This window comes from Geodermatophilus sp. SYSU D00691, assembly GCF_054050275.1.
On record NZ_JBJGYZ010000008.1, the window covers coordinates 115344 to 173014 of the forward strand.

At 73.8% G+C, this 57671-nt stretch carries 47 protein-coding genes (1 of these 47 only partly in view); 27 read left to right on the forward strand and 20 right to left on the reverse strand.

Going from position 1 to position 57671, the window contains the following annotated elements; genetic code table 11:
* Positions 1-643: the 3' portion of an NADP-dependent oxidoreductase gene (locus ACI797_RS08335; RefSeq protein ID WP_456858153.1), read on the forward strand. It extends 365 nt beyond the left edge of the window; the window shows 643 of its 1008 coding nt (coding positions 366-1008); its start codon lies off the left edge, out of view; it ends in the stop codon at positions 641-643.
* 686 nt (positions 644-1329) lie between these two features.
* On the opposite strand, the gene ACI797_RS08340 is transcribed toward ACI797_RS08335, so the two are convergent.
* The 4 genes from ACI797_RS08340 to ACI797_RS08355 all read right to left on the reverse strand — a co-directional run bounded on the left by ACI797_RS08340 (position 1330) and on the right by ACI797_RS08355 (position 5256).
* The gene (locus ACI797_RS08340; RefSeq protein ID WP_456858154.1) at positions 1330-2277 is read right to left on the reverse strand and encodes an alpha/beta fold hydrolase; all 948 of its coding nucleotides are present in this window, start codon (positions 2275-2277) and stop codon (positions 1330-1332) included.
* 794 nt (positions 2278-3071) lie between these two features.
* Complete coding sequence (locus ACI797_RS08345) at positions 3072-3704, reverse strand: VOC family protein (RefSeq protein ID WP_456858155.1); 633 nt, start codon at positions 3702-3704, stop codon at positions 3072-3074.
* A gap of 1038 nt (positions 3705-4742) precedes the next feature.
* On the reverse strand, positions 4743-5042 hold the full coding sequence (locus ACI797_RS08350; RefSeq protein ID WP_456858156.1) for an anti-sigma factor family protein: 300 nt from the start codon (positions 5040-5042) through the stop codon (positions 4743-4745).
* Positions 5035-5256, reverse strand: coding sequence for a hypothetical protein (locus tag ACI797_RS08355; protein ID WP_456858157.1), 222 nt, complete (start codon positions 5254-5256; stop codon positions 5035-5037). The genes ACI797_RS08350 and ACI797_RS08355 overlap by 8 nt, the downstream gene beginning before the upstream one ends.
* Positions 5257-5373: 117 nt before the next feature.
* On the opposite strand from ACI797_RS08355, the gene ACI797_RS08360 reads away from it, so the two are divergent.
* Positions 5374-6774 carry a dihydrolipoyl dehydrogenase family protein gene (locus ACI797_RS08360; protein WP_456858158.1) on the forward strand — a complete coding sequence of 467 codons (1401 nt, stop codon included), beginning with the start codon at positions 5374-5376 and terminating at the stop codon, positions 6772-6774.
* Positions 6775-6794: 20 nt separating this feature from the next.
* Entirely contained in the window at positions 6795-8042 is a 1248-nt protein-coding gene (locus ACI797_RS08365; protein ID WP_456858159.1) for a cation:proton antiporter, read from the forward strand.
* A 48-nt stretch (positions 8043-8090) separates the two neighbouring features.
* On the opposite strand, the gene ACI797_RS08370 is transcribed toward ACI797_RS08365, so the two are convergent.
* Positions 8091-8297, reverse strand: coding sequence for a hypothetical protein (locus ACI797_RS08370; protein WP_456858160.1), 207 nt, complete (start codon positions 8295-8297; stop codon positions 8091-8093).
* Between the two features lie 637 nt (positions 8298-8934).
* Here ACI797_RS08370 and ACI797_RS08375 point away from each other — a divergent pair.
* Positions 8935-11214, forward strand: a complete 2280-nt coding sequence (locus ACI797_RS08375; RefSeq protein WP_456858161.1) for a LuxR C-terminal-related transcriptional regulator — start codon at positions 8935-8937, stop codon at positions 11212-11214.
* A 30-nt stretch (positions 11215-11244) separates the two neighbouring features.
* On the opposite strand, the gene ACI797_RS08380 is transcribed toward ACI797_RS08375, so the two are convergent.
* Positions 11245-11982, reverse strand: a complete 738-nt coding sequence (locus ACI797_RS08380; RefSeq protein ID WP_456858162.1) for an SDR family NAD(P)-dependent oxidoreductase — start codon at positions 11980-11982, stop codon at positions 11245-11247.
* Positions 11983-12053: 71 nt separating this feature from the next.
* Positions 12054-12740 carry an RNA polymerase sigma factor gene (locus ACI797_RS08385; RefSeq protein WP_456858163.1) on the reverse strand — a complete coding sequence of 229 codons (687 nt, stop codon included), beginning with the start codon at positions 12738-12740 and terminating at the stop codon, positions 12054-12056.
* 137 nt (positions 12741-12877) lie between these two features.
* Here ACI797_RS08385 and ACI797_RS08390 point away from each other — a divergent pair, with 137 nt between their 5' ends.
* Together ACI797_RS08390 and ACI797_RS08395 are read left to right on the forward strand one after the other, a co-directional pair.
* Positions 12878-13165, forward strand: coding sequence for a hypothetical protein (locus ACI797_RS08390; protein WP_456858164.1), 288 nt, complete (start codon positions 12878-12880; stop codon positions 13163-13165).
* Positions 13166-13264: 99 nt separating this feature from the next.
* On the forward strand, positions 13265-15007 hold the full coding sequence (locus tag ACI797_RS08395) for an MOSC domain-containing protein (RefSeq protein WP_456858165.1): 1743 nt from the start codon (positions 13265-13267) through the stop codon (positions 15005-15007).
* A 72-nt stretch (positions 15008-15079) separates the two neighbouring features.
* On the opposite strand, the gene ACI797_RS08400 is transcribed toward ACI797_RS08395, so the two are convergent.
* The 7 genes from ACI797_RS08400 to ACI797_RS08430 all read right to left on the reverse strand — a co-directional run bounded on the left by ACI797_RS08400 (position 15080) and on the right by ACI797_RS08430 (position 22229).
* Positions 15080-15841, reverse strand: coding sequence for a DUF427 domain-containing protein (locus ACI797_RS08400; RefSeq protein ID WP_456858202.1), 762 nt, complete (start codon positions 15839-15841; stop codon positions 15080-15082).
* Between the two features lie 547 nt (positions 15842-16388).
* Positions 16389-17024: a DUF421 domain-containing protein gene (locus tag ACI797_RS08405; RefSeq protein ID WP_456858166.1), complete on the reverse strand. Its 636-nt coding sequence runs from the start codon at positions 17022-17024 to the stop codon at positions 16389-16391.
* Positions 17025-17099: 75 nt separating this feature from the next.
* Positions 17100-17645: a redoxin domain-containing protein gene (locus tag ACI797_RS08410; RefSeq protein WP_456858167.1), complete on the reverse strand. Its 546-nt coding sequence runs from the start codon at positions 17643-17645 to the stop codon at positions 17100-17102.
* Complete coding sequence (locus tag ACI797_RS08415) at positions 17642-19252, reverse strand: SMP-30/gluconolactonase/LRE family protein (RefSeq protein ID WP_456858168.1); 1611 nt, start codon at positions 19250-19252, stop codon at positions 17642-17644. Before ACI797_RS08415 ends, ACI797_RS08410 begins: the two co-directional genes overlap by 4 nt.
* Before the next feature lie 2 nt (positions 19253-19254).
* The gene (locus ACI797_RS08420) at positions 19255-20457 is read right to left on the reverse strand and encodes a heme-binding protein (RefSeq protein ID WP_456858169.1); all 1203 of its coding nucleotides are present in this window, start codon (positions 20455-20457) and stop codon (positions 19255-19257) included.
* A 5-nt stretch (positions 20458-20462) separates the two neighbouring features.
* Positions 20463-21449: an SMP-30/gluconolactonase/LRE family protein gene (locus ACI797_RS08425; RefSeq protein ID WP_456858170.1), complete on the reverse strand. Its 987-nt coding sequence runs from the start codon at positions 21447-21449 to the stop codon at positions 20463-20465.
* A gap of 12 nt (positions 21450-21461) precedes the next feature.
* Entirely contained in the window at positions 21462-22229 is a 768-nt protein-coding gene (locus tag ACI797_RS08430; RefSeq protein ID WP_456858171.1) for an aminoglycoside adenylyltransferase domain-containing protein, read from the reverse strand.
* A 128-nt stretch (positions 22230-22357) separates the two neighbouring features.
* Here ACI797_RS08430 and ACI797_RS08435 point away from each other — a divergent pair, with 128 nt between their 5' ends.
* From ACI797_RS08435 to ACI797_RS08445, 3 genes are all read left to right on the forward strand, one after another.
* Positions 22358-22516 (forward strand): transposase, encoded by a 159-nt coding sequence (locus tag ACI797_RS08435; protein ID WP_456858172.1) that lies wholly within the window; start codon positions 22358-22360, stop codon positions 22514-22516.
* 210 nt (positions 22517-22726) lie between these two features.
* Positions 22727-25462, forward strand: coding sequence for a tyrosinase family protein (locus tag ACI797_RS08440; RefSeq protein WP_456858173.1), 2736 nt, complete (start codon positions 22727-22729; stop codon positions 25460-25462).
* Between the two features lie 368 nt (positions 25463-25830).
* Positions 25831-26106, forward strand: a complete 276-nt coding sequence (locus ACI797_RS08445) for a hypothetical protein (protein WP_456858174.1) — start codon at positions 25831-25833, stop codon at positions 26104-26106.
* Between the two features lie 243 nt (positions 26107-26349).
* On the opposite strand, the gene ACI797_RS08450 is transcribed toward ACI797_RS08445, so the two are convergent.
* Complete coding sequence (locus ACI797_RS08450) at positions 26350-27594, reverse strand: FAD-dependent oxidoreductase (protein WP_456858175.1); 1245 nt, start codon at positions 27592-27594, stop codon at positions 26350-26352.
* Positions 27595-27704: 110 nt separating this feature from the next.
* Between ACI797_RS08450 and ACI797_RS08455 the strand changes: the two genes are divergently transcribed.
* The 6 genes from ACI797_RS08455 to ACI797_RS08480 all read left to right on the forward strand — a co-directional run bounded on the left by ACI797_RS08455 (position 27705) and on the right by ACI797_RS08480 (position 35127).
* Positions 27705-30410 (forward strand): LuxR C-terminal-related transcriptional regulator, encoded by a 2706-nt coding sequence (locus tag ACI797_RS08455; protein ID WP_456858176.1) that lies wholly within the window; start codon positions 27705-27707, stop codon positions 30408-30410.
* A gap of 81 nt (positions 30411-30491) precedes the next feature.
* The gene (locus ACI797_RS08460; protein WP_456858177.1) at positions 30492-31298 is read left to right on the forward strand and encodes a DUF4097 family beta strand repeat-containing protein; all 807 of its coding nucleotides are present in this window, start codon (positions 30492-30494) and stop codon (positions 31296-31298) included.
* A gap of 51 nt (positions 31299-31349) precedes the next feature.
* On the forward strand, positions 31350-32039 hold the full coding sequence (locus ACI797_RS08465) for a phosphatase PAP2 family protein (protein ID WP_456858178.1): 690 nt from the start codon (positions 31350-31352) through the stop codon (positions 32037-32039).
* Positions 32036-33382 carry a diacylglycerol/lipid kinase family protein gene (locus ACI797_RS08470; RefSeq protein ID WP_456858179.1) on the forward strand — a complete coding sequence of 449 codons (1347 nt, stop codon included), beginning with the start codon at positions 32036-32038 and terminating at the stop codon, positions 33380-33382. Before ACI797_RS08465 ends, ACI797_RS08470 begins: the two co-directional genes overlap by 4 nt.
* Positions 33379-33810, forward strand: coding sequence for a DUF1003 domain-containing protein (locus tag ACI797_RS08475; protein WP_456858180.1), 432 nt, complete (start codon positions 33379-33381; stop codon positions 33808-33810). The genes ACI797_RS08470 and ACI797_RS08475 overlap by 4 nt, the downstream gene beginning before the upstream one ends.
* A 279-nt stretch (positions 33811-34089) precedes the next feature.
* Positions 34090-35127, forward strand: coding sequence for a GGDEF domain-containing protein (locus ACI797_RS08480; RefSeq protein WP_456858181.1), 1038 nt, complete (start codon positions 34090-34092; stop codon positions 35125-35127).
* 240 nt (positions 35128-35367) lie between these two features.
* Here the strand turns inward: ACI797_RS08480 and ACI797_RS08485 are convergent, their stop codons facing one another.
* Positions 35368-36384 carry a hypothetical protein gene (locus tag ACI797_RS08485; protein ID WP_456858182.1) on the reverse strand — a complete coding sequence of 339 codons (1017 nt, stop codon included), beginning with the start codon at positions 36382-36384 and terminating at the stop codon, positions 35368-35370.
* Between the two features lie 190 nt (positions 36385-36574).
* Here ACI797_RS08485 and ACI797_RS08490 point away from each other — a divergent pair, with 190 nt between their 5' ends.
* Together ACI797_RS08490 and ACI797_RS08495 are read left to right on the forward strand one after the other, a co-directional pair.
* Positions 36575-37009 carry a hypothetical protein gene (locus ACI797_RS08490; protein WP_456858183.1) on the forward strand — a complete coding sequence of 145 codons (435 nt, stop codon included), beginning with the start codon at positions 36575-36577 and terminating at the stop codon, positions 37007-37009.
* Between the two features lie 374 nt (positions 37010-37383).
* Positions 37384-37566, forward strand: a complete 183-nt coding sequence (locus ACI797_RS08495) for a helix-turn-helix domain-containing protein (protein WP_456858184.1) — start codon at positions 37384-37386, stop codon at positions 37564-37566.
* A 262-nt stretch (positions 37567-37828) separates the two neighbouring features.
* On the opposite strand, the gene ACI797_RS08500 is transcribed toward ACI797_RS08495, so the two are convergent.
* Together ACI797_RS08500 and ACI797_RS08505 are read right to left on the reverse strand one after the other, a co-directional pair.
* Entirely contained in the window at positions 37829-39721 is a 1893-nt protein-coding gene (locus ACI797_RS08500; RefSeq protein ID WP_456858185.1) for a phosphoenolpyruvate carboxykinase (GTP), read from the reverse strand.
* Between the two features lie 387 nt (positions 39722-40108).
* A complete protein-coding gene (locus tag ACI797_RS08505) occupies positions 40109-43072 on the reverse strand; it encodes a BTAD domain-containing putative transcriptional regulator (protein ID WP_456858186.1) in 2964 nt (987 codons plus the stop codon).
* A 139-nt stretch (positions 43073-43211) separates the two neighbouring features.
* Here ACI797_RS08505 and ACI797_RS08510 point away from each other — a divergent pair, with 139 nt between their 5' ends.
* From ACI797_RS08510 to ACI797_RS08550, 9 genes are all read left to right on the forward strand, one after another.
* Complete coding sequence (locus tag ACI797_RS08510) at positions 43212-44069, forward strand: alpha/beta fold hydrolase (protein WP_456858187.1); 858 nt, start codon at positions 43212-43214, stop codon at positions 44067-44069.
* A 5-nt stretch (positions 44070-44074) separates the two neighbouring features.
* The gene (locus tag ACI797_RS08515) at positions 44075-44998 is read left to right on the forward strand and encodes a hypothetical protein (RefSeq protein WP_456858188.1); all 924 of its coding nucleotides are present in this window, start codon (positions 44075-44077) and stop codon (positions 44996-44998) included.
* Between the two features lie 129 nt (positions 44999-45127).
* Positions 45128-45931, forward strand: a complete 804-nt coding sequence (locus ACI797_RS08520) for an IclR family transcriptional regulator (RefSeq protein WP_456858189.1) — start codon at positions 45128-45130, stop codon at positions 45929-45931.
* Positions 45932-46020: 89 nt separating this feature from the next.
* Positions 46021-47592, forward strand: coding sequence for a histidine ammonia-lyase (hutH, locus tag ACI797_RS08525; RefSeq protein ID WP_456858190.1), 1572 nt, complete (start codon positions 46021-46023; stop codon positions 47590-47592).
* 13 nt (positions 47593-47605) lie between these two features.
* The gene (gene hutU / locus ACI797_RS08530; protein ID WP_456858191.1) at positions 47606-49261 is read left to right on the forward strand and encodes a urocanate hydratase; all 1656 of its coding nucleotides are present in this window, start codon (positions 47606-47608) and stop codon (positions 49259-49261) included.
* The gene (locus tag ACI797_RS08535; RefSeq protein WP_456858192.1) at positions 49258-50445 is read left to right on the forward strand and encodes an allantoate amidohydrolase; all 1188 of its coding nucleotides are present in this window, start codon (positions 49258-49260) and stop codon (positions 50443-50445) included. The genes hutU and ACI797_RS08535 overlap by 4 nt, the downstream gene beginning before the upstream one ends.
* Positions 50442-51755: a formimidoylglutamate deiminase gene (locus ACI797_RS08540; RefSeq protein ID WP_456858193.1), complete on the forward strand. Its 1314-nt coding sequence runs from the start codon at positions 50442-50444 to the stop codon at positions 51753-51755. The genes ACI797_RS08535 and ACI797_RS08540 overlap by 4 nt, the downstream gene beginning before the upstream one ends.
* A complete protein-coding gene (hutI, locus tag ACI797_RS08545; protein ID WP_456858194.1) occupies positions 51752-52924 on the forward strand; it encodes an imidazolonepropionase in 1173 nt (390 codons plus the stop codon). Before ACI797_RS08540 ends, hutI begins: the two co-directional genes overlap by 4 nt.
* 221 nt (positions 52925-53145) lie before the next feature.
* Positions 53146-54993: a BCCT family transporter gene (locus tag ACI797_RS08550; protein WP_456858195.1), complete on the forward strand. Its 1848-nt coding sequence runs from the start codon at positions 53146-53148 to the stop codon at positions 54991-54993.
* A gap of 169 nt (positions 54994-55162) precedes the next feature.
* On the opposite strand, the gene ACI797_RS08555 is transcribed toward ACI797_RS08550, so the two are convergent.
* Entirely contained in the window at positions 55163-56335 is a 1173-nt protein-coding gene (locus ACI797_RS08555; protein WP_456858196.1) for an NAD(P)/FAD-dependent oxidoreductase, read from the reverse strand.
* The gene (locus ACI797_RS08560) at positions 56332-56652 is read right to left on the reverse strand and encodes a bifunctional 3-phenylpropionate/cinnamic acid dioxygenase ferredoxin subunit (RefSeq protein ID WP_456858197.1); all 321 of its coding nucleotides are present in this window, start codon (positions 56650-56652) and stop codon (positions 56332-56334) included. Before ACI797_RS08560 ends, ACI797_RS08555 begins: the two co-directional genes overlap by 4 nt.
* A gap of 129 nt (positions 56653-56781) precedes the next feature.
* Between ACI797_RS08560 and ACI797_RS08565 the strand changes: the two genes are divergently transcribed.
* Positions 56782-57573, forward strand: a complete 792-nt coding sequence (locus tag ACI797_RS08565; RefSeq protein ID WP_456858198.1) for an IclR family transcriptional regulator — start codon at positions 56782-56784, stop codon at positions 57571-57573.
* Positions 57574-57671 lie beyond the last annotated feature (98 nt).

Below are 57671 nucleotides of genomic sequence, written 5' to 3' on the forward strand. Positions count from 1 at the left end.
GTACCTCGGCGCGCTCGGAGGCACCGGCCTGACCGCCTACTTCGGGTTGCTCGACGTCGGTCGCCCGGAGCCGGGGGACACGGTCCTCGTGTCGGCTGCGGCAGGCGCGGTCGGCAGCGTCGCCGGTCAGCTCGCCCGCATCCACGGGTGCCGGGTGATCGGCATCGCCGGCGGCCCGGACAAGTGCCGCCGGCTGGTCGAGGAGCTGCGGTTCGACGCGGCCATCGACTACAAGAACCAGGACGTCGCGGCCGAGCTCCGGCGGCTCGCCCCGGACGGGGTGAACGTGTACTTCGACAACGTGGGCGGGGTGATCCTCGACGCCGCCCTCACCCGGCTCGCCCGCGGCGCCCGGGTCGTCATCTGTGGCGCCATCTCGCAGTACAACGCCGAGCGTGTCCGAGGCCCGGCGAACTACCTGATGCTGCTGGTGGCGCGCGCCTCGATGACCGGGATGCTGGTACTCGACTACGCCGACCGCTTTCCCGAGGCCATCGGCGCACTCGCCGGCTGGCTGCACGCCGGTGACCTCCTCGCCCGGGAGGAGGTCGTGCACGGCAGCGTCGAGGACTTCGTCCCCGTGCTGCTCGGCCTGTTCACCGGTGCGCACACCGGCAAGCTCGTGCTGGCCCTCGACCGCTGAGCCCTGGGTGGGAGGGCCTTGACCTCGTCGGCGGCAGCGCGGAAGTTCGGCGCGAGCTCAGCGCTGCGCCGTACGACCCTCGGGAGGTCCTCGTGACCACCCCGACGACCACATCCGCCGACCCCCCCGCCCAGTTCGCCGCGACCCGGGACCGGCTCGAGGTCGCCTACTCCCGCGTCGTGGAACTGCGCCGGCGGTTGCTGCGCTGCGAGGACGACGTGCGGAAGCTGACCGACGAGGCTTACCGACAGCTCGTGGGGATGTGGGCAGACACCGTCAGGCAGCAGCGATGGCAACGACCCCGCCAGCGGCGCTCGCAGCCGGCAGAGGCGTCGCGACAGGGGCGGCGTTCACCTGCCCGCTCTGTCTCATCGCTCGCCCGTCGTGGACCGCGGCGACCCGCGCGACATCGAGGACCCCGACGGCGTCGTCCCCGGCAGGGTGTGCCGGGTTCGGCAGCCCCTTGGAGACGCCCTGCAGAAGGCCCCCGGCTGGCCGGAGCGCTCCACGACACCGATTCGTTCGTGTTGGCGACAACGCGCGGGGCGCTCGACGCCTGCGTGCAGATCTGGTCGCCCAGCAGATCCGCACAGCCCGATCGTCCCCGCAGCGGCGATTCCGCTACGACGACGGCGAACCGTCCCTGCATTCTGCGCCGACCGACTTCAGCGGCCGGGCGCGCGAGTTCATGAGCGAGAGAGGAACTCTCGCGCCGCGCTCACCACGGCGTCGGGCCGCTCGTCCACCACGTAGTGCCCCGCCTGGTCGACCCAGACGAGCGCGAGGTCGTCCGCATGCCTCTCGTATCCACTCAGCACGTGCGCCCCTATCTCCGGGGACTGCACACGGTCCTCGGTCCCGTACAGAGCCCGGGTCGGTGTGCTCAGCCGCATGCCGCGGTAGCGCCCGCGGAAGATCCGCCAGATCTGCGGCACGATGAACTGGCGGTAGAGCGCCGACCCCGCGCGGGCGCGGGCCGGATCCCGCAGCCGGGCGACGAAGGCTTCCAAGTCCTCCTCGGGCCAGGTGAAGCCCGGGGCCGTGAAGCTCTGGAACACGTAGCGCGTGAGCCACTGGCTCCCCGCGCTCAGTCCCGCGGGCCCGAGGACGGGCGAGGCGATCACGGGCTGGAACCACAGCCGCCAGCCGCCCTGCAGCATCCGCGGATGGAACCGTGCGAAGGGGTGAGGGGCTCCCGTGGACACGAAGCTGTGCACCCGCTCCGGGTACCGCAGGCACAGATCGAAGCCGACCAAGGAGCCGGCGTCGTGCCCGATCAGGCGGACCTGCTGCAGGCCCAGCTCGTCGAGCAACGCGACGACGTCGGCCAGTTGCTGCTCGCCGGTGTAGCCCACGGCGGGGGCGTCGGTCCACCCCGCGCCGCGCAGGTCGGGACAGATCACCCGGTAGCGCTCCGCCAGCGCCGGCAGCACGGCCCGCCACTCCCACCAGTGCTGCCCGAAGCCGTGCAGGAGCACGACCGGCTCGCCGTGGCCTGCTTCGGCCACGTGCATACGCAGGTCCGGTAGCTGGACGAAGCGGTGCTGCACTCCATCGAGATGCGGCCATCCCGCATGTCCAGGCGCCCCTCCGGCGTCCGACGGCTGAGCTGCCTCGTGGGCGGCGTCGTCCACGCCGTCACCGTAGGCGGGGGTCAGGTGGGTGTCACTGCTCACGGGACGGCGAGGTGGATCAGTCGCAGCGGCCTGATCGCCGTGCGCCCTCACACCGCCCGTGTGAGCCAGATGTCAGCGGATCGCCGCACTGAACGAGACCATCAGACCGGTTCTGGCAGTGCTTTCAACCAAGTCGGCACGAGAGAGTGGCCTGCGTGAACGGCTTCAGGGATGGCCCCCGATCCATCTGGATGGTCGCCCTGCATTCTCGTCAGGCGGCTCTTTGGTGGTGCCACCGTGGTGGCCAAGAAGCGGTGTTCGGGGCTGTCCGCGAGGGTTCGTGGACGGTCGGCCAACTCTCTGATCTGCCGGGAGGAACCAGGACGAACACGCCGGGACTGCCTCAAGCCGCCCTGGCAGTGTGCGGGAACTGGTGGCGCGACACCGAGGGCAGTGGGAGGAGGTCGGCGCGTGGCCATGACCCAACTGGGTCACGGCGACGCATCGGGCGACTCGAGAGGCGCGTCGCCAGGGGATTTCACGATGCGCGCGTGACCCATTCATGACCCCGCAGCGGAGAACAGGGGTCTTGAAAGGGGTCAACCGGGCCGTCCGAAGGCTTCTCCAGACCTTCTCCAGTCGGCCCGACAAGACGACTGACCTGCGGTGATGCCTGGGGCGGGGGACGGGAATCGAACCCGCATGGCCGGCTTGGAAGTGTCGGCGTCACCAGCCGCCCCAGCTCCACGAAGTCGCATCGTGGTGGAGCCGCGACCGGCACCCTGCTGGCGGGAACGTGGCAACCAACGGGCTCACGCCAGGCGGAGGGCGCCGTCGCCGGTTCTCACCTGCACGGCCTGGATCCCGGGCGGCCCGGGCGTGATGCGGACCTCGGGTGGCAGCGAGCCCAGCCACTCGGTGATGGGTTCAGGGCCGGGTCCGCTGAGCTCGAGCACGGCGATGCCGTCGACGGATGCGGCTGCTCCGGTGTGGCGTGGTTCCAGGTGGGCGGTGTCGGCATCTCGGGTGTAGGTGATGAAGAAGGGCAGGAAGCCGTTGGTCGTGTGGGCGGGGTCGGCTTGGACGGTCCACCACAGCGGATGGCTGGCGCCGCCCCGGGAGCCGGGGGTCGGTGCCACCCCGGCGCGGGCGGCCACGGCTGCGACGTCGTCGAGGCAGACGGCCCAGGCCAGCCACCGATCACCGTCGCGCACCAGCGCCGCCAGCGCGGCCCCGTCGGGCGTCTGCGGGTTGTGCGCCATGATCAGCTCGAGGTAGTTGCCCCGCCCCAGCGGGATGGCGCGGTTGGCCCAGCCGGTGCCGTCGATCACGGCCCGGCTGCTGGCATGGAAGCCGAAGTCACGCCGTAGCCGGGCTGCGGTGGCATCGAGGTCGCGCACGCCGAGCAACACGTGGTCGACGTGCCCGGTTTCGGTCCGCTGCATCACGGGCTACCCCGCTTCCACGCCGGATCGGCGTCCTGCGAGCGATACTGCCTGTCGAGTACCCAGGGCTTCAGGCGCAGGCCTTGCCGGCGACGTTCTTCCAACCCCCTTGACGGACGCTCTCGGCCGCGGGCAAGGCCACGACGTTGTACCCCGAAACAGCCCCGAACGGAACCGTTCGACGGCGGGAAGTTCCCTCTTAGGCGCCAAAGCCCAGTGGAGCGCCGGTGCCACTGTCGTGGGCCAGCAGCGGCCCGCTGTTCGCACGGGGGTGACATCCATGAGCGACTGGGTGACCTGGAGAGCAGTGCCCGAGATGCGGAAGGCGTGCAGGCGTCGGCTGGATCACAGTGGTGTGGGTCAGTGGTGAGTCGGCGGAGCTGGTTCCGGAGGAGTACGACTGCTCCTCGGGATGCCGCCTGCGTCCCGACGAACTGCGCCACCCCTTCGCGGACGCGCCGTGAGCGCCCTGGACGCCGAAACCCCGCCCGCGGTGACACGCAGCGCCCCACCGGCGCCTCGCTTCGCGAGCCGGTCACATGGGCGTGTTGTGGCGGTCGTTCGAAGGAACGGCTCCTCGCTGTTGCTCCGACCTGCAGTCACCGGGACTGCCACGCGCACGTGTCCCGTCTCATGCCGTACCGCTGACCCGCCGTGCCCCATGGTGTCGCCCGGAATCGATACCAGCCGCAAGTCTCGGGAGAGGCTGCTCATGGACGTGGGAGGCCCCGATCCCAGCGCGGCTCCGCAGGCGCGTCTTCGGGGACGCGTTCGGGTACCCCTCGGGCAGGTGGTTCTCGATCGCCTCGCTCGGTGGGGCGTCGACGGATGGGCGGTGCTGTCGATCCACGAGAACGTAGGTGATGTAGTCCGCCGGGTCGTAGGTGTTCATGATCGACTCCCGTTGCTCGTCGCTGCTCGTCATGAGCGCACCGGTGAGCGCCAGCACGCGGCCGTCGAGACTGCTGGGACCCAGCCGGCTGGCACGTGCACCGGCGTCGTGTCGCCGAGCGGAGGGGAAGCGCCCCTCCCGGGCCGTTACGGGCTCGCGCCGTGGGTGTCCTTGTGCAGGGTCGTGAAGACCTCGAGAAGTCGTCTCCGCGCAGGCTCGGGGAGCGTGGGGGAGGGCAGGCTTCGGAGCGAGGCAGCGGTGCTGCGGATCTGCTCGAGGTAGGTGCGGCACGGCTCGCACAGCTCGAGGTGCGCGGCGATGGCGTTCTCGACGTCTTGGGGGAGGGTCCGCTCGAGATGTTCCGTGACCAGTTCGACGAACTCCTGGCAGGCGATCTCCACGACGTCCCGGTCGGTGGTGGGTCGTGACGCCGGCGGTTCATCCACGGTGCTCTCCTTCCCCCGCGACACCGCGGCACGCGCGCTCCAGCCTCCCGCGACCGCCGTCCAGCGGAGCCGTGGCGGCGCCCGGTTCGAGGTGCGAGCGGAATCCGGCGTCGGGCGCCGGGCCGTCGAACCGGGAGCAGCACAGCCACTGGACGGTGCCGGCCCGGTCGACCAGGGCGCAGGAGTGCCGGTCGGCGATCGGCGTGGAGCTCATGGGGATCTCCCGGGGGACCAGCGAGTCTCGTTCCTGTGGTCCCGCCGATCGGCCGCCCGTTACGCGTAACGCCGGACGGCCGACGGCGGACGTCGGCACCGAGTCCGAGGAGGCCGCATGTCCGAGATCCAGCCCGCCCAGCTCGAGGTCGACGTCGTCGTGATCGGGGGCGGGCCCGCGGGGGAGGTCGTCGCGGGCCGCTGCGCCGACCGTGGCCTGGAAACCGTGCTGGTCGAGCGGGAGTTGATCGGCGGGGAGTGCTCCTACTGGGGGTGCATCCCGAGCAAGACGTTGCTCCGGCCGGGCGAGGCGCTCGCGTCGGCCGCGCGGGTGCCCGGCGCCGCCGCGGCCCTCATGGGCGTGGTGGACGTGACCGCGGCCTTCGCCCGCCGGGACTACATGACCTCCCACTGGATGGACGCCGGTCAGGAGCGCTGGCTGGCCGACCACGGCGTGCGGCTGCTGCGTGGCATCGGCCGGCTCGCCGGCGTTCGCAAGGTGAAGGTGGACGGTGGCCCGCGGGTGACGGCCCGTCGGGCCGTCGTGCTGGCCACGGGCAGCAGCGCCGTGCTGCCGCCGGTGCCAGGGCTGGCCGAGGTGCGCCCGTGGGACAACCGGGCCGCCACGGCGGCGAAGGAGGTGCCCAGGCGGCTACTCGTGCTCGGGGGCGGGGCCGTCGGGTTGGAGCTCGCGCAGGCGTTCCACCGGCTCGGCGCCGCGGAGGTGACCGTGGTGGAGGGCGGCCCGAGACTGCTGCCCCGCGAGGAGCCCTTCGCCGGCGAGCAGGTGCGGACGGCGTTCGAACAGGAGGGCGTCACGATCCGGGTGGGCACCCGGCTGACCTCCGTCCGACGGGACGGCACGGACGGACCGGTGCGGGCCACGCTGAGCACCGGCCAGGAGATGACCGCGGACGAGGTGCTCGTGGCCACTGGTCGTCGCCCGCGCACCGACGACCTCGGGCTGGGCAGCGTGGGGCTGAAGCCCGGGCGGCCGGTGAAGGTCAACGACCGGCTCCGCGCCACCGGCGTCCCCGGCGGCTGGCTGTACGCCGTGGGGGACTGCACCGGGCTGGCGCCGCTGACCCACATGGGGAAGTACCAGGCACGGATCGCAGCCGACGTCATCACCGGCCGGGACGTCCGGGACCGGGCCAGTCTGGACATCGTGACACGGGTGACCTTCACCGATCCGCAGGTGTGCGCGGTGGGCCTCACCGTGGCCGAGGCGCAGCAGCGCGGGATCGCGGTCCGGGTGCTCGACGTCGACACCGGCGCCGTCCCCGGTTCGTACGTGCTCGGCGAGGGGCTGGAGGGCACCACGCGGCTGGTGGTCGACGAGGCGACCGACACGCTGGTGGGCGCCACCATCACCGGCAGCGGAGTGCAGGAACTCCTGCACTCAGCCGCCGTCGCGGTCGCCGGCCGCATCCCGCTGCCCGAACTGCGGCACGCCGTGCCGGCGTTCCCCACCGTCGCCGAGGTCTGGTTGCAGGCCCTCGACGCGGCCGGACTCTGACCTTCGATCCGGAGGCCCCCGTGCCCGATGTCTCGTTCACGAACCTGCTGATCATCGCCGGCGTCGCCGCCGCAGTCCCGTTCGCCCTCGGTTGGGCGCCGCGGTTGCGCGTCCCCGCCGTGGTGCTGGAGATCGTCGCCGGCGTGGTGCTGGGCCCGTCGGTGCTCGGCTGGGTCGAGGTGGACCTCCCGGTCCAGGTGCTGTCCCTCTTCGGCCTCGCCTTCCTGCTGATGCTCGCCGGGTTGGAGATCGACCTGCACGGGCTGCGCGGGCGGCTGCTCGGGGTCGCGGGCCTCGGGTACGGCGTCAGCCTGGTGCTCGCCGTGTTGGTGGGCGTCGGGGCGCAGGCGGCCGGCTGGACGTCGGCGCCGCTGTTCCTCGCGATCGCCCTCACGGCGACGTCGCTCGGGCTGGTCGTCCCGGTCCTCAAGGACGCCGGCCGCGCCGGGGACGCCGTTGGGCAGACGACCATCGCCGCGGCGTCGGTCGCCGATTTCGCCGCGATCGTGCTGCTGTCCCTGCTGTTCTCCACCGCCGGCGGCAGCGCCGGGACGACGGCCGGATTCTTGGCCGGGTTGGGGGTGCTGGTCGTCGTGCTGGCGCTGGGCGTCGGTCGGGCGCGGATGTCGGCGCGGCTGGGCGATGTGCTGGTGCGGCTGCAGGACACCACGGCCGAGATCCGGATCCGGCTCGTGGTGCTGCTGCTGATCGCCTTCGTGACGCTCGCCGAGCGGCTGGGCCTGGAGCTCATCCTCGGGGCGTTCCTCGCCGGCGCGCTGGTCGGGCTGGTCGACCGCGACTCCTCCACCCATCCCCGGTTCCGCGCCAAGCTCGACGCCATCGGCTACGGCTTCCTCATCCCGGTGTTCTTCGTGAGCAGCGGCGCGCGGCTGGACCTGCGCGGACTGCTGGAGCAGCCGACGGCCCTGCTGCAGGTGCCGGTCTTCCTGATCGCGCTGCTCGTGGTCCGGGGTCTGCCCGCGGTGCTGTACCGACGCGCTCTCGGGCGGGCCGGGGCCGTCGCCGCGGGCCTGCTGCAGGCCACGTCCTTGCCGTTCCTGGTCACCGCGGCGCAGATCGGCACGGAGACCGGCCGGCTGTCCGCCACCACCGCCACGGCGCTGGTGTTCGCCGGGCTGCTGTCGGTGCTGGTCTTCCCCGCGGCCGCGCTCGGCGTCCTGAGCCGTCCGCGGGCCCTGCCGGTGCCCGAGCCGCGGTTCGGCCGGGCCCGAGGGCGGCCGCCGGTGACCGCACGGGCTCGTCGATGAGCCTGCCGGGGCGACTGCTCGCCGTGTCCGTCGGCCGCCCGAGGACGGTCACCTGACGGGGACGGCACGTCGACACGGCGATCTGGAAGACCCCGGTGGGTGCGCAGGCTCGATGCGGACGGGGACGAGCAGGCCGTCGGGCGGGCCGATGTGGTCGATCGCGACGCCCTCCGCGCCCAGGCGGATGGCGATCGCCTGGCCGATCCGGGAGCTTCCGCCGTTGACCAGTGCCTTCTCGTCCTGCAGACCCTCCACGTCCTGCTCCGGTCCTCGAGCACCCGCCTGCGTCCCTGCGTGAAGACGACGGCCGTGTCCGCCGTGTCGCTGATCCGTGAGGCGGCCGCCGTGGCGCCGAACGAGGTGTTCCAGAAGGCGCGGCTGCTGGGCGGCCCCTCGTGCGGTCCCACGTGCAGATCGGGCTCCTGCGTCGCCGAGTTGCCGAGCGAGCAGCCGTGGTCGACCGCCTCCAGCACGAGACCGAGGTAGAGGCGCTCGGGCCGGGGCACCGGCTCGATCGGCAGCGGCGCATCCGGGGCGGGTGAGGTGGCCGTGGACAGCTGTCGCGCAGCCCCCCAGTTCCACACCGGCGAAGCGCGCCGCACTGCCCAACGTGGTCAACGGCTCAGAACGAACGTTCCCGTCACGGATCACCAGCAGCTCGTCGGCCACGACGGGCGGCGAACAGGCCCGTGGCGAGCACGTGCGCGGCCTACCCGGTGCCAGCTGGTCCGCGTGGTCACCACGACCTGGAAGCAGCCATCGTCATGCGCCCCGTCGCGTGAGAGCCCGTGCCGGACGGCCCTACCGCAGCCGTCGGCCCCCCTGCCAGGCTGAGGGCGGCCCTCCGGAGGCCCCGGAGCGGTGTGGGCCGGGGAAGGAGCGGATGTCGGTCATGAGGCTCTCCTCGGTGGCGGAGAGCCCCTCGTCGCGCACGCACGGCGACCGGGTGCTGCTCCCTGTGCCGCGCGAGGCCGCCGCCGAACCGATCATCGCCACCAAGCTCTTCGCTCCCACTCTCGGCACGCGCCCGGTCGAGCGGCCACGGCTCTACGACAGGCTGAGCCGCGCGCTGGACGCCCGGATCACCCTCGTGGTGGCACCGGCCGGATGGGGCAAGAGCACGCTGGTCGCCCAGTGGCTGCGCGGGTCCGGCGTCCCCAGCGGATGGGTGTCCCTGGATGCTGCGGACGGGGACGTGGCTCGCTTCTGGCGGTACCTGCTGCTTGCCGTGCAGCAGGCCGACCCCCGGGTCGGATCTGCCGCGCTGCGCCGGCTGGATGCGGCCGGTGCCGACGTCGATCGGGATGTCCTGCCGCTGCTCGTCAACGAGCTGGCTGACAGCCGGGGTGACCTGCTGGTCGTCCTGGACGACTACCACGCCGTCACCAGCCCGGCGGTGCACCGGTCGGTCGCCGCCCTCCTCGATCACGCGCCGGCCGCGCTGCATCTGGTCATCTGTTCCCGGACCGATCCACCGCTGCCGCTGAGCCGGGCGCGCGTGGCCGGCGCCCTGGTGGAGATCCGCGCCGAGCAGCTGCGCTTCACCGCCGAGGAGGCGGCGCGCATGCTCGACCGCGCTGCCGGGACCGAGCTCTCGGCCGACGAGGTGGAGCGGCTCGTCGCCCGGACGGAGGGGTGGGCGGCCGGGCTGCAGCTGGCCGCTCTGCGCCTGGCCGACCGAGCCGACCGGCAGGCCCGGGTCGATTTCGTCGACCGGTTCACCGGTGCGGACCGGCACATCGTCGACTACGTCGGCGAGGAAGTGCTGGACTCCCTGCCCCCGCGGACGCGCGAGTTCCTGCTTCAGACATCGGTGCTGCCGCGGCTGTGCGCACCGCTCGCGGATGCGGTGACCGGCCGGGGCGACGCCGTCCGGCTGCTCGACGAGATCCAGCGGGCGAACCTGTTCCTCACCGCACTGGACGAGGAGGGCCGCTGGTTCCGCTACCACCAGCTGTTCCGCGACCTGCTGCGGTACGAGCTGCAACGCTCGGGGCAGGCGGCGCCCGCGCTGCACCGGCGGGCCGCCGAGTGGTTCAGGGACCACGGGGACCCCGGTGAGGCGATCGGGCACGCCGTCGCCGCACGCGATCTGGGGCTGGCCGGTGCCCTGATCGCCCAGGGGTGGCGGTCCGAGTTCAACCTCGGCCATCTGCAGACGGTCCAGGGCTGGCTGGACGCCCTTCCTCCCGCGCAGGTGGCCGGCGACCCCCGGCTCACCGTCGCCCGCGTCTGGCTGCACATGGACCGCGGGCGGCTGGACGAGGCCGGCGCCGCGCTCGCCGCAGCGGAGCACGCGGCCGCCGACGACGTGCACGTCGGTGTGCTCCGGGTACTGCACGCGTTCAAGGCTGGGGACGTGCCGGGGGCCGCGGTGCAGCTCGCTGCTCTGCGCGGCTGGCCCGCCGATCCCTTCCTGATCACCGTGCAGAACCTGGTCAGCGGCGTCTGCGCGTTGTGGCTGGGCGATCTGCGCGAGGCCGCGGAGCGGCTGCACCGCGCCGCGGCCCAGGCCGAGGACACCGACAACCGGCTCGCCCAGACCTACGCCCTCGGCGCCCAGGCGCTGGTCGCCGTGCTCACCGGTGATCTCCGCTCGGCGGAGGACGCGCTGGGCCGGGCCGACGCCGCCGTGGCGGACGCCCGCGTCGACACCCACTTCGTCGCCATGTTCCCCGCCCTGGCCGCGGCGCGGCTGGCCATGGTGCGCGGCCGGTGGGCGGATGCGGCCAGCCACTCCGGCGCGGCCGCCGAGCTGGCGGGCCGCGGCGCCGGGCGGGTCGAGCAGGCCGCCGCGTTCACCACAGCGGCGGAGGCGGCGCGGCGCGCTGGACCGGACCACGGCCCGGACGCCGAGCGATGGCTGGATGCCGCCGCCGCGGTGCTCCGCGACTGCGCCGACCCAGGCCCGACCGTGCGGGACTGGTTCGGCCGCGAGCAGCGCGCCCGCCGGCAGCGGCCGACCACTGCGGCGCCGACCGAGCGGCTCACCGAGCGGGAGCTGGCGATCCTGGCGCTGCTGCCGACGACGATGTCGCAGCGGCAGATGGCCGGGTCCCTGTTCGTCAGCCCGAACACGATGAAGACGCATCTGCGGGCGATCTACCGCAAGCTCGGCGCCGAGTCCCGCGACGACGCGGTGCTGCGCGCCCGCTCGCTGGGCCTGCTCTGATCCCGAGCGCGCACTCAGCGGCCCAGGAGTTCAGCCGGCGAGCCACCCGCCGTCGGCGACCAGGACGGCGCCGGTGATGTAGCTCGCCTGCGGCGAGCAGAGCCACACCGCCGCCGCGGCGATCTCCTCCGGTTCGGCGATCCGGGACAGCGGCACCCGCTGCAGCAGCTCGGCGCTGACCGCAGAGGTCATCCCGGTCCGGGTGACGCCCGGCGCCAGGGCGTTGACCCGGATGCCGACCCCGGCCAGCTCCACCGCCGCGGCCCGGGTCAGCCCGTTGACCCCGTGCTTGGCGGCGATGTAGGCGCCGTTGTCCGGCATGGCTGCGTCGCCCAGCATCGACGACGTGTTGACGATGGCTCCGCGGCCCTGCCGGCGCATGTGCGCGATCTCGGCGCGCATGCAGTGCCAGACGCCGATCAGATCCACCTGCAGGACCCGCAGGAACGCCTCGGCCGGGTACTGGTCCAGCGGCAGGAAGGGGCCGGCCACCCCCGCGTTGTTGTGCGCGGCGTCCAGCCGGCCGAAGCGTTCCACCGCCCCGGCGACCGCCTGCGCGACGGCGGCGAGATCGGTCACGTCGACGACCATCGCCTCGGCCTGCGCACCCGAGGAGCGGACCAGGTCGGCGGTGGCGGCCAGGCCGTCCTCGTCGATGTCGAGCAGGGCGACCGCAGCGCCCGCCCGGGCGAACGCGAGCGCGCTGGCCCGGCCGATCCCGGACGCCGCCCCGGTGACCAGCACGGCCTGTCCGGCCAGGTCGTCCATGGGCGCTCCCGGGCTCGTCAGCGTGGCTCCGCCGTCGTCGTGAGGCTGGAGTCGCCAGAATGGACCAGCCGTCAGCCGTGGTAGTAGTCCTCGAGCAGCGCCCGCAGCGCCGCGCGGCCGCGGTGCAGCAGCACCCGCTGGTTGCCCGGTGACAGCTGCAGTGCCGCGCACGTCTCCTCGGCGGACATGCCGTGCACGTCGCGCATCAGGACCACGAGCCGTTGTCGTTCTGGCAGCCGGTCCAGTGCGCGCTCCAGCAGGACACCGATCTCCTCGTCGAGGATCCTCCGCTCGGGCTGGCCCCAGGGACGAGGTCCGCCGGTCGAGGTCCAGTGCCCGGGATAGGCGCCGTCCGGCCCCTGGAACCGCGCCGGGTCGACCGTCGGACCCGCCGGTCCCGAACCGGTCAGGCCGGCCGAGGACACGACCCGCGCATCCCGCGCCCACCGGCTCTTCGCCCGGTTGATCAGGATGGAGAATGCCCAGCTGCGGACCGAGGAGCGTGCTTCGAAACGCGGGAGCCCGCTGATGACCCCCAGCCAGGCCTCCTGGACCACGTCCTCCGCTGCCTGCCGGTCGTGGACGTACCGGCGGGCGACGGAGAACATCACCGGCGACCACGCGTCGACGATGGCGGCGAAGGCGTCGGCGTCACCGGCGCGCAGTCGGGCGACCAGTTCCGCATCGGTGTGCGGAACGGCCGTGTCGAGCTCCGTGTCCTCGTCGACGAGCAGCGCGTGACGGCTGTGCGAAGACATCTGTCCCTCCCCGGGCCGGCTGGTGGTGAGCCTCGCGCGGCAGAGGGGCGGTCTACCTCCCCCTCCGGGCGATCTCACCCGGGTGAGATCGGCGCGGGGTGGATGGCCCCGGCGTCCCTCCGGAGCACGCTGGCGGCATGCCCGAGCGGTACTACCGGATCACGGTTCAGGGTGTCCTCACCGAGCGCCTCGCCCCGGCGTTCGAGCCGCTGCGCCTCGCCGGCGTCGACGAGGGGCGAACCGCGCTGTCCGGGGTGTGCATCGACCCCGCCGCGCTCTACGGGGTCCTCGACCGCATCCGGGATCTCGGCCTGGAACTACTGGCGCTGGAGTCGTGCGACGTCGTGCCGCCCCCGGTGGTGGGCCGAGGTCAGCCAGCGCCGGCCAACGCCGGTACGTTCTCCACCCGGGGCTCGATGCCGTAGCCGGCCATCCCGCCGTCCTGCGACGAGCCGTGCCTCACCCAGCCCGGTTCGACGAGGCCCGAGCTGTAACGGTCCCCGTCGGAGGGGGACAGTGCAGGCATGGGACCCGCCGGGCAGCTGCTGGCGGTGTGCGTCGGGCAGCCGCGGGAGGTCACCTGGCGGGGCCGGGTGGTCCGCACCGCGATCTGGAAGAGCCCGGCGACCGGACGACGCGCTGTGGCGCGCCTGAACGTCGAAGGAGATGCGCAGGCGGACCTGGCGGGTCATGGCGGGGAGCACCGGGCGGTGTTCGTCTACCAGCGCGATTCCTATGCGTACTGGGAACGGGAGCTCGGGCGCACGCTGCCGGAAGCAGGGACGTTCGGGGAGAACCTCACGGTGGACGGACTCTCGGACGACGAGGTCTGCATCGGGGACCGGCTCGTTGTCGGCACGGCGGTGTTCGAGGTGACCCAGCCGCGGGTCACCTGTTTCAAGGTCGGCATCCGGCTCGGCGAATCGCGGATGCCCTCGCTGCTGACCGGCCACGGGCGGCCCGGGTTCTACCTGCGGGTGCTGCAGGAAGGGCAGGTCGGCGCGGGCGACCCGATCCGGGTGGTGCACCGCGATCCGCGGGGCCTGAGCGTGCGGCGGGTGTCCGACCTGCTGTACACCGCCGACCGCGACGAGGCGTCGCTGCGCGCGGCCCTGGACATCCCCGCCCTGCCGGAGGGCTGGCGAGGGTCGTTCCGGGCGGTTCTCACCGCGGGCGACCGCCCGGGCAACCCGGGGCTGGCCGCGCAGCCGGCGGCCCGGCCGGCGTATCCCGGGTTCCGGGAGTTCACCGTGACGCGGCTTGTCCGGGAGTCGGCGTACGTGCTGTCGGTGCACCTGGCCCCCGCGGACGGCACAGGCGCACCGTCGTGGCTCCCCGGCCAGTTCGTGCCCGTGCGCCTGCGCGACGAGGCCGGGCCCGTGGTGCGCAGCTACTCGCTGTCCGCTCCCGCCGGTCCGGAGCTGCGCCTGTCCGTCAAGCGCGAGGGCCGGGGCAGCGGGCTGGTGCACGGGCTCGCCGTCGGAGCGACGGTGGAGGTGGGGGCGCCCAGGGGTGGATTCGGGTTCGATCCGGCGGGCACCGAGCCCGTGGTGCTGATCAGCGCCGGCATCGGCGTGACCCCGCTGCTGGCGTGCCTGCGCGCGCAGGCTGCCGTCCGGCCGGAACGCCGCCTGATCTGGGTGCACGTGGCCCGATCCCCGGCCGAGCACTCCCTGGCGGCCGAGGCCGACGCCGCGCTGGCGGCCATGCCGGCCGCCGTCCGGCAGGTCCGCTACACCGCAGCGCAGGCCGCCGGGCACGGGGACGCCGACGGGCGCGTCTCACTGGAGGCCCTGGCCGACCTCGGCGTCGACCCGACCTTCTCCGCCTACGTCTGCGGCCCCGAGCGCTTCGCCGCGGGGGTGCGGCAGATGCTGGCCGACCTGCGGCTGCCCGCCGCCGCTGTGCACGTGGAGTCCTTCGGCACCGGCACGAGCGCCCGCGCCGATCCTCGCCTCGACAGCGTCCTGATCGGTCGCCCGCACCCACCGTCGCCGCCGTCCGCAGCAGGCTGGCCGGTCACCTTCTCCCGTGCCGGGGTGACCGCCGCCTGCGATCCGGAGCGATTCGCCAGCCTGCTGGAACTCGCCGAGGCCTGCGACGTCGGTGTGCGTTGGTCGTGCCGCAGCGGCGTGTGCCACAGCTGCGAATCCTCCCTGGTCGACGGCGCGGTCGAGTACGTCACGGAGCCGCTCGACGAGCCGGGCGGCGATGTCGTGCTGCTCTGCTGTGCTCGGCCCGCCTCGCCCGTGACGCTGGACCTGTAGGAGCAGCAGCCGACGCGGGGGCGACGCGGCCTTGGTGGTGCCGCCGGCTGAGTCCGGGGCCCACCGGCCTGCTCAGACGAACCGGGTGTGCGGTCGGGGGAGCACGACGCCGTCGAGCTCGATGTCGACCTTCTCGTCGTAGAACGCGATGAGGCCCGCGATCGGCAGTACCTGGCGGGTGGGGAACGAGTAGGACCACGCGATGTCCCGGTACCCCTTCGGGGTGTCCCCGTCGACCCGTAGCGACCAGTAGTCCGACGTCACGCCCTTGTACGGGCACGCCGTGATCGTCGGGCTGGCGCTCAGCTCGGCGAGGGTCACATCCGTGCGGTCGATGTAGCACCGGGTGGGCAGCCCGGTCTCGAAGAGCAGCACGGGTGTGCTGGTGTCGGCGAGCAGGTGGCCGTCGAGCGCGACGCGCACGTGCCGATGGGAACGCAACGCATCGACGCGGACGTAGGGGTTGCGGGGATGGACGAACACCTGCTCGTCCTCCTCGTACCAGGCGTCGAGGGCGTCCCAGTCGAACCGGGCCGTGCCCGAGACCCCGTCCAGTGCGTCGGCCCCGAACACCCGGACGCTGCCGGGGCGCTCCCCGCCACCGGCACGAAGCCCGTGCAGACGCGCCGTTCCGCGCTTCAGGTGCTGGTCGCGCCCCTCGTCGACCAGAAGACGGGGATCGATGTCCTCGAGGGGGATGTAGTACTGCGGGTAGTACGGGAACTCCCACACATATCGCGCCCTCGTGGTGTCGAACCGTCTGGCCCCCCAGGGTGGCCCGCACCCGCCGGGGCGCGGGCTCGATGCGATCCGTCTCGGCTGCCGGCCGCGGATGGTCCCGGGCGTCGGCCTCCGCCGGCCGGATCACGTCTCCTCGCTGGTCGTCCATGGCGTCTCGTCTCCGATCCGGCCGGGCGCGCCGGCGCCTGTCATGGGGTGTCTGCGCCGGACAGGGCCGGTCCGGGACGGTGGTGGAAGCCGAGCGTGCGTGCGGCGGCCTTCTCCACGCCGATGACGAAACGGATCCGGTCGGCTCCGCGGCTGGGGAAGGGCGCGCCGGTGCACTTGAACGACGACCGAGAAGGAGACCCGCGGGTCGCGGCGCATGTCCTTCGCCTTCCACGTCGTGCCCGAGGTGCACACGAGCAGTGATCACCCTCCACATCGACCCAGACGACGTGGCTGCGCGGGGACCCGTCGGCTCACAGCGTGGCGAGGTGGACGTAGTTGGGGGCATCGAGCAGTGCCCGCACGTCGGGCGGGAGCGGGATGAAGGGTCGAACGGTGCCCGTCACGGAGTTCATGCCTTCCTGCTGCTCACCGGCGGACGGCACATGCCGTTGCCGGGTGGGGCGCCGCCGCGCCGCGCGGCAGATGTGATTCAGACGGTCGCCGGCGGGCCCTCCGGGCGGGAGGTGTTCCGCGCGGTGTCGTGCTGCCCCGCACGGTCCCTGCCGTCGACAGGGCTGCCCGCGATCGCCTGTTGGATGGCGTCGAGGCGGCGATGGAGGGCCTGGACGTCGGCCCGGGTGGCGCCCATGCGTGACGGTCGCAGCCACACCACGATGCTGCCGCCCGGGCTCAGGCTCGCCTCGGCGACGTCCTCGGCCCCGTCGGCGCCCTGGGCACGTAGGGCTGCTTCCACGTCGGCCCGGCGCAGCCCTTCGCGGCGCAGCGACCGGTCCAGGAAGTGGCCCTCCCTGACGAGCGGCACGTCCTGACCCTCGAACAGGCGGACTGCCCGGTCGGAGCGGGAGACCGCCCGCACGACGAGCGCGTTGGTGCCCAGGAGGACGGCCGCGGCCAGCAGCCCCCCGGTCAGGCTGTTGTCCGGGCCGATCAGCGCGTTCTGGACGACGTTGGACAGCAGCAGCACGACGACGAGATCGAACGTGTTGAGCTGCGCGAGGTTCCTCTTGCCGGCGACCCGGAGCAGCAGCGCCACCGCCGCGTAGACCAGCACCGTGCGCAGCACCTTCTCACCGGCCGGCACGCCGAGGCTCCAGACCTCTGACATGGTGTTCGTCCCCCGCTGGTTCAGGCCCCGCCCCGGGCGGGCCGTCCGGCGTCCACGACCTGAGGAGGCATGCCGTCAGGAGGCCTGGGACCGCTGCCAGGCCGCCCGTGCCTCATCGGTGGTGGGGTCGAAGTCCGGCTTGGTCCGGCGGAACAGGTCCTGCAGGTCCTGCCACAGCTGGTGGGCCGACGGCCGTCCCCAGAACCAGTAGCCGCAGTACACCCGGTCGATGACCAGGCCCGGGGCGAGCACGACGGTGTGCGGCACCGTGGCCGGATGGTGCGGATCGGTGTACTCGTCGATCCGCAGGGCGCGCTGGACCTCCAGATCACCGTCGGACAGGAAGGTCCACCAGGCGCCGGTGGCGATCTTCATCTTGTTGGTGTCGTGCAGGTTGTTCGGCAGCACGGTCACCAGCCTGGTGAACGCCACCGGGACCAGCTCCTGCAGCTTGAGCAGCTCCTTGTGGTGCTGGCGCTCCCGCGGGCAGTGCTCGCCGCGGCCGAGCTGCAGCACCAGGGCGTCGTCGCCCTGCAGCTCGGAGAGCCGCCGCTTGGTCCCGCCGTCGTCGGGCAGTTCGAAGTCGGGCAGCACCGCGCCGACGTCCAGTCCTGTGCTCATCGGTCCTCCTCGTCGACCGGCCGGATGCCCGGCACCCGGGTGCGGATCCGGTAGATGCTGGTGAGTGCGGTGATGTAGAGGCCGCGGCCGTCCGCGTCGCCCCACGCGAGGTTGTGCGGGCTCTCCGGTAGGTGCAGCGTGCCGCGATGGTGTCCCTGCGCTGTGAGGATCCAGATCCCGGACGGTCCGCAGACGTAGACGTTGCCGTCGCGGTCGACCTTGAGGCCGTCGATGGAGTCCTCGCCTTCCGCGGCGGTCAGGTCGGCGAAGACCCGTCCGCCCGACAGGGAGCCGTCGCGGGCCACGTCGTAGCGCATGACGACCGTGGCGGCCCGGTCCCAGTTGCCCACGTACAGGGTCCGCTCGTCGGGGGACAGGGCGATGCCGTTGGGGCCGCTCAGCGCGTCGGTGAGCAGCCGCACCACGCCGTCGCGGACCGCGAACACGCCGCTGAAAGGCAGTTCCTTCGCCGGGTCGTCGTAGGCGTCGGGCAGGCCGAACGGCGGATCGGTGAAGAACAGCGTCCCGTCCGACCGGTAGACGAGGTCGTTGGGGCTGTTCAGCCGGTGGCCCTGGTAGCGGTCGGCGAGGACGGTCGTGTCGCCGTGCGGCTCGACGCGCAGCACCCGCCGGTTGCCGTGTTCGCAGACCGTCAGCCGCCCCTGCGGGTCGAACGTGAGGCCGTTGGACCCCGGCTGGGAGAAGCGGCCGATGTCGGGGCCGCTGTAGCCGCTGTGCGAGCGGAACACCGACACGGAGCCGCGCGGGCTCCACCGGTAGATGTGGTTGGTGTTCGGCGAACTGAACAGCAGGGCGCCGTCGGCGGTCCACACCGGGCCCTCGGTGAACTCGAAGCCCCCGGCGACCCGCTCGAGCGGTGCCTCGCGGTCCAGCACCGCGTCCAAGCCGGCGACACCGGGGGTCACCCCATGATCCACCGCCTCGGTCGCAAGAGCCTGCTCGGGACGGTAGAGGTCGAGCACAGCGGTGCGCAGCCAGATGTAGTTGCGCGGCGAGGCCGAGATCGGGCCATTGGCGCCGAAGACCGCGATCCGGAACGTCTGTCCCGGCCGGGCGTCGTCGGTGAGGACCACGCGGTTGGGTGCGTTGAACCCGGCCACGACGTGTCCGCCGACGTCACCGAGGGCCACGGGGAGTCGGCCGTCGACCCAGACCTCGGCATAGTCGTCGACGACCACCTCGAAGACGACGGTGCAACCGGTCGGGTCGAGGCCGCCGAGGCGCTCAGGGATGGTCACCGCCACCCGGTACCAGTTGAAGCAGACCCGTCCGCCGGCCAGCCGGAGCCGGGTCTCGGCCGGGCGGAGCACGCGCCAGCCGGAATCGTCGAAGTCGGCGCTGCCGGCGTGGGGCAGCACGTCGAAGGTCCGGTTGGGGACGTCGCCGGGGCCGAGGGGGTCCGCCGGGGAGCCCACGGCGACGAAGTCGATCTCCTCGATCCGCGCGTCGCTGTAGCGCCAGGTGGCGCCGACCGAGGCGGCCCCCTGTTCGGTCTGCAGGTCGACGACCGCGGCGGCCGGACCGGGGAGCGGCTGCGACGGGCGCGGCGCCCCGGCCCCCGACCTGGGCCGGGTGGCGGTGGTCATGGCTAGGCCACCACCTTGGTGACGAAGTACAGGAAGGGGTCGGAGACGTCGACGAACTGGTGCGGGACGCCGCTGGGGACGACGAGCACGTCACCCTCGCCGAGCTCGTGGGCAGTGCCGCCGTCGATGAAGTCCGCCCGCAGCTCACCGGGGGCCACCTCGCGGGGGGAGTGCAGGGTGCCGCCGGTGATGACCTTGGCGCGCCCCTGGACCACCCGCATGACGTCGACGACGCCGGCGTGGTACTCCACCGCGCCCGGTGCCGTGCGCCGGCCGGCGTCGACCTTGTAGCGGCCGGCGTCGACGAGCAGGCCGCCGTCGTGGAACCGCTGCTGCAGTTCCTGATCGGAGATGAACACCGCGTCCTGCACGCCCTCGCCGGAGGCCGCCCGCTCAGCGGCGTCCTGGCCGATCTCGGCCAGCTCCTGGTCCTCGTCGGCCGAGGAGGCGCCGCTGACCCCGACCGCGCCGACCACGTGATCGTCGACCACGATCGGCATCCCGCCCTGCAGCGGAACGGCCCCAGCCAGGTGCAGCGCCGAGGGGCGGCCACCGGAGGCCTGCCGCTCGAAGTCTCGGCTGGGGCGCCGGAAGATCGCGGCAGTGCGTGCCTTGTCGGTGGCAACGCCGACGCTGGCGACCTGCGCCGCATCCGGCCGCCACAGCGAGACCAGGTCGCCGCCGGCGTCGACCACCGCGGCCACGGGTGCTGCTCCCCGCGCCGTCGCCGCGTCCGCGACGGCCTGCAGGGCCACCTGGGCGGCGGCGAAGCTGAACGCCGGTACCGTCGTCGTGGCGAACTCGGCGGCCGCACCGGCCAGCGAGACCGCCTCGTCCTCGTCGGGGGTCTCCCCGCTGGTGCCGATCGCGCCGACCACTTCGCCGGCGGCCACCAGCGGCACGCCGCCGGTGAGCGCGCGGGCCCCGTGCAGCGCTAGGGCACCCAGCCGGCCGTCGGTGACCTGTTGCTCGATCTCGCGGCTGGGCCGCACGAATATGGCAGCGGTCCGCGCCTTGTCGATGGCCACCTGGTCGCTGGCCGCCTGGCTGCCCTCCGTGCGGCGCAGCGCCAGGAGCCGGCCGGAGGAGTCGACGATCGCGATGACCACGCGGTACCGGTGCTCCTTCGCGTGCCGCTCGGCCGCGGCCAGCACCACGTCGACCCCGGCACCTTCGATGACCATGCGTGTGCGGACCGCGGCCATGCCGGTCACGCTCCTCTCGTGTTCAGCACGGCCATCCAGACGGCCGTGTCGGCGGTGATGAACAGCCGGTCGCGGTCGCGACCGCCGAAGCTGAGGTTGACCGCGCCCGGCACGGAGATCCGGCCCAGCAGGGTCCCGTCGGGGGTCAGCACCCGCACGCCCTCGGGGCAGCAGACGTACACCCGGCCGGCCTCGTCGACGGCGAGCCCATCCGGGGTGCCCGCCGGGGTGACGTCCACGACCCGCCGCGAGCCCAGGCCGGTGCCTTCGACGACGTCGTAGGCGTAGACGTGGTGCGGGCGTTCGGGGGCCCAGCTGCCCGGTTCGTGCTCGGCGCCGCTGTCGGCGACATACAGGGCACTGCCGTCAGGTGAGAACGCCAGGCCATTGGGCTTGTCGAGATCGGTAGCCACGGTGTGCACCCGCCCGGTCGCCGGGTCGAACCGGTGGACGGCGTCGGGCAACAGCGGAGGGGGCCGGAAGCCCTGCAGGTGTCCGTACGACGGGTCCGTGAACCAGATGCCGCCGTCGGGCCCCACGACCACGTCGTTCGGCGAGTTGAGCGCTACCCATCCGGCTGCGTTGACGAGCGTCGTCACGGCCCCGCTGATCGGGTCCAGCCGCGACAACCGCGCGGGGTGGACCATGTCCCCCTGCTCGCACACCAGCAGCCGCCCCTGCCATGCGGTCATCCCGTTGGGCATCACCGCATCCGCGGGCACCACCGTGACCCGGTCCGGTTCCAGGTCCATCCGGTCGCCGTCCAGCGCGATACGTTTGATCGACGCCGCGCGCGGCCGTCCGCTGGGCACCGTGGTGACGTACAGGGCGTCCTGGCTGGGCAGGTACGTCGGCCCCTCGTGGGCGTCGCAGCGGGCGAGACGTCCCAGCAAGGGATGGGCGCCCGTCACGTGGACGAAGGAGCGGTCCGCCGCGACGAAGTGGACCGCGGACGTGTCCGTGGCGACGGCGACCCCGTCGGGTGAGCCCATGACTCGCTCCTCTCACTCGGGCGCGCCGAGCAAGCTGAGCGCCGCCCGTGCCGCCGTCAGCACGCGGTCCAGGTCCTGCTCGGTGGGCAGGGGCCCCGGCTCACCGCGCCGGCGCCGCAGTGCCCGCTCGACCGGCTCGGAGTCGGTCAGCCGTTGCATCGCCCAGCGAGCGCTGTCGGCCTTGGACCGCCAGACCCCGTCGGTTGCCCAGCCCCACGCGCGGCAGGCGCTGAGCACCGCCTGGTCGGTGGCGTCCGGCGCGCCGGCGTAGAAGTCGAGAGCCTCGATCACCGCGGTGGCGACGAGGCTGCGGGGCGGCTCCGCGAACACGACAGCCGCGGGCGGTCCGAGCAGCGCGACCCCGCTCTGGCGGGCGATGGAGACGTCGATCGTGAACCAGAAGCTCGGGTCCTGCTCGGCGTCGTAGACCAGGTGGTGCTCCATCCGCGGGCCGGTGTTCAGGTTGAGCTGGAAGCGAGGGCCGCCGGCGGCGTGGAGGTCCTCGGCGGCGTAGAGCACGAACTCCAGCCCGCGGGCGGGGGTGGGGAGCACCTCGTGCTCCAGCCGAGAGGCCAGTTCGCGGCGCTCGGACAGCGTGAGGCGTTCGGTGGCGACGGCCTGCACGTCGATGTCGCTGCTCCACGGGTCGTAGTCACCCAGTGCCGCGGAGCCCAGCAGCCAGACGCCCGCGAGACGATCGCGCAGTGCGTCATGCACGCGCCGAGCGACCTGGTCGGCGTAGAGCTGCAGCCGGCCCTGCGGCGTCTCAACTGTCGTCATACGGGTGCAGTCCGCCCTCAGTCCCGGGCGTTGCACTCGAGTCGACATCCCCTGCGGCCGCTGACGATCCGGGCCGGATGATTTAAGGCGTGGGCGCACCAGCCGGAGCTGCTGCAGACGATCCCGGAGTGAGGGAGAAGGTCGCGCAGGTGATCATCGTCTTGACCGGTGCGGACATGTCTCGGTTCCCGATGCGTGAGCACCGGGCCTCCTGGGTCGGCGTGGCTCCGGGGACGCGGGAGTCGGCCGGGCGGCCTAGAGACACGCCGCCTACGGGCGACAGCTAGAGGTGTGCTTGTACTGCGTGACGCCCGAGGGGGCGAAGCCTTCCGGCAAGAAGTCACCTGTACCGGGGGCGGTCCCAACCGGTCTGGTGGCGGCACGTTGACGAAGCGGTGACGTCATCGGTGGAGACTTGTGACGTCTTTGGCCCTGAGCTGCGACGCGATGTGGGCCGGGAAGAGCACTCCTCTCGGTAGGCGACTGAGGAGCCCACCATGACCAAGCCCATCCGGCGCAACTTCGCCCACTTGAGCGTAGCGGAGCGACAGGCCTACATCGATGCCGTCCTGCAGGCCGACCTGCGCAGCTATGCGGACGGTGTCTCCTACTGGGACAAGCAGGACCAGATCCACGAAGGCACGCACAACCACGGCGGCAACTCGTTCCTGCCGTGGCACCGCGAGCTGGTCAACCGCTACGAGGCCCTGCTGCAGGAGTCCAACCCGGACGTCGCCCTGCACTACTGGGACTGGACGGAGGACCCGCGCGCGGCGTCCGACGGTCAGGGCGGCACGGTCGCGTTGCTTTCCACGGCGCTGCTCGGGACCGCCAACGGCACGTTGGACGGACCGCTGGCCACGGTGCACAACGGTGGCACCTTGGCGGGCAGCCGCGACCAGACGGGCAACCGCGCGGACCCGCCCCGCGAGGTGACGCGCAACTGCCAGAACGGGGCCCCCGGCGTCGCGTCGGACGCCACCATTCTCGCCAGCGCCGACGCCCTGCCACAGGCTCAGCAGTGGACGCAGTTCCGGCAGGCGCTGGAGAGCTCGCACAACACCGCACACGGCTACTTCGGCGCGAGCACGATCGGTGACCCCCACCGGTCGTTCGAGGACCCATTCGTGTTTCTCCTGCACAGCAATGTCGATCGGCTGCTGGCCATGTGGCAGACGCAGCCTGGGGAGGACTGGCGGCTCGATCCCGATCAGGTCTACGGCGACCAGTCGAACACCACTGGGTCGGAGAGCATCCTCGCGCCTCTGCAGCCGTGGAACGGCACGGTGGAGTTCGGCTCGCCCATCGAGCCGTGGGTCGGCGCCTCACCGCAGATCGAGGTCAAGAACTGCCGGCACCCGTCGGTAGTGCGGCCACCGTGCTACGACACGCTGCCGCTGACCGTGGAGCAGATCGCACCCACGCCAGGGAACCCGCTCCGCTTCCTCGACGTCGTCGAGTTCCTACCGACGGCGCGCGCCCTGCGCCTGCGCGTGCGCGGCTGCGCGACAGTCACGGCGAACGCCACTGTCACCGGTCCGTTCACTCTGCTGGCCGCAGCTGTCAGCACGCCCGAGGTGGACGGCTTCGAGGCCAACGACCTGTTCGTGTGGGTGCTGTTCACCCCGGGGGCGGCGGGTACGTCGGCGAGCGGTGACCTCACCGTGACCGTGGCGGAGACCGGGGATGTGTTCACGGTCCCGGTCACGGCGACTGTGGTGCCCAACCCGACGGTCGCGACGTCGCTGGTCCTCGACCGGTCGGGCAGCATGAGCCTGCCGTCAGGCCTGCCGGCCAAGGACCGCATGGATGTCCTGCACGACTCGGCACCGCTGTTCGTCACGCTGCTGGACGCGGACGACGGCGCGGGGGTCGTCCGCTTCGATACCGACGCCGCGCCGGCAACTCCGGTGGCGCCGGCCGGGCCGATGATCGGCGGCGCGGGGCGGCTGGCCGCCATGACGGCGATCACCAGCACGGCGACCAATCCCGGCGGCCTGACCGCCATCGGGGACGGCCTCGAGGCCGCCGCCGCGCAGCTGGCCCCCGTTGCCTCGAGCTTCGACAGCACGGCGACGATCGTGTTCACCGACGGGCACGAGACCGCGGACAAGACCATCGCCGCGGCCGCGTCGTCGGTGAACAGCAGGGTGTTCGCCATCGGGCTCGGCACGGCCGACCAGCTGAATCCCGGAGCGCTCTCGGACATCGCGAACGGCACGGGTGGGTACCTGCTCCTCACCGGCAACCCCGGCGCGGACGATCAGCTACTGCTGCAGAAGTACTTCGCGCAGGTGCTCGCCGGCGCCACGAATTCCGCCGTCGTCGTAGACCCCCGCGGGCTCGTCCCCGTGGGTGGCAAGGTGGTCGAGCGGTTCGAGCTGACGGCCTCCGACATTCGCGCCGACGTCCTCGTGCTCGGCGACATGGCCCCGACGATTCGAGTGGAACTCATCGCCCCCGACGGCACCACGCTGACCTCCGCGTCAGGCGCCGAGGAGGTGGTCGGCGACGCCTACCGGGTGCTGCGTGTCATCCCGGCCGATGTCCTGGCCTCCCGGACCGGCGAGGGCAGCTGGGAGGCGGTGCTGTCCGTGGATGGCGCCGACGTCGAGCGCTGGTTGCGCGAACTGCGCGAGCGGCTGGAGACCTTGGGGGACAAGGAGCGAGCTGCGCTGATCCTCCGGCTGGTCACGACCGCCATCGAGGTCCACGGAGTTCCCTACACGCTCAGCGTCCAGGCGCGCAGCGGACTGCGGATGCGCGTGGATGTGACACAGCACTCGCGCCTGCCGGGCACGTCCGGGCGCGTCCGGGCCACGCTGACCGACAGCGGCATCCCGCTCGGAAACTCCGTCAGCGTGCGGGCCACGGTCACCGCACCGGATGGAACGGAGTTCACGGTGCCGATGCCGGCCGGGGAACCGGGCGTCTTCGCCGCGGACGTGCCGACCTCGTCGAGCGGCGTCTACCAGATTCTCACGCGCGCCGAGGGCGCCGATCTGCACGGCGCGCGGTTCACCCGTGAGGAGCTGCGCACACTGGCGGTGTGGGCTCGTGGTGACGACCCGCCGCCGGTCGTCATCCAACCCGGCGGCGAGAAGGGGACGCACGTCGACACGTGCGGGCTGCTGCTGTGCCTGTTGGACGACGACGGCGTCTCGCGCCTTCTGGAGGAACACGGCATCGACAGGTCGCGGATCGCAGAGTGCGTCCGGGGAGCCTGCAGCTGAGCTCGAGCCAACGGCCGCGCCGGGCCCCGGTGAGAGCCAGCCGGCCACGCGGACGCACGGTAGCTGAGCGCTGCGGTCCATCCACGTGGGAAAGGACACCTACGACATCACGTCATTTGCCGGCCGATGAATGCAGCCCGCTCGACCTACCACGCCTGAACCAACCGCGCGGAGACTCCGACCCAGGCCTGGCGGCAGGCGCTGGCAGCCGAGATCGCGCAGGAGTTCGACGACTCGCGGCAGGCCTCGAGCTGCCGGCGTCTCGCCCGCCGCGCCATGTGAGATCGCCGTCGACTCCCACTGGGGCGGCTGCTGCACCACATCGGTTGACGGGAGGGCGGCACCCCATGCGTGGCCCGAGGATCGACATGTCGTTCTGGTCCCACATCATCCCCCTCGGCTGCGGAGTCGCCCTGCTCGTCGGCATCGCGGTCGTGCTCATGCTCTGGGGACCCGGATCGCTGTCCGACGAGGCGATCGCCACGCTGATCGCGGGCGCCATCGGTGTCCTCGGGACGCACGTCGGTCACGTCAGTGGTCACGTGATGGCGGAGCGTGCGGCGGCCGATCGCTCCTCGCGCCATCGGCCGAGGTCCGGGAACACCAGCGGGGACGGAGAGACGACTAACCAGGCTCGGCCCTGAAGTCGCCGGGTGCGGGATGCGGTTCTGCCATCACCCGACCGCTCGACGTCAGGGACGGGCTTGTTGGCTCGAGTCCAATCAGGGGAGCAAAGCTCCTGGTGAGCGCCTCGTCGGCCGAGCGGTGCCGGAACCGTCCATTGCGCTGTGTGATCTGAACCGCGAACTTCTGGGTCGTCCGACGTCGTCGCCGGCCGCCGCCGGGAGCTCGCTGTTGATCGCTACAGCGGGCGCCCGGGTCCGCGGTCACCACCACAGCGGCCCCCAGCGACGTGCATCCGCCTGCACGCGGGACCACGGGACGTCTTCGCTCTTGGCGCGCCCGATGGGGTTGATGCCCCAACGCATCGTCACGTTGGCCCGCAGGGTGTGCAGCCGGTTCTCGAACAGCATCCTCTCGCTGATCCAGGAGACGGCGTCCAGCTCCGGCTTCCACGCAGCGGTGTAGCGCTGCGCCGCTCCCGCGAGGGCGGTGGCGCCGGATCCGGCCGTGCCGATGCACCGGTCCAGTTCGACGGCGGCCTCCATGGCGGCGTTGACGCCCTGGCCGATGGGTGGGAAGGGTCCGGCGGCGTCACCCAGCAGCACGGCTCGCCCGCCGTCCAGCCGGGAGCACGTGAGTTTCTGGCCGATGTGGTAGCAGGTCCGGTCGGCGAACGCGGTGACCGCCGAGTCACTGGCGAGGTCGAGCACGCGAGGACAGTGCTGCTGCAGGTAGGCGCGGGCCGCCGCGGCTGAGGAGAACGAGAGCGGCCGGCGGGTGCCGATCCCGCAGAACCAGCGCGGACCGTCGGACTCCTCGTCGCCGGGGATGGCGCCGGCGACGCAGAACGGCCGGGTCGCCAGGGCCTGGAGGTAGGTGTCGTCGAGCTGGTCGACGAGCCGGTCGAGCGCGATCATCGTGAGGTAGTTGGGCAGCGACTTCCGTGCCACGGTGAATCCGGGAACGTGCCGCTGCATGGCCGTGCGGACCACGGAACCGGCTCCGTCCGCGCCCACGACCAGGTCGAACTGCCGGGTCACCGGGTCCCCGCCCGGCGGCGTGTACGACACGGCCCCGGTCAGCACGTCGACCTCGCTGACCCGGCAGCCGTACTCCACGTGGACGGCGTCCTTGTGACGGTCGCTGATCACCGCGGCGAGGGCCCGGAGGATGTCGCCGCGCGCGCCGGTCCACCCCGGCCCCGGCCAGTCCTCCACCACCCGCCCCGCGTGCTGGATGCCCCGGAACGGGAGCAGTCGGGCGTCGAAGTACCCGATGGCGTCGATGTGCCGCAGGGCCCGCAGTCCGTGCCCGGTGATGTCGATCGTGTACGAGCGGTCCGGGTTGAACCGCGGGGCCAGCTCGGGGTGCGCGTCGCGCTCGAGGACCGTTGTGGCGATCCCCCGGCGGGCGAGCGCGATCGCCGCCACCAGCCCGGCGGGGCCACCTCCGACGATGGCGATGCCGCTCGGCTCGCCGGGCTGGGCCTCGGGGGTGTCGTTCGACATGGCAGTCTCCCGTTCGTCGGCGTCGGATGGTTGCCGATGGCCAGGCTCGCGGGGGCGGAACGGCGATCGCATCGGTGACCTCCCCAGTCCCGCAGGACTAGCCTGGCCGGGTGCTGCTCGGCCGCGGGCCGGAGCGCATCCGCCTCGACGGCGTGCTCGCGGATGCGCGGGCGTCGCGCAGCCAGGTGCTGGTGATCCGTGGAGAGCCGGGGGCCGGGAAGTCCGCGCTGCTCTCGTGGGCGGCGCAGCGAGCGGGGCCCGCCCGTTGCCTGCGAGCAGCGGGCGTCGAATCCGAGCTCGAGCTGCCGTTCGCCGTGCTGCAGCAGCTGCTCGTCCCGGTGGTCGACCGGCTCGACGGGTTGCCCCCGGTGCAGGCCGACGCCCTCCGCGGGGCGCTCGGCCTGGGGCCGGGGCGGGGCAGCGACCGGTTCCTCGTCGGGATCGGCGTGCTCTCGCTGCTGGCCGAGGTCGCTGCGGACTCCGGGGCGGTCTGCCTGGTGGACGACGCGCAGTGGGCGGATGCCGCGTCGGTGGCGGCGCTGGTCTTCGCGGCTCGGCGGCTCGAGGCCGAAGGTGCCGTGCTGGTCGTGGCCACCCGATCAGCGGGCGGGGACGCGTTCGCCGCCGCGGGACTGCCGGAACTCGTGCTCGGCGGCCTGGACCCGGAGGCCGCGGCGGCGCTGGTCGCCCAGCGGGCACCGACGGCGGCCGTGGACGTCCGCCGGCAGCTGGTCGCAGGAACCGGCGGGAATCCGCTGGCCCTCGTCGAGCTGCCCGGGGTGCTGACCGCGGCGCAGCTGGCCGGGCTGGAGCCGCTGCCCGATCCGCTTCCCGTCGGGGCCGGCGTCGAGCGGGTGTTCGCGGCGCTGGCAGCGCGGCTGCCGGAACCCACCCGCCGGCTCTTGGTCCTCACGGCCGCCGACGACACCGGGCGGCTGGGTGTCATCGGCCGTGCGGCGGCGGCGGAGGGCCTCGACCTGGCCGCGCTGGGCCCCGCGGAGGCCGACGGCCTCGTGCGGATCGCCGGCGGCCGGGTGGAGTTCCGTCATCCGTTGGCGCGATCGGCGGTGTACCAGGACGCCGGCTTCGCCGACCGACGGGCGGCGCACCACGGCCTGGCGGCGGTCCTCGACGGCGCCGAGGACGTCGACCGCCGTACATGGCACCTCGCGGCCGGAGCGGTGCCCCCGGACGACGCCGTAGCCGATCTCCTGGAGGCCTCGGCCGACCGAGCGCGCACCCGGTCCGGCCCCGCGTCCGCCGCGGCTGCCCTGTCCCGGTCCGCGGCGCTCACCGCGCCCTCGGAGCGCCGGGGCCGCCGGCTGGTGGCGGCGGCCGAGGCCAGCTGGGCCGCCGGTCACCCGGCCCGCGCCGCGCAGCTGCTGGACGAGGCGGAACCCCTGCTCCAGGCGCCGGAGCAGCGCGCGGCCCTGAACGGCCTGCGCGGTCTCATCGAGCTGAGCGGGGGGTCGCCGGAGACCGCCTATCCGCTGCTCGTCACCGCGGCCCTGGACGCTCCGGACCGGTCCACCGCGGTGGCGGGGCTCGCGCTCGCCGGCGAGGCCGCCTCGCTCGCCGGCGGCGAGCGGGCCGTCGAGCTCGGGCGCCTGGTCCGGCAGCTGGTGCCCGGGGACGCCGGGGTCGACGGGCCGGTCGTCGACATGCTGACCGGGGTGGCCGAACTCAGCGCAGGGAACTGGGCCGACGGTGCGACCCGGCTGCGCAGGGTCCTGGGTTCCGCCCGACGGGCCGAGGAGCCCCTGGCGTTGCTGCGAGCGGGTCAGGCGGCGCTGCTCCTCGGCGACGAGGTGGCCGCACGGCGGTGCTACCTCAGGGCCGAGGCGATCCTCCGCCGCACGGGAGGCATCGGGCTGCTGGCCACGACCCTCAACCGGCTGGCCTTCTCCTACGCCCAGTCGGGACTGCTCGCCGACGCCGAGGAGAAGTGCCAGGAGGGGGAGCGGCTCGCCCGCGAGCTCGGCCAGCAGTCGGCCACCGGCGACGTCGTCCTGGCCCTGGTCGCCGCTTGGCGTGGCGACGAGGAGTCCTGCCGGCGTCACGCCGGAGGCGCCGCGGAGCAGGCCGAGGCGCGTCGGCTGGGCGCCGTCCGGGCCGGGGCGGCGTGGGCGCTCGGACTGCTCGACCTCGGTCTCGGCCGGCCGGACCAGGCGCTCGCGAGGCTGGCACCCGTGGTGGCCGGGCGGGGGTCGAGCCATCCGGCGGTGGCGCTCTGGGCCACCCCCGACGTGGTCGAGGCCGCGGCGCGGGCCGGCCGCCCCGAGGACGCACGCGCGGCGCTGCAGCGGTTCGGGGACTGGGCCCGGCGGGCCGGGACGCCCTGGGGGATCGCGCTCGCCCGCAGGGGTGCCGCACAGCTCTCCGGAGGGGACCTGGGCTCCTACGAGGAAGCGCTGGAACAGCACGTGGCGGTCGCCCGGCCGCTCGACGAGGCGCGGACCCGGCTGGCCTACGGCGAGTCGCTCCGACGGCAGCGCCGCCGGGTGGACGCACGGCTGGCGCTGCGGGCCGCGGCGGAAGCCTTCGACCGGGCGGGCGCGGTGCCGTGGGCGGACCGAGCGCGCGTCGAGTTGCGGGCCACGGGGGAGACCTTCGGTCGGCGGCAGCCCACGGAGTGGGACCGGCTCACCCCGCAGGAGCTGCAGATCACCCGGCTGGCCGCGGGCGGTGCGTCGAACCCAGAGATCGCCACGCAGCTGTTCCTGTCCCGGAAGACCGTGGAGTACCACCTGCACAAGGTCTTCACGAAGCTCGGCGTCGGCGGCCGGGCGGAGCTGGCTCGGCTGGCGCGGAACTAGGGACCTCCCGGATTCCAGCGCGAACACCGGCGTCCAGGGTCGGCGGTGTCGCCGTCCCGGATGCCCGACGAGGTGAGCACCATGACCACCACGACCGACCGACCGACCACCCGATCCCGCACCCGGCGCCCCACCCGCCGGCGGGATGTCCGCCTCCTGGTGACCGTCGCCGTGCTGGCGCTGCTCGTGCTGTGGCTGTTCGCCCGGTTCGGGCCCACGTCGAGCGAGCAGCGCTCGTTCACGATGGGTCCCGGAACGACCCGGTTGACCGTCGAGGTCGGCACCGGTTCGGTGCGGCTCACCCCGACCGACGGTGCGGAGATCGAGGTCCAGCGGACCGTTCTTTCCGGGTGGCGGGACCCGCGGATCGAGGAGCGCACGGACGGCTCCCACGCGGTGATCGAGGCATCGTGCCCGGGTTTCCTCGGGGGCAGGTGCGAGGTCCGGTACGACATCGCCGTCCCGGCCGGCCACGAGGTCGAGCTGGCGGCCAGCACAGGCGACCTCGACGTCCGCGAGATCGAGGCACGGTCGCTGCGGACTACCGTGTCCACCGGCCGCACCACCCTCGTCGACGTCGACGCGGCGCTGGAGATCCGGGCCAGCACCGGCGACGTCAGCGCGTCCGGGCTGCAGAGCGAGCAGGTCACCGCAGATGTGTCGACGGGCAGCGTCGAGCTGGCCTTCGCCACCGCACCGACCGACGTCACCGTGTCGGCCAGCAGCGGGAACGTGACGCTCGAGCTGCCACAGACCGGAAGCCCGTACCGGGTGCAGGCGAGCACCAGCTCCGGCGACGAGCGCATCGACGTCGCCACCGATCCCGGTTCGCCGCGTTCGGTGACGGTGACCACGAGCAGCGGGGACATCGCCGTCCGGCCACGCTGACCGCGCGGCCGACGACAACCCAGCAGAGCGGAACGACGGAAGGCGGTCGCGATGGACACGAGGACAGCACCGGCGGAGGGGACGACCGCGCCTGTCGGGCAGCGGTGGGCCAGCCGGCTCGACACCCGGCCGGAGACGAGATGGACGGCGCCCGCGGCGACCGCGCTGCGGCAGCTCGGCGATGTCGACCTGGCGGTCTACCGCGCCGTCGCGGCAACTCCGACCCCGACGCTGGACGGCCCGGTTCGCCGGTTGTCGGACGCCGCCGACCGGTCCCGGCTGTGGCTGGCCGTCGCGGCCGCGATGGCCACCCTCGGCGGCCGGGCCGGCCGGCGCGCGGCGGGTGCGGGGTTGCTGGCGATCGCGGTCGACTCCGCCGTGGTGAACGGCATCCTCAAGGCGGTCGCCCGCCGCGGCCGGCCCGATCGCGAGTCCGCCCGGGTGCCCGCCGACCGCCGGGTGCGGATGCCGGGTTCGCGGTCGTGGCCGTCGGGGCACGCCGCGTCGGGCTTCGCCTTCGCGAACGCCGTCGGGCAGACCCTGCCCGCGGCGGCGTTCCCCCTGCGCATGCTCGCGTCCGCCGTCGGCTACTCCCGCGTCCACACGGGGGTGCACTATCCCGGCGACGTCGTCACGGGAGCGGTGGTCGGCGCCACCGTCGGCGAGGCCGTCGGCTGGGGACTGTGGCGGGTGCACGCGGTTCCCCGGCTCTCCCTCGGTTCGGGGCGGGTGCCGTCGTGACCGCCCTGGTCGGCGCGTGGCGGCGCCTGACCGCCACCGGTGCCCTCCTGGTCATCGGCGCGGCGTCGGTGGTCGTGCTGCTCGCGATCGTCGGCGACGTCCGGCGGCTGCCGCTGGAGTTGGCGTTGCTGGCGGTGATCGTGCTCGGCGCCTGGTTCGCCGTGACCCGTGCGGGCTGGCGCCGGCTGGTCGCCGCCGTGCTGGTGGTCGCGGGGGCCGTGGGTCTGGTGCTGGTCTCCTTCGGCGGCGCGGACCTGGCGTCGGTGCTCGTCCGCGTGGCCGCCGTCGCGCTGGCCCTCGGCGTGGTGGCGTTCGCCGCCCGACGCGAGGCCCGTGCTCTGCGGCGTGCGCCGACGCCCGGAACCGCCGTCCCGACCGCGCGCCACGCCGTCCTCATCCTCAACCCGCGCAGTGGAGGCGGTAAGGCGGAGCGCTTCGGCCTCGCGGCAGAGTGCCGCGCGCGCGGCATCGAGCCGGTCGTGCTGGGACCAGGGGACGACCTGGTCGCGCTGGCGGAGGCGGCGGTCGCCCGGGGTGCCGACGTGATCGGCATGGCCGGCGGCGACGGCTCGCAGGGGCTTGTCGCCGGCGTGGCGGCCCGGCACGGCGTGGCGATGGTCGTCGTCCCCGCCGGCACCCGGAACCACCTGGCCCTCGACCTCGGCCTCGACCGGGACGACGTGATCGGCGCGCTCGACGCGTTCGGCCCGGCCGTGGAACGCGCGGTGGACCTGGGTGAGATCAACGGCAGGGTGTTCGTCAACAACGTGTCGCTGGGCCTCTACGCCGAGATCATCCGCTCGGCCGAGTACCGCGACGCCAAGGTCGACACCACCCTGGACGCGCTGCCTCGCGTGCTGGGGCCGGGCAGCTCGCCGTTCGACCTGCGGTTCACCGGGCCGGCGGGGGAGCGGCACACCGGGGCGCACGTCGTGCAGGTCTCCAACAACCCGTACGGCGTGACCGCGGGCTCCCGCAGCACCCGTCCGTGCCTGGACACCGGCCGTCTCGGCGTGATCGCGCTGGACATCCGGGGCGACCGGGGCGCCACGGCGTTCCTCGCGGCGGCCGCCGCCGGCCGGCCGGAGCGCTACCCGGGATACGTCGCGTGGGAGCCGTCGGCCTTCCAGGTCGACTCGGCCGACCCGGTGGACGTCGGACTCGACGGCGAGGCCCTCCGGATGGCGCCACCCCTGAGGTTCGCCGTCCGGCCTGGCGCGCTGCGCATCCGCCTCCCCGAGGGAGCCCTGGGGCTGTCCCCGGCGGCCCGGGACGTCCGGGCCCGGGCGGCGTTGCGCGAGCTCCGGTTGGCGGCGTCCGGCCGGTCGGGGAGCAGGCCGTGAGCGCCCGCCAGCGGCCCAAGCCGCTCGACCCGGCCCTGCGGGCCTACACCGCGCAGCGCAGGCACGACCTGGAGGACCGGGTCGCCGATGCCGTCACCGCGTTCGCCGGGTCGATGCGGTTCGTGTACATCCACGTCCTCTGGTTCTCCGGCTGGATCGTCCTCGGCGTCGAGGAGTACCCCTACGGCTTGCTCACGATGATCGTCTCGCTCGAAGCGATCTTCCTCACCACGTTCGTGATGATCAGCCAGAACCGCAGCGACGAGAAGAACGAGGTGCTGGCCGACGACCGGTGGCGAACGGTCCAGCACCAGGAGGAGCAGACCGAGCAGATCCTGCGCGCCGTGACGGAGATCCTCGAACGGCAGAGGCCCGTCCCCGGCGTTCCGTCAACGGCCCGCCCCGGCGTCGAGAGAGCGGGTGCCTGAGCAGCGGGCGTCGTCACCGCCGTGGGGCGCGCCCCGACCCCGTCCCTCGCAGTGGAGCGGGTGACGGGAACCCGACCCGCATGGCCGGCTCGGAAGGGGTGGGTCGCCTGAGCAGCGTCTTCCGTGGTCGACGCACGCCGTGCCTCTCTTGGATCCTCGGATCCGCCGTTGTGGCAGCGGGGAGCGCAACCCCGCCGCAGGTCCTGGAGCTCGCCCGTCCCCCGACGGGGTGACTGGCGGCTGTCCGCAGTGCCGGGACGTGCCGATGGCCAACGCGTGATGTCCAGGCGGGATCTGCGGCCGCGGCACGAGCGAGCTGCCGCGCTGGCCAGCGCGGTGTTGTTCGGGGCCAGCGCCGCGCTGTTGGTGGCGTACCTGGCGCTGGACCCGACGGAGGCGTCCGAGGCGGTGGTCGTGCAGGCCTGGGCGCAGGTCGTCGCGCTGGTCGTGTTCGGCGCCGTCAGCTGGCTGGCCCGCGGGCGGCTGACCCGGTGCGGGATGTGGCCGGTCCTGTCAGCCGTCGGCGTGCTGGCCGTCGCGCACTTCATGCTGATGTTCCCGGGGCAGGCCCTGATGGCGCATGCGCTGCTGACGTTCCCGGTCGTGTGGGCCGCCTCGCAGATGCGTGCCCCGGTGGCGGCGGGGGTCACCGGATTCGCCGCCGTCGTCGACGCGCTCACCCTGCTGCTGCTGGAACCGGTGACGCTGGCGCTCATCCACTGGCTCTACGTCGCGCCGGTGCTCGTCGTCGTGGCCGTGGTGCTGGTGCAGGCGATGAACCGGCAGGACCGGCTGATCGCCGCCCTGCGGGAGCAGGCCACGGTCGACCCGCTCACCGGGCTGGTGACCCGGCGCGTGCTGCACGAGGCGCTCGAGCACACCCTGGTCACCGCGCCCCGGGTGGAGGGCAGCGCGCTGCTGCTGGTCGACGTCGACAAGTTCAAGCACGTCAACGACAGCCACGGCCACCCGGTCGGCGACGACGTGCTGGTCCACCTGGCCGCCGTCCTGACCACGCAGGTGCGCGCCGGTGACGCGGTCATCAGCCGCCTCGGCGGCGACGAGCTGGCCGTGCTGCTCCCCGGCTGCTCGGCCGAGGCCGCCGCCGGCCGCGGCGAGCAGCTCGTCGACGCCGTCCGCGCGACGCCGCTGCTGCTCCCGGACGGCACCCTGCTGGCGCTGTCGGTCAGCATCGGCGTCGCCCACACTCCGAGCCACGCCGCGCCCGACGGCCTCTATGCCGCCGCCGACGCCGCGCTGTACCGGGCCAAGCGCGCCGGCCGGAACCGGGCGGCGATCGCCGCAACCCACCGCTGACGCCATGGGTACAGCGTTCTCCGGCAGGTGAGGACTTCTAGGACCCGCCGCGCTCCCGGTTGACGGGCCCTCGTATGCACAGAGCGGGTCTGTCATGCCCCTGGACGGCCACCGATCGCTCCCTCGGGTGGACGCTGTCCGGCCAGCGGCCGTGGGGGTCGCATCTGCCGGCTGCCGTGGGCGGGCCGGGCGGCGGACCAGAGCGGCGGCGACGCCGCTGATGTCACGGGGCCAGGCCCTTCACAGGCGGACTCTGGGAGCCGGCTGGCCCCGCCGGGCGGCCTCGCGCTGCAGCCGCGGCCGCAGCGTCTTGCCCTTGGCCAGGAAGCCCAACGTCCGCCCCAGACGAGAACCGGTCAGACTCCAGTCGGTGAGCGCCCGCTCGATCCGCATCCGCGTCCGCCCGTCGTGGGCAGGCTCCGCGGTGCCGACCAGGACCACGTTCTCCTGCTGACTCATGTCGGGCTCGTGCCGGTGGGCCGTCAGGCACGCCGGACCGCCGCCGAGGCGAACCCCGGTGGGCGGCTCCAGCAAGTAGCCCTCCGGGGTGCGTTCGCTGCTCCGGCAGCGCACGGGCAGCGGCCACCCGTCCGGGTCCACCACAGTGAGCACCGGAACACCCAGTCGCTCGATCCGGTCCGCGAAGGGACGCCAGTCGCCCGGCGGCTCCGAACGTGACGGGAGGGCGGGGCCAGCAGGTGCCGGGTCCGACGGCGGTGCTGCGGTGGCCGCGGGGGCCTTCCAGTGCTCCGGTTCTCGGTCCAAGCGGCCGCCGGGCCAGGTCAGGACCCGCAGCGGCGTGACCTGCACCCAGATGCGCGCCAGGTACCAGTCGAGTCGGCGGAGCAAGAACGCCGGCATCCCCTTGTACGCCTGGGGCAGCTTGGCCCGGCTCTCCCGCAGGTAGCGGTCGGTGTTCGCCTGCAGATCGCCGTCGCGGACCGTGGCCAGGCCCTGCACCAGCACCGTCGGCGCGCCGGACAGTTCCGCTTCGCCGGCCGAGGAGAAGAGCAGGGCCACCCGCGGGTTGCGGCGGGCGCGCTCGGCCTTGGCCGGGTACGTCAGCCCGGTGGAGACGTCGACCGTGGCGCCGTCCTCGCCGGGGTACGGCGTGACCGGCCAGGTCACCGGCCGCCCGTCCCGGGTGAGGGTGGCGTACTCGCACACCAGTGCACGCCGAGCGAGTTCGGTCAGGTGAGCGGGCGGCTCCGCGGCCGACAGCGCGGAGGGCTCAGGCAGGTCGGAAGCGGCGGTCATGGCGGGCTCCTCGACGAGGGACGGCGGGAGCAGTGTGGCGCGGCGACCCGGGCAGCACCACGGGTCTGCCCGTGTCAGGAGCGGGCGCTGCGACGGCGGGCGTCGCCGCTGACCAGGGATCTCCTTGCCCCGGCCGCGGACGACGGCTTCACTTGCTGATCACCAAGGCCGCCGCGGAACAGGAGGCGTCATGGCGGATCGGGCGATGCTCGGGGCGGCGACGCTGTTCACGGCGACGACGGCCTTCACCACGACCGTCTCGATGCGCCACCAGCACCTCCCCGACGAACCGCTCGGCCTCCGGTTCCCCGGCCGCGTCCCGGTCCACCTGGCCCTGGGCCTCGGGTCCGGCGTTGCCGCGCCCTGGCCGATGCCGGTCATCGCCGGGGCCGCGGCGATGCGGGCCGAGCCCGGCCTCAGGTGGCCCGGCCGGACGTGCGCCATCCTCGGCGCCATCGTCCTCGTGGGAACGCTCGTCGAGCCTGCGTCCTGGGGACTGCGACCCCGGTCATCGGCGGCGAGGGCAACGGTCGCCTTGCACCTCCTGTCCGGCGCCGCGTTGTTCCTCGCGGGTACACGAGACGCCAGTCGCACGAGCGTCGAACGGCCACCACCAGCCTGCTGAACGAGGGCAGGGCGGTGTCCCGCGCCGGTCGGCTGCAGGCATCTCTCCCGCGGGCCTGGAGGAGTCCACCGTCGCGGAACGTCGCTCCCCGGTAGTCGGCGCGGGTCGGCATCACCCAGCCGGCGGCCTTGTCGATCCTGCGTGACCCGGAAGACGGCGCCTACCTGACACGCAGCCGGCACGGCCGACGCACCGACCACGAGTTGCGTCCGCACCAGCACCTCCGGCACCCCAGCACCGCGGCCCGGAAGGGTGCTGCGGGCGTGTCGCGACGCCGGCAACTGACCGAACGCTGCGGCTCGCGACGCGGCCGAGGCCTTCGTCGACCGGACCCTCGGTGCCCTCCGCGAGGCTCCCTCGAGCTCCGCGACACCATGCGCCTCTACCACCGGTTCCAGCGCAGTCCCGCCCGCACCGCCCGCGAGCTCCACACGCACCGCTACACCGTGATCTCCCGGGTGGAACGCGCCTCGGTGCTCCTCCCGAACGGCGTCCTCGAGCACCCGCTCGAGCTGGAACTCGCCCTGGAACTGGACTACTGGCTCCGCCGCTCGTGAGCGGCAGGAAGCGGCCGGTAGCGCCGGAGCAGCCAGCCCACCGCCCCGGCGGTGGCGCGCCCCAGGCCGCTGACCGGGGTCTCGAGGACTGCGAGCAGGAGCCCGAGCGCCTCGGCCCGAAGCGGAGCCGGTCGGGCTCCGCGGTCTCGGCGGCGCTCCACCCCCCGCGCCCCGGGGCGCCGGGACCCCGGGTAGTCATGAGTCACGCGGAGGCCCCGTCCCTGCCGGTCACCGGCAACGGCAGACCCGTGCTCGGTGGCGGCTACGCCCCCGTCGGTGGTCGGACGTCCTCGGTGTCGAGGGCGGCGGTGACCCGGCGGTGCGCCTCCCAGATCGCCTCGGGCAGGCCGTCGAACTGGGCCAGGTGCTGCTCCCGGTGGGTCATCTCCTGCCGCCATCGCGGGACGTCGATCGTGAGGAGCCGGTCGAGGTCCTCGGGGCGCACCTCCAGGCCGGTCAGGTCCAGCTCCTCCCTGGTGGGGATGATCCCGACCGGCGTCCGGACACCGGTGACCTCGCCGTTCCTGAGCTGCACCAGCCACAGCAGGGCCCGCAGGTTCTCGCGGTACCCGGGCCAGAGGAAGCGGCCGTCGTCCGGATCCCGCTGGAACCAGTTGACGTGCGCGAAGACCGGTTGGTCGGTGGCCCGGCCGAGGACGTCGAGCCAGTGGGCGGCGTAGGCGCCTTCGGGATAGCTCATGAACGGGCGCATCGACATCGGGTCGTAGCGCAGCTGCCCTTCGACCCCCTCGGCGGCGAACGTCGCCTCGGCACCGAGCGTCAGGCCGTCGTAGACGCCCTCCGCCAGGTCGGGAATGGCCCGGACGAGCGGTTCACGGTCCCGGGTGCGGCCGCCGAAGATGATGGCATCGACCGGGACGCCGCGCGGGGTGTCGAAGTCCGCGGCGATGTTCGGCACGTTCGCGAGCGTGGTGGTGAAGCGGCTGTTCGGGTGCGCCCAGGGAGCATCCCGGTCGCCCGCCGGACGCTCGTCGATCAGCCGACCGGTCCAGTCGCGCCAGCCCGCGGTGTCGACGGGTGGCTCCGGCGTCCGCCCCTCCCACCACACCTCGCCCGTGTGCTCGTTGTGGGCGACGTTGGTGAAGATCGTGCCGGTACCGGGCCCGATCGCGGCCAGTGCCGTCGGGTTGGTCGTCTCGTTGGTGTCCTTGGCGACGCCGAACACCCCGAACTCCGGGTTGATCGCGTAGACCCGCCCGTCGTCGGGGTCGACCCGCAACCAGGCGATGTCGTCGCCGTAGAACTCGACGTGGTAGCGGTCCCCGAGCGCGTCGGGGGCCAGCATCATGGCCAGGTTCGTCTTGCCGGACGCGCTCGGGAAACCGCCGCAGACGTGGTACCTCCGCCCGGTCTCCCTGTCGGTGATCCCCAGCAGCATGAACTGCTCGGCCAGGAACTGCCCCGACTTCCAGCCGTCGTAGGCGGCCTGGCGCAGGCCGTGCGCGATCTTGCCCAGCAACGCGTTGCCGCCGTAGGAGGAGCCGTAGTGCAGGATCGTGCGCTCGTCGGCGACCGTGACGAAGTACCGCTGGTCGTCCGGCGTCCCCTGGCCCAGCGTCTCCAGGTCACCGGTCACGTGGACCCCGCGGACGAAGCTGCCGGGGTCGGCGAGGTGGTTCACGTGCTCCACGCCCACCCGGGCCATGCGGATCATGTGCAGGACCACGGTGCGGCAGTCGGTGAGCTCGACACCGGCCGCGTAGGCCTCGAGCGGGGAGCCGGGCGGCGCCATCAGGTACGGGACGACGTACATGGTCTTGCCGGTCGACGCACCCCGCATCCGCTGCTCGAGAAGGGGCCGCATCTCCCCCGCGGGACGCCAGTTGTTGTAGACACCGGCGTCGGCGGGGTCGTGGGTGGCGACGACGGTGCGCTCCTCGGACCGGGCCGTGTCCTTGGCGTAGCTGCGCGAGTAGTAGCGCCCGTCCCCGGCCGGCAGGATCTCGCCGGCGTCGAGCGCCTCCTGCAGCAACCGGGCGTCGTCGGAGGAGTTGACCACCTCGACCCGTGCCGGGCCGGTCACGCCCGCCCAGTACCGCACGTGGTCCCGGACGTGGCTGTTCGTCACTCCGGCTTCGTCGAGAACGGCGTCAACGGCGGTCACAACTCGTCCCTTCGTGCGGTCGGATGACACGGGGCTGCCCGGATCATCCCGGTCCGGGGCACGGGGAAGCACGCCGGCGGTCCCGTCAGGGACGCGGGGGAGCAGTCGCCGGCGGACGGGCGGCCGACCCGACCGGTCGGCCCGTCACCGGCGGTGTGGCAAGCCGTGGATGTGGCATTGCTGGTCGCGCGGCACAGAGCCTGCGGTGCGCGGGGAAGCTGACCTGCCCCGCAGCTCTGCACCACCGCCGGCCGCGGTCGGAGGGATCGGCGCCGGAGGCGACCGCCCGCAGCCGGTCGAGGTCGCCCGGCTGCGAGGCCGGCGCGCAGGACAAGTCGTCCCGTCCCCGGTGCGGCGGACGATGAGGACCGGGACGAAGAAGTCGACACCGACGGGGTGGTGCAGGGAAGTGCGGACTCACGTTCCGGCGGTCGGATCGCCGGCTTCGTCCAATGCACAGGCGACCGCCTCGTCCAGCGTCATGGCACGTCCGAGCGTCCAGCACTCGGTGAACTGCTCTGCGCCGAGCGCGTCCCGGAGGGCGGTGAGCTGGCTGTCGAGGGGGTGCTGGTCGTGCTGGTGGTCGTTGAGGGCGTGGGCGAGAACGCTGGCACATCCGTGGAGCCGTGCGGCTCGTCGCAGCTGTGACTGCATGGAGGCCATGCGAGCCGTCAGCTCGATCGCGGCGGCGATCGCCGGCCCGTCGTGCACGGTGAGGGCGAGCGGGAGGCTCTCCGCGAGGAGGCGGCGCGCGGCCTGCTGATCACCCTCGTCGAGGGCGAGCGCCGCCAGCTCGTGGAGGGAGGTGGTGATGCCCCAGACGTCGCCGAGCCGCTCCTGGACCGCTCTCGCCTCGACGAGCCGTTCGCGCGCCTGCGTCCGGTCGCCGCCGGCCATGGCGATGCGGCCGAGACCGATGAGCATCCACCCGATGCAGCGGTCGTCCCGCAGGTGGCGGGCTTCCCGCAGGCCGTCCTCGAGGGCGAGCCGGCCCGCGGTCAGGTCGCCGCCTGCGGACAGGACGATCCCGAGGTAGCCCTGGCAGCTGGACCACAGCCAGGCGTCGCCGGATCGCCGGGAGATGGCGAGTGCCTCCTCGAGCAGGGCGGCGCCGTGCTCGTGCCTCCCCCGTGCCCCGGTGGCGGCGCCGAGGATCATCAGCGCGAAGCCGAGCGAGTAGTCGTCCCCGAGCCGGCGGTGCTCAGGGATGCTGGTCGCGAGGAAGCCCTGCAGAGCCTCGAAGTCTCCCTGCATGAAGGCGCAGCGTGCCGCGGAGAGCCGCGCTGCGGCCACCGCCGCGGCGGAGCCGTTGGTAGTGGTGAGCAGGCGCTGCAGCTCCAGGCGGCCCTCGTGCACGTGGCCGCGCACCTGCCAGAACCTCCAGAGCGCCGCCGCCGTTCGCAGACCGACGTCGGGGTCGGCCCGGTCGCTTCCGTGGGACAGCGCCGCGCGCAGGTTGTCGTGCTCGGCGTCGAGGATCTCCAGCCACCGCACCTGGTCCGGACCGCGCAGCGCACGCTCCGCTCGCTCGGCGAGCCGGAGGTAACGACGCGCGTGGCGTTCGGCCAGGTCCTGGGCTCGGTCGCTGTGCGCGAGCAGATCGACCGCGTACTCGCGGATCGTCTCGAGCATGTCGAACCGTGGCTCGTCTCCCACGACGTCGGTCGGTCGCAGCAGGTTCGCCGCCACCAGCTCGTCGACGGCCTCCACCACGTCGAGGTCATCCGCGCCGGCCACCTCCTGCAGCGAGTCGATCGTGAATCCGCCGACGAAGACCCCCATGGCCGTGAACAGCCGCTGCACCCCCGGCTGGAGCAGGTCGTAGCTCCACTGGATGGCCGCCCGCAAGGTCCGGTGGCGCTCGGGTGCGTCCCTCTCGCCGGTCCGCAGCAGGTCGAGCCGCCGTCCCAGGCGGGCGACGATGGCCCGGGGCGAGAGCAGCGGGGTCCGTGCCGCTGCCAGTTCCAGTGCCAGCGGCAGTCCGTCGAGGCGGACGCACAGCTCTGCGACCGAGGCGGCGTTGGCCTGGGTGAGCGCGAATCCCGGCCGGGCGGTGCTGGCCCGCTCGACGAAGAGCGTGACGGCTTCTGATCCTGCGAGTGCCGGCAGCCCTGCACCGGCCACCGGGAGCGCGAGGCACGGGACGGCGAAGACGTGCTCGTCGCGGATCGCCAGCCGCTTCCGGCTCGTGACCAGCATCTTGACGGCCGGCGCAGCCGCGAGGAGGTCCGCGAAGCAGGGAGCCGCGTCGAGCACCTGCTCGACGTTGTCGAGCACGAGCAGCATCCGCCGCTGCCGGAGGCGCTCGGCGACGACGGCCGCCGCGCGGCTGGGGGCTGTCTGTCGGAGGCCCAAGGCCTCGGCGACCGCGGCCATCACCAGTCGAGGATCGCGGGTCGTCGCCAGGTCGACGACCACGAGGTCGTCCCCGAACGCTGCGGCCATCCGCGTGGCCGCCTCGACCGCCAGCCGGGTCTTGCCCGCGCCTCCGGGGCCGGTGAGGGTGAGCATCCGGACATCCGGCTGGCGCAGCATGGCCTGGACGACCGCGAGTTCGTGACGTCGCCCCACGAAAGGCGTCGCACCCCCGGCCGTGAGGCCGACCTGAGGCGGAGGAGGAGCTGGACCGAGCACGTTGTCGGGCTCGGCCGACACGCGCAGGGCGGGGTCCTGGCGGAGGGTGGCGCGCTCGAGGTCTTGCAGTTCGGAGCCGGGCTCGATGCCGAGTTCCTCGACCAGGTCACGCCGTGCGTTCCGGAGCACGGCGAGGGCCTCGGCCTGCCGGCCGGATCGGTAGAGCGCCAGCACCAGCTGCGCACGCAGGTGCTCGCGCAGCGGATGCGCGGCGACGAGCGTCCTGAGTTCGCCGATCAGCTCCGCCGACCGGCCCGCCGCGAGGTCCGCGTCGATCCGCGCTTCCAGGGCGGCCAGGCGGAGCTCCTCCAGCCGAGCGATCTCGGCCTGACCCGAGGGCGTGGCGCCCAGGTCCTCCAGCGGGGGTCCGCGCCACAGGGACAGGGCCCGGCTCAACAAGCGAGCCGCGTCGCGCGGCTCTGCGCCGCGGGCCTCGGCCACCAGCCGGGTGAAGACCTCCAAGTCCAGTCGCCCGGGCTCCACCCGCAGCTCGTAGCAACGTGGACGAGTGACCAGGTTCTCCTCGCCGATCACGCGACGCAGCCTGCACACGTACGTCTGCAGCACCTTGCGCGCACTCGGAGGCGGCCGCTCGCCCCACAGCTGTTCGATCAACCGGTCGACAGGAACCGGCTCACCAGGGCGCAACAGCAGGCTCGCCAGGACCGCACGCTGCTTGGCGGCGGGAACAACGACCACGTTGCCCCTGTCGCGCACCTCGAGCGGGCCCAGGACGCCGAACTCCATCTCCCTGCGGTGCATACCAGCCCACCGGCCCCACGACCAGACCCGCTCGCACCGATCGCGGTCCTCGGCCTGGCCGTGACCGGAGGCCTCGACCGAGGCCCGGATATACCGCCGCTCTACCGCGCGTCGACCGGACCCGGTGAAGCTCACCGCACCTGCAGCAGAGAGGACGAGGGCCATGCCGAGCGTTCGTTCCACCGACGGGACCGAGATCTCCTACCACGTCAGCGGCCAGGGCCCCGCGGACGTGCTCTTCATGCACGGCTGGGCCGGATCCGGCGCGTACTTCGACAGCACCATCGCGCACCTGGATGCCTCCCGTCTCCGAGCCATCAGGTTCGACATGCGAGGGCACGGCGCCTCTGACCGGACCGACGCCGGGTACACCCTCGAGCAGCTGGCCGACGACCTGATCGCCGTGGCGGACGGCGCGGGTTCGGACCGCTTCGTCGTGGTGGGGTTCAGCATGTCCGGCAAGTTCGCGCAGTACGTCTCGTGCGCCCACCCCGCTCGCGTGCTCGGTCAGGTCCTCGTGGCCGGCTGCCCGGCCGGCGTGCTCCCCCTGCCGCCGGAGCTGCTCGCCGACTGGTACGGGCGCGAAGGAGATGCCGGACGGATGGCGGCGATCGTGGCGCAGTACGCCACGCAGCCGGTGTCGGCCGAGCTGCTCGAGCGGTGCGGTCAGGACGCCGCCCGAGTGCCGCGCGCGGCCCTGCAGGGAACCATGGAACTGGTCACGTCGACCACCTTCACGGATCGGCTGGCCGACCTGACGGTCCCGACGATCGTGGTCGGAGGCCGCGACGACCAGATCTTCCCCCCGGACGCACTCGCGGAGGCCGTCGCAGCCCCCCTGCGCGGCGCGCGGCTGGAGATCCTCGACTGCGGGCACGAGATCCCCATCGAGCGGCCGCGGCAACTCGCCGAGCTGATCGACGGATTCACTGCAGAGGTGATGCACGGGGCGACGGAGCGGCAGTCCGCCGGATCCGCCTAGGGTGCGTGTCGGGCATCCCCGTGAACCGCAACGACGCCCGTGGCCGGCCCGCCGATCTGCCCGGACCGACCACCAGGAGCTGGCTCGGGGTAGCCGTGCCGGCGGTCGGCGGTCTGCTCGTCGGCCTGGTCGTCGGTGGTGGCGGCGACATCCTCTCGGGAGGTGGACCCGCGGGCGGGGACTCGGCGGCGCCGGTCGCCGTCGGTCCCGTCGAGGAGGCCCCCACGGAGACCCCGGCGTTCGTGCTGCGGATCTTCAACCCCGGTGAACACGACATCGAGGTGACCCTCGTCGAGGTGGCCGGCTGGGCACCCGACCGCTCCACCACGGCGAGCGTGGGAGCAGGCAGTTGGGGGCTGGTCGAGTTCTCGGCGCCGGTGGACTGCCACAGGGCGGTGCGGGACGTCCGGAGCGTGCACGTGCGGGTGCGCTCGTCGAGCGGGGTCACCGAGCGGGAACTGCCGCTCCCGGTGAGCGCCGGGACGCTCCTGGACTACCACGAGGCGGTGTGCGCCCCGCCGGCCCCGCTCACAGCCGACGAGTTGGCGGGCGTATGGCTCCTCGAGGAGGTGTACGGCTCCTTCAAGAGCGGCGAGAGCGTGCACATGATCCGGTTCGACCCGGATGGGACGTACGTGATGGATCCCCAGGGAGGGCTGTTCACCGGTCGACCCGCTGTGCGGGGAAGCTATCGGGTCGACGGCGCAGTCCTGACCACGACGGCGGAGGGCGGCTGGGCCTGCGGGGCCGGGCCCGGCGAGACGGCGACCTGGCTGGCATCCATACCGGCCGACGGCGAACTGCGCCTGGCGCTCCAGCCCGGGAGCCGGTGCCCGGAGGGGGACGGGGACGTGTGGCTCACCCGTCGCGTGCTCCTCGCTCCAGGGCTGCCGTCGCCGACCCCCGGCTCGGTACCGGCTGCTGACTAGGGCGTCGAGGCCGCCCTGGAGCACAACCGCTCACTGCCGTCAGTCGCCCCCGGACGGGCCCTCCCGCCCGCTGGCCTCGGGCGCACGGCGGTGAGGGCGCCGATGCCCGCTTCTCCCTAGGCTGCGGCCGTGCAGGTCGGGAACTCGAACGCGCGGACGCGGTCCGGCGTCCCCGCCGCTCGCGCCACCCTCGCCCTGCTCCAGGCCCTCGCCCGGTCGCCCGGCCCGGTGCCGGCGGCGGCGCTCGCCCGTGAGCTCGGGCTGCCCCGTTCGACGACCTACCACCTGCTGACCGAGATGGTCGCCGCCGGTTTCGTCGTCCACCTGCCCGAGGAACGCCGGTACGGGCTCGGGGTGAGCGCCTTCGAGATCGGCAGCGCGTACTCCCGCCAGGAGCCGCTGGCCCGCCTCGCGCGGCCGGTGCTGGCGCGGCTGGTCGAGGGGATCGGTGAGTCCGCGCACCTCGCCGTCCTGCACGGCCGCGAGGTCCTCTACGTCGTCGAGCACCGTGCCCCTCACCGGCCGCCGCTGGTCACCGACGTCGGCGTGCGCCTCCCCGCGCACCTGACCGCCAGCGGGCGGGCCATGCTGACCGACCTGCCCCACGCGCAGGTGCGCGCGCTGTTCCCCGATGCCGGCGCCTTCGTCGACCGCCACGGCGTCGGCCCCCGGCGGCTGACCGAGCTGCGCCGGTTGCTGAACGGGGTCCGCCGCGCCGGGTACGCGACCGAGGACGGCGAGGTGACCCCCGGCTTCGCCTCGGTCGCCGCCGCGGTCCACGACCACGCCGGTCGGCCGGTGGCCAGCGCGGCGGTCACCTTCGTCGCCGAGGACGTCGACGCGGAGCGGCGGGACGAGATCGCCTCCCGGGTGCGGCGGGCGGCCGCCGAGCTGACCCGCCGGATCGGCGGGCGGGCGCCCGGCGCCGGCTGAGCGGGGCGCCTCCCGGACGTCTCGTATCCCAGACGCATTCGCGCCGAGAGCTCTGGGGGACGGCCGCCGCGCGGTGTGCGATGAGCGGCATGAGCGCCGTTCGGGAACAGGCGGCCGTCGGGCAGGTGGTCGTCGGCACCGGCCCGGTGGAGCCGGCGGACGTGCTGCGCGTCGCGCGCGGCCGCGCCGGCGTGGCCCTGGCCGACGACGCCGTCGCCGAGATCGGCCGCAGCCGGCAGGTGGTCGAGGCGCTCGCCGTGGACGACCGGCCGCACTACGGCGTCTCCACCGGGTTCGGGGCGCTGGCCACCAGGCACATCCCCGGGCAGCGTCGCGCGCAGCTGCAGCGCAGCCTGATCCGCTCGCACGCCGCCGGCTCCGGACCCGAGGTGGAGCCCGAGGTGGTCCGCGCCATGATGCTGCTGCGCCTCTCCACGCTGGCGACCGGCCGCACCGGCGTCCGGCTGCGCACGGCCCGCGCCTACGCGGGGTTGCTCGACGCCGGCCTGACCCCCGTCGTGCACGAGTACGGCTCCCTGGGCTGCTCCGGCGACCTGGCGCCGCTGTCGGCGGTGGCGCTGGCGGTCATGGGCGAGGGGTTCGTGCGCGACGCCGGCGGCAGGCTGCACCCGGCCGGGGAGGCGCTGCGCTCCGCGGGGATCGAGCCCGTCCAGCTGGCCGAGAAGGAGGGCCTGGCGCTGGTCAACGGCACCGACGGCATGCTCGGCATGCTGGTGCTGGCGATCGAGGACCTCCGCCGGCTGCTCACCACCGCCGACGTCGCCGCGGCGATGAGCGTCGAGGCGCTGCTGGGCACCGACGCCGTCTTCGCCGCCGACCTGCAGCGGCTGCGGCCGCACCCCGGCCAGGCGGCGTCGGCGGCGAACCTGCGCGCGCTGCTGGCCGGCAGCGGGATCATGGCCAGCCACCGGGGCCCCGGGTGCACCCGCGTGCAGGACGCCTACTCGCTGCGCTGCGCGCCCCAGGTGCACGGCGCCGCCCGTGACACCGTGGAGCACGCCGCCGCCGTCGCCGGCCGGGAGCTCGCCGCGGCGATCGACAACCCGGTGGTCACCGTCGACGGCCGGGTGGAGTCCAACGGCAACTTCCACGGCGCGCCGGTCGCCTACGTGCTGGACTTCCTCGCGATCGCCGTCGCCGACCTGGCGGGCATGAGCGAACGGCGCACCGACCGGTTCCTCGACGTCGCCCGCAGCAACGGCCTGCCCCCGTTCCTGGCCGCCGACCCCGGCGTCGACTCCGGGCTGATGATCGCCCAGTACACCGCGGCCGGGATCGTCAGCGAGCTCAAGCGGCTCGCCGTGCCGGCGAGCGTCGACTCCATCCCGTCGTCGGCGATGCAGGAGGACCACGTCTCGATGGGGTGGGCCGCGGCGCGGAAACTCCGCCGGGCGGTGGACGGCCTCACCCGGGTGCTGGCGATCGAGGTGCTCGCCGCCGCGCGGGCGATCGACCTGCGCGCCCCGCTCGCGCCGGCGGCGGCCACCGGCGCCGTGCGCGACGCCGTGCGTGCCGCCGGCGTCGCCGGTCCCGGCCCCGACCGGCACCTGGCCCCCGAGATCGACGCCGTGGTCGACCTGGTGCGCACCGGCGCGGTCGCGGCTGCGGCTCGGGCCGTCCTCGACACCCCGCTGAGCTGAGAGGAACCCCGCCATGGACGGAGCACGACCGGTCCGCGCCCCGCGCGGCACCACCCTGACCGCGCGGAGCTGGCAGACCGAGGCGCCGCTGCGGATGCTGCAGAACAACCTCGACCCGGAGGTGGCCGAGCGCCCGGACGACCTCGTCGTCTACGGCGGCACCGGGCGCGCGGCACGCGACTGGCGGAGCTTCGACGCGATGGTCCGCACCCTGACCACCCTCGGGGACGACGAGACCATGCTCGTGCAGTCCGGACGCCCGGTCGGCGTGCTGCGCACCCACGAGTGGGCGCCGCGGGTGCTCATCGCCAACTCGAACCTGGTGCCCGACTGGGCCACCTGGCCGGAGTTCCGCCGGCTGGAGCACCTCGGCCTGACCATGTACGGGCAGATGACCGCGGGCTCGTGGATCTACATCGGCACGCAGGGGATCCTGCAGGGCACCTACGAGACGTTCGCGGCGGTGGCCGCCAAGCGGTTCGGCGGCACCCTGGCCGGGACGCTCACGCTCACCGGCGGCTGCGGTGGCATGGGCGGGGCCCAGCCGCTGGCGGTCACGCTCAACGGCGGCGTCTGCCTGGTGGTCGACGTCGACGAGGCCCGGCTGCGCCGCCGGGTGGCCACCCGTTACCTCGACGAGGTCGCCGACGACCTGGACGACGCCGTCGCCCGCTGCCTCGCGGCGAGGGAGGAACGGCGCGCGCTGTCGGTCGGTCTCGTGGGCAACGCCGCCATGGTCTTCCCGGAGCTGCTGCGCCGCGGGGTGGAGATCGACGTCGTCACCGACCAGACCTCGGCGCACGACCCGCTGTCCTACCTCCCCGAGGGCGTCGACGTCGCCGACTGGCACGACCACGCCCGGGCGAAGCCGGAGGAGTTCACCACCCGGGCGCGGGCGTCGATGGCGCGGCACGTCGAGGCGATGGTCGGCTTCCTCGACGCCGGCGCCGAGGTGTTCGACTACGGCAACTCGATCCGCGACGAGGCCCGCCAGGGCGGCTTCGAGCGCGCGTTCGCCTTCCCCGGCTTCGTCCCGGCCTACATCCGGCCGCTGTTTTGCGAGGGCAAGGGCCCGTTCCGGTGGGCCGCGCTCTCCGGTGACCCGGCCGACATCGCCGCGACCGACCGCGCGGTCCTGGACCTCTTCCCGGACGACGACCACCTGCACCGGTGGATCCGGGCGGCGCAGGAGCGGGTCGCCTACCAGGGGCTGCCGGCGCGCATCTGCTGGCTCGGCCAGGGGGAGCGCGATCGCGCCGGCCTGCGGTTCAACGAGCTCGTCGCTTCCGGCGAGATCAGCGCGCCCGTCGTGATCGGCCGCGACCACCTCGACACCGGTTCGGTGGCCTCGCCGTACCGCGAGACCGAGGCGATGGCCGACGGGTCCGACGCCATCGCCGACTGGCCGCTGCTCAACGCGCTGGTCAACACCTCGTCCGGCGCGACGTGGGTGTCGATCCACCACGGCGGCGGGGTCGGCATCGGCCGGTCGCTGCACGCCGGGCAGGTGTGCGTCGCCGACGGCACGCCCCTGGCCGCCGAGAAGCTGGCCCGGGTGCTCGCCAACGACCCGGCCACGGGCGTGCTCCGGCACGCCGACGCCGGCTACGAGCGGGCCGAGCAGGTGGCGGGGGAGCAGGGGATCCGCGTCCCGATGCGCGAGCCGTGAGCTCCTTCGAGGGCATGTGGGCCGACCTCGGCGCGGTCGGCCGGGCGCCGTCGGGCGGCTACCGCCGCTTCGCCTGGACGCCGGAGGACGCCTCGCTGCGCGAGTGGTTCGGCGGCGAGGCGGCCCGCCGCGGGCTGGAGGTCGTGCCCGACCGGGCCGGCAACCTGTGGGCCTGGGACGGCGACCCCGACACCGACGGCCCCGGCCTGGTGCTCGGCAGCCACCTCGACTCCGTTCCCGATGGCGGCGCCTTCGACGGGCCGCTCGGCATCGTGTCGGCGTTCGCGGCCCTCGACCGGCTGCGCGCCGAGGGGTTCCCCGCCGGCCGGCCGGTCGCCGTGGCGTGCTTCGCCGACGAGGAGGGCGCCCGGTTCGGCGTGGCCTGCACCGGCTCGAAGCTGCTCACCGGCGACCTCGGCCCCGACCGCGCGCGAGCCCTGACCGACGCCGACGGCACCACCCTGGCCGAGGCGCTCGCGGCCGCCGGGCACGACCCGCGGCACCTCGGCCGGGACGACGAGGCGCTGCGCCGGATCGGCACCTACGTCGAGCTGCACGTCGAGCAGGGCCGCGGCCTGGCCGACGGGGACGCCGCGATCGGCGTGGCCACCGGCATCCTGCCCCACGGCCGGTGGCGGCTGGACCTGCGCGGCCGCGCCGACCACGCCGGGACGACGCGGCTGGCCGACCGCGACGACCCGATGCTCACGCTGGCCGCGGTGGTGCGGACCGCGCGCGAATCGGCCGCGGCGGAGGACGTCGTCGCGACCGTCGGCAAGGTGGTCGTGCGGCCGAACGCGGTCAACGCGATCCCCTCCGCGGTCACCGCCTGGCTCGACGCCCGCGGCCTGCCGGTGGCGGCTGTGCGGCGGGTGGTGGCCCGGGTCGGCGCCGCGGCCGGCGTCGAGCCGGTCGAGGAGTCGTGGACGCCGCCGGTGGAGTTCGGTGCCGCGCTGCGCGACCGGGTGGCCGCCGCGGCCGGCGGCGACGCCGGGCCGGCGCCGCTGCTGGGCACCGGCGCCGGGCACGACGCCGGCGTCCTGGCCGCGGTGGGCGTCCCGAGCGCGATGCTGTTCGTGCGCAACCCGACCGGCATCTCGCACTCGCCGGCCGAGCACGCGGAGACCCCCGACTGCCTCGCCGGCGTCGAGGCGCTGGCCCGCGTCGTCCGCGAGCTGGCATGAGCACGTTCTGGTGCGAGCACGCGTGGCTCCCCGGCGGGATCGTCGCGGGCGTCCGGGTCACCGTGGACGACGGGGGTGCGATCGCCGCCGTCGAGGTCGGGCGACCGGGCGCGGGGGACACCAGGCTCCGCGGCGTCGTCCTGCCGGGGCTGGCCGACGCGCACTCCCACGCCTTCCACCGCGCCCTGCGTGGGCGGACGCACGACCGCGGCGGCACCTTCTGGACGTGGCGGGAGCGGATGTACGCCGTCGCCGCGCGCCTCGACCCCGACTCCTACCTCGCGCTGGCCCGCGCCACCTACGCCGAGCTGGCCCTGGGCGGGGTCACCACCGTGGGCGAGTTCCACTACCTGCACCACGCTCCCGGCGGACGCCGCTACGCCGATCCCAACGCGATGTCCGAGGCGCTGGCGCAGGCGGCCGCCGAGGCCGGCGTCCGGCTGACCGTGCTCGACGCCTGCTACCTCGCCGGGGGCCTCGGCACCGACGGGCACACGCCGCTCGACCCGGTGCAGCTGCGGTTCTCCGACGGCTCGGCGGGCGCCTGGGCCGAGCGGGTCGCCGCGCTGCCGGAGCGGCCCGGCCTGCGGGTCGGCGCGGCCGTGCACTCGGTGCGCGCCGTGCCCCCCGCAGCCCTGCCCGTGGTCGCCGCCGCCCCCGGGCCGCTGCACGTGCACCTGTCGGAGCAGCCCACGGAGAACGAGGCGTGCCTCGCCGTCCACGGCCGCACCCCGACGGCCCTGCTCGCCGAGGCCGGCGTGCTGGGGCCCCGGACGACGGCGGTGCACGCCGTGCACCTGACCGACGGCGACCGGGCGCTCCTGGCGGCGTCGGGCACCGCGGTCTGCGCCTGCCCGTGCACCGAGGCCGATCTCGCCGACGGCACCGGCCCCTTCCGGGAGCTGGCCGACGCCGGCGTGCCGCTGGTCCTCGGCACCGACCAGCACGTCGTCGCCGACCTCCTCGCCGAGGCGCAGGCGCTCGAGGCCGCCGCCCGACTGGCCTCCGGGCAGCGCGGCCGGTTCCGCCCCGACGAACTGGTCGCCGCCCTCACGGAGACCGGGCACGCGGCGCTCGGCTGGCCCGACGGCGGCCGGCTCGCCCCCGGCTGCCGGGCCGACCTGGTCGCGATCGCCCTCGACACGCCCCGCACCGCCGGCACCGACCCGGCGCAGATCGCCCTGGTCGCCGGGGCGGGTGACGTCACCACGGTCGTCGTCGAGGGGCGGGTCGTGGTGGACCAGGGAGAGCACGTGCTCGGCGACGTCGGCGCCCTGGTGCGCGAGGCGGTGGATCCGCTGTGGGGGTGAGCACCGTCGTCACCGGGATCGGCGAGCTGGTCACGAACGACCCGGCGCTGGGGGAGGGGCCGCTCGGGCTGGTGCGCGACGCCGCCCTCGTGGTCGACGGGGGCCGCATCGCGTGGGTCGGCCCGCGGCGCTCCGCCCCCGCCGCCGACCGGGGGCTGGACGTCGACGGCCGCGCCGTGCTGCCCGGCTTCGTCGACAGCCACGCCCACCTCGTCTTCGCCGGCGACCGGGCGGCGGAGTTCGAGGCCCGCATGGCCGGGATGCCGTACGACGGCGGCGGCATCGCCACGACCGTGGCGGCCACCCGGGCGGCCTCCGACGACCGGCTGCGCGACCGCCTGACCTCGCTGGTGGCCGAGATGCGCGCGCAGGGCACCACCACGGTGGAGGTGAAGAGCGGCTACGGGCTCACCGTCGGCGACGAGGCCCGCGCGCTGCGCCTGGCCCGGGAGGTCACACCCGAGACGACCTTCCTCGGCGCGCACGTCGTCCCGCCGGAGTTCGCGGGCCGCCGGGACGACTACGTCGAGCTGGTCACCGGTCCCATGCTCGCCGCGTGCGCGCCGCACGCCCGGTGGATCGACGTCTTCTGCGAGCCGGCGTCGGCGCACGCCTTCGACGCCGACAGCGCCCGGGCGGTGCTCGAGGCCGGCCGCGCGGCCGGGCTGGGCCTGCGGGTGCACGCCAACCAGCTCGCCGCGGGCCCCGGCGTGCGGCTGGCCGTCGAGCTGGGCGCGGCCAGCGCCGACCACTGCACGCACCTCACCGACGACGACGTCGACGCCCTGGCCGGCGGCGCGACGGTGGCCACGCTGCTCCCCGGCGTCGAGTTCTCCACCCGGTCGGCCTTCCCGGACGCCCGCCGGCTGCTCGACGCAGGCGCCACGGTCGCGCTCGCCACCGACTGCAACCCGGGAAGCTGCTTCACCTCGTCCATGCCGTTCTGCATCGCCCTCGCCGTCCGCGAGACGGGCATGACGCCGGCCGAGGCGGTGCACGCGGCGACCGCCGGGGGAGCGGCCGCCCTGCGGCGCGCCGACGTCGGCCGGATCACGACCGGGGCGCGGGCGGACCTCGTGCTGCTGGACGCGCCGTCGCACCGCCACCTGGCCTACCGGCCGGGCGTGCCTCTCGCGCGGTGCCTGGACGTTCCCGACGAGCACGGCTGAGGCGCTGCGCGCGGGCCGCACTGTGCGGAAAATCACCTCAGGCCCTTGCTCCCACCCCGCAGCTCTGGTTCCCTCATGCGAAGCGAGTCTCGGATGACGCAACACGATAGGGGACTGTCATGGAGCCATCGCGTCGAGAGCAAGCCTCGCCCCCCGGCCCGCCACAGGGTCGCCCGGACGACCCCGGCGCGGCCCGCGGAGCACAGCTGCAGAGCCCCGCCGTGGACGCGCCCGAGGACGACATCCACCCCGCGATCGCCGAGCCGCCGCCCTGCATGGCCGACCGCCACTGGGCGGTGGACAAGGTGCTCTTCGCCGTCGCGGCGGTCATGGCGCTCGGCTTCGTGGCCTGGGGGTTCGCCTCTCCCACCGGCCTGGGTTCGGCGAGCACGACGGTGCTCGGCTGGATCACCAGCAACCTCGGCTGGCTGTTCGTGCTGCTGGCCTCCGCGTTCGTCGTGTACGTGATCTGGCTGGCGGCCAGCAAGTACGGGCGGATCCCGCTGGGGCGCGACGACGAGCGGCCGGAGTTCCGCACCGTCTCGTGGATCGCGATGATGTTCAGCGCCGGCATGGGCATCGGGCTCATGTTCTTCGGCGTCGCCGAACCGCTCTCGCACTACGTCTCCCCACCGCCGCTCACCACCGACGCGGAGACGCCCGAGGCGATCCAGACGGCGATGGCGACCACGCTGTTCCACTGGACGCTGCACCCGTGGGCCCTCTACGCCGTCGTCGGGCTGGCCATCGCCTACGGCACCTTCCGGCGAGGCCGGCGCCAGCTGATCAGCTCGGCCTTCATCCCCCTGCTCGGGGAGCGGCGGGCGACCGGCCCGGCCGGCCGGATCATCGACGTCCTGGCCATCTTCGCCACGCTCTTCGGGTCGGCGGCCTCGCTGGGGCTGGGCGCTCTCCAGATCGGCAGCGGGCTCGAGATCCTCGGCTGGGCCGGCGACGTGGGCAACGCCGTGCTGGTCGGGATCATCGCGGTGCTGACCGCCGCGTTCGTCGCCTCGGCGGTCTCCGGCATCGCCAAGGGCATCCAGTGGCTGTCCAACATCAACATGGTCCTGGCGCTGCTGCTCGCGCTGTTCGTCTTCGTCCTCGGCCCGACGGTCTTCATCCTCAACCTGGTGCCCGACGCGGTCGGCAGCTACTTCTCCGACCTCGGCGCGATGGCCGCGCGCACGGAGGCGACCGGCGGTGACGCGATGGCCACCTGGCTCAGCGGGTGGACGGTCTTCTACTGGGCCTGGTGGATCAGCTGGACGCCGTTCGTCGGGCTGTTCATCGCGCGCATCAGCCGTGGTCGGACCATCCGGCAGTTCGTCACCGGCGTGCTTCTGGTGCCCAGCATGGTCAGCCTCCTGTGGTTCGCGGTCTTCGGCGGTGCCGGCATCGACGCGCAGCGCGGTGGCGCCGACATCGCCGGGCAGGGCACCACCGAGGGGCAGCTGTTCGCCGTCCTGGACCAGTTCCCGCTGGCCACCGCGGCGACGGTGCTCGTGATGGTGCTCGTGGCGATCTTCTTCGTGTCCGGGGCGGACGCTGCCTCGATCGTCATGGGCTCGCTCTCGCAGCGCGGCACGCTGGAGCCGAGCCGCTCGGTCGTCGTCTTCTGGGGCGTGGTGATGGGCTCGGTCGCGGCGATCATGCTGCTGCTGGGCGAGGACGGGGCGGCCCTGACCGGGCTGCAGAACCTGACGATCATCGCCGCACTGCCGTTCGCGCTGGTCATGGCGGCGATGGCGGTGAGCCTCGTCAAGGACCTCCGCCGCGATCCCATGGTGCTGCGGGGGAACTACGCCACCTCGGCGATCGAGAAGGCGGTCGTCGACGGCATCAGCCGGCACGGCGACGACTTCGTCCTCGTCGTGGAGCGGACCGCGAGCCGACCCTCGCAGGAGGCCGGAGCGGGACGGGCGGCGCCGCCGAGCACCGAGCGGGACGGCGGGCTGTCGGTGACCCCGAGCGGCAACTTCGTGGCGCCGGCCGCGGAGCCGCCCGTCCCGACGCAGGGCCGACCCGAGGCGGAGCCCATCGGCCGCCCGAGGGACCCGCGCGAGTAGGCGACCGCTCCACCACGGCAGGCCTCCGGGCAGGGACCGACCCCGGTCCCTGCCCGGAGGTTCTGCGCGTCGTCGACGGGTGGGGCGTCCCCAGCCCGAACGAGGAACCGCCCCGGACCACGGGGTCCGGGGCGGTCGCTGGTGCTGCGGTCCGATCGGACCGCGACCGTCAGGACGACGTCGCGACGGCGGAGCGGAGCTGCCGGCGCCAGCGCGTGAACAGGCGCGGCTGGTTCATCCCGAGGACGGCGACGGGGACGCCGTCCCGCTCGTAGACCACGAGGAAGCACCGCTCGGCGCAGGCGCCCTCCACCACCCGCGCGACGTCGCCCTCGCGCCGCGAGCCGGCGAACTGGATGCGGGCGCCGTACTGGTCGGACCAGAAGTAGGGGACCGCCGCCGGGGCCTGCTCCCCGGCACCGAGCAGGGTGGCCACCGCGGTGGCCGGCTGCTCGAGCGCGTTGGTCCAGTGCTCGGTGCGCACGTGCCGCTGGGCGGGGTCCGACCACGTCGCGGCGCAGTCGCCGACGGCCACCACTCCGGGGACGCCGGTGGCGCCGCGCGCGTCGGTGAGGACGCCGTTGCCGCAGGCCACGCCGGAGCCGTCCAGCCACTCGGTGTTCGGCACGGCGCCGATGCCCACGACCACCACGTCGGCCGGCAGCCGGGTGCCGTCGGTCAGCTCCACGGCCTCGACCCGGTCGCCGCCGAGGAGTCCGGCGACCCCCGTGCCGGTGAGCAGTCGGGTGCCGTGGTCGGCGTGCAGCTCGGCGCAGACCGCGCCCATCTCGGTGCCGATCGGGCCGGCGAGGGGGACGGGCTGGGCCTCGACGACGGTGACCTCCAGCCCGAGCGTGCGGGCGGTGGAGGCGACCTCGGCGCCGATGAAACCGGCGCCGATCACGACGAGGCGCTCGGCGGTGGCCAGGTCCTCCCGGAGGGCGACCGCGTCGTCCAAGGAGCGCAGCACGTGCACCCCGGCGAGGCCGCGCTCGCCGGGCAGGCGACGCGCGCGGGCGCCGGTGGCGAGGACGACCCCGTCGGCCCGGACCTCGCTGCCGTCGCGCAGCAGCACCGAGCGGCTGCGGCGGTCCAGGCCGACCGCCGTGGCGCCCAGCCGCCACTCGAGGTCGAGGTCCTCGTCGTCGGGCGCGCCCAGGGCGATGTCGTCGAGCGAGGCCGTGCCGGCCAGGAACCCCTTCGACAGCGGCGGGCGGTCGTAGGGGGCGTGCAGCTCGTCGCCGATGACCACGATCCGGCCGTCGTAGGACTGTTCACGGAGCGCGCGGGCGGCGGAGAGGCCGGCCAGCGACGCGCCCACCACGGCGACCGTCGGGCTCATGCGGCACCGTCCGCCGGGATCCCCGCTTGGACGTAGATGTGGCCGTCCCGGACCACGACCCGGTGGGTGCGCACCGCCTTCTTGGCCGGGGGGCCGGAGACCTTGCCGGTGCGCAGGTCGAAGCAGGAGGCGTGCAACGGGCACTCCACGGAGCAGCCGTCCAGCCAGCCGTCGGCCAGCGAGGCGTCCTGGTGGGTGCAGGTGTCGTCGATGGCGTAGAGGTCGCCGTCGGCGTTGAAGACCGCGATGGGCTCCTCGGCCTCGACTCGGATCGCCTCGCCGGGCGGCAGCGCGGTCGTGGGGCAGACCGGGATCATGAACGCTCCAGGCTGTCTTTGTTGCGTATGCTGCAACGCTTTGCCGATAGCGCAACAGTCTGGCCTGGAGAGCTCCCCACCGTCAAGAGGAGGAGCGGTGCTGCGTGGCCTGCGACCTACGCTGAGCGCATGAGTGAGCCGCAGGATGTGAACGGGGAGCGGAACTCGGTCGCCGTCGTCCAGTCCGTCGACCGTGCGCTGAGCATCCTGGAGATCCTCGCGGCCCAGGGGGAGGCGGGCGTCACCGAGGTGGCCGCCGAGCTCGGCGTGCACAAGTCGACGGCCTTCCGGCTGGTCGCGGCACTGGAGAGCCGGGGCTTCGTCGAGCAGCTGGCCGACCGGGGCAAGTACCGGCTGGGGTTCGGCATCGTGCGCCTCGCCGGCGCGGCCGCCGTGCAGCTGGACGTCGCCCGGGAGGGGCGCCAGATCTGCGCGGCACTGGCCGCCGATCTGGAGGACACGGTCAACATCGCCATCCTCGACAACGACCGGGCGGTGAACGTCAGCCAGACCCGCGGGCCGGCGGCTCTCAGCACGCACAACTGGGTGGGGCAGAGCACGCCCCTGCACGCGACCTCGAGCGGCAAGGTGCTGCTGGCCCACGCCCCCGACGCCGTCCGCAAGGGCATCCTGTCCCGCGAGCTGCCGCGCTTCACCCCCGCCACGATCACCGATCCCGAACTGCTGCAGCGGCACCTCGACGAGATCGTCGAGCAGGGGTGGGGGTCGACGGTCGAGGAGTACGAGGTCGGGCTCACCGCCGTCGCGGCTCCCGTCCGCGGCGTGGACGGCGACGTGATCGCCGCGCTGAGCGTCTCCGGTCCCTCCTTCCGCCTGGACCGGGCGGACTTCCCGCGGCTGGCCCGGCGGGTGGTCTCGGCCGCCGACGAGCTCAGCAGGCGGCTCGGCTTCTTCGGCTAGGCGCCGCCCGGTCGGGCGGGGTCGGTCGCACGGGACCCGGCTCGCAGTTGTTGCGAGTAGCGCAATCTGGTGGGTAATGTGCAACACATCGGTCGTCA

What these genes read in the sequence shown, in the direction of transcription:
- ACI797_RS08360 (WP_456858158.1), top strand. Translation starts at nt 5,374, where the DNA reads ATGTCCGAGATCCAGCCCGCCCAGCTCGAGGTCGACGTCGTCGTGATC.
- ACI797_RS08450 (WP_456858175.1), bottom strand. Translation starts at nt 27,594, where the DNA reads ATGTCGAACGACACCCCCGAGGCCCAGCCCGGCGAGCCGAGCGGCATC.
- ACI797_RS08460 (WP_456858177.1), top strand. Translation starts at nt 30,492, where the DNA reads ATGACCACCACGACCGACCGACCGACCACCCGATCCCGCACCCGGCGC.
- ACI797_RS08485 (WP_456858182.1), bottom strand. Translation starts at nt 36,384, where the DNA reads ATGACCGCCGCTTCCGACCTGCCTGAGCCCTCCGCGCTGTCGGCCGCG.
- ACI797_RS08395 (WP_456858165.1), top strand. Translation starts at nt 13,265, where the DNA reads ATGGGACCCGCCGGGCAGCTGCTGGCGGTGTGCGTCGGGCAGCCGCGG.
- ACI797_RS08355 (WP_456858157.1), bottom strand. Translation starts at nt 5,256, where the DNA reads ATGAGCTCCACGCCGATCGCCGACCGGCACTCCTGCGCCCTGGTCGAC.
- ACI797_RS08565 (WP_456858198.1), top strand. Translation starts at nt 56,782, where the DNA reads ATGAGTGAGCCGCAGGATGTGAACGGGGAGCGGAACTCGGTCGCCGTC.
- ACI797_RS08375 (WP_456858161.1), top strand. Translation starts at nt 8,935, where the DNA reads ATGAGGCTCTCCTCGGTGGCGGAGAGCCCCTCGTCGCGCACGCACGGC.
- ACI797_RS08385 (WP_456858163.1), bottom strand. Translation starts at nt 12,740, where the DNA reads ATGTCTTCGCACAGCCGTCACGCGCTGCTCGTCGACGAGGACACGGAG.
- ACI797_RS08560 (WP_456858197.1), bottom strand. Translation starts at nt 56,652, where the DNA reads ATGATCCCGGTCTGCCCCACGACCGCGCTGCCGCCCGGCGAGGCGATC.
- ACI797_RS08390 (WP_456858164.1), top strand. Translation starts at nt 12,878, where the DNA reads ATGCCCGAGCGGTACTACCGGATCACGGTTCAGGGTGTCCTCACCGAG.
- ACI797_RS08420 (WP_456858169.1), bottom strand. Translation starts at nt 20,457, where the DNA reads ATGGCCGCGGTCCGCACACGCATGGTCATCGAAGGTGCCGGGGTCGAC.
- ACI797_RS08415 (WP_456858168.1), bottom strand. Translation starts at nt 19,252, where the DNA reads ATGACCACCGCCACCCGGCCCAGGTCGGGGGCCGGGGCGCCGCGCCCG.
- ACI797_RS08555 (WP_456858196.1), bottom strand. Translation starts at nt 56,335, where the DNA reads ATGAGCCCGACGGTCGCCGTGGTGGGCGCGTCGCTGGCCGGCCTCTCC.
- ACI797_RS08425 (WP_456858170.1), bottom strand. Translation starts at nt 21,449, where the DNA reads ATGGGCTCACCCGACGGGGTCGCCGTCGCCACGGACACGTCCGCGGTC.
- ACI797_RS08540 (WP_456858193.1), top strand. Translation starts at nt 50,442, where the DNA reads ATGAGCACGTTCTGGTGCGAGCACGCGTGGCTCCCCGGCGGGATCGTC.
- hutH (WP_456858190.1), top strand. Translation starts at nt 46,021, where the DNA reads ATGAGCGCCGTTCGGGAACAGGCGGCCGTCGGGCAGGTGGTCGTCGGC.
- ACI797_RS08480 (WP_456858181.1), top strand. Translation starts at nt 34,090, where the DNA reads ATGTCCAGGCGGGATCTGCGGCCGCGGCACGAGCGAGCTGCCGCGCTG.
- ACI797_RS08465 (WP_456858178.1), top strand. Translation starts at nt 31,350, where the DNA reads ATGGACACGAGGACAGCACCGGCGGAGGGGACGACCGCGCCTGTCGGG.
- ACI797_RS08405 (WP_456858166.1), bottom strand. Translation starts at nt 17,024, where the DNA reads ATGTCAGAGGTCTGGAGCCTCGGCGTGCCGGCCGGTGAGAAGGTGCTG.
- ACI797_RS08445 (WP_456858174.1), top strand. Translation starts at nt 25,831, where the DNA reads ATGTCGTTCTGGTCCCACATCATCCCCCTCGGCTGCGGAGTCGCCCTG.
- ACI797_RS08490 (WP_456858183.1), top strand. Translation starts at nt 36,575, where the DNA reads ATGGCGGATCGGGCGATGCTCGGGGCGGCGACGCTGTTCACGGCGACG.
- ACI797_RS08495 (WP_456858184.1), top strand. Translation starts at nt 37,384, where the DNA reads ATGCGCCTCTACCACCGGTTCCAGCGCAGTCCCGCCCGCACCGCCCGC.
- ACI797_RS08430 (WP_456858171.1), bottom strand. Translation starts at nt 22,229, where the DNA reads ATGACGACAGTTGAGACGCCGCAGGGCCGGCTGCAGCTCTACGCCGAC.
- ACI797_RS08410 (WP_456858167.1), bottom strand. Translation starts at nt 17,645, where the DNA reads ATGAGCACAGGACTGGACGTCGGCGCGGTGCTGCCCGACTTCGAACTG.
- ACI797_RS08505 (WP_456858186.1), bottom strand. Translation starts at nt 43,072, where the DNA reads ATGGAGTTCGGCGTCCTGGGCCCGCTCGAGGTGCGCGACAGGGGCAAC.
- hutU (WP_456858191.1), top strand. Translation starts at nt 47,606, where the DNA reads ATGGACGGAGCACGACCGGTCCGCGCCCCGCGCGGCACCACCCTGACC.
- ACI797_RS08345 (WP_456858155.1), bottom strand. Translation starts at nt 3,704, where the DNA reads ATGCAGCGGACCGAAACCGGGCACGTCGACCACGTGTTGCTCGGCGTG.
- ACI797_RS08380 (WP_456858162.1), bottom strand. Translation starts at nt 11,982, where the DNA reads ATGGACGACCTGGCCGGACAGGCCGTGCTGGTCACCGGGGCGGCGTCC.
- ACI797_RS08440 (WP_456858173.1), top strand. Translation starts at nt 22,727, where the DNA reads ATGACCAAGCCCATCCGGCGCAACTTCGCCCACTTGAGCGTAGCGGAG.